Here is a 57671-nt window from a genome sequence, read left to right as displayed (position 1 = left end):
TTCCTCCTGAACAGTCTGCTCATTATCAAACTGAGAAGATGGGTCGGTCTCAAGTCTGGACAGAAGTCCAAATGAAATTACTGTAATTAAAAGCGTTATATAAAAAACTCTTGTTTTAAAAAACCTGTACAGGTTCATTTTTATTAAATTTAGCATGCCTTCTGTCCTTTCATGATTATGTTCAAATAGAATTCCTCGAGAGAATCAGCCTCGTCCATATAGCTGTTCTTTAATTCATCTGCAGTTACCTCTGTTACAAGCTTTCCTTCTGAAATAATTCCAAATACTGTTGCAACCTTCTGAAGCTCACCAAGAAGATGACTTGATATCATGATCGTCATTTTCTTTTCCTCATTGAGCGCCTTTATAAGCTCTCTCATCTCGATTATTCCCTGAGGATCAAGTCCGTTTATGGGTTCATCAAGTATGAGAAAATCCGGCTTTCCAATAAGCGCCATGCCGATGCCAAGTCTCTGCTTCATTCCAAGAGAAAACTTTCCTGCTTTCTTTTTAGGCTCTCGTGATAATCCTACAAAATCAAGAATGGACCGTATTTCTTCCTCGTCATAGAGTCCCATTGAAATTGCCTTAAGCTTCATATTGTCATAAGCGTTAAGATACCCGTATATTCCGGGGCTTTCAATAAGACATCCGACCTTTCTAAGGTAATGCTCTCCCTCCGCCGTCTCAATCTCACCGGAAGAAGGAGTCGCAAACCCTACCAGCATTTTCATAAGTGTTGTCTTACCTGCTCCATTTGGTCCAATAAGACCGTAAATATCCCCTCTGTTAATGTGAATATTCATATCCTTTACAGCCTCAAAGGAACCATATCGTTTGGTCAGGTTGTTTGTTTCCAAATAACTATTCATTTTGTTCCTTCCTTTCTCTGCTGAAACAGTCATTATTTACAGTATGTAATGTAATACATAAGAAAAGCAGAGCTCCCCTTTTGCACGGATGATGCTCTGCTTTACACTAATATTGTAGAATTCATGAAGTGATTTTTAATTCTTCAAGGCTAACGTGAGGATTTCTGTATCTGGCTGAGCTCTTTTCCTTCCTGTGATGAATTGCATTCCGTGGACAGTTCTGCAGACAGGCTCCGCAGCTTATACAGTTGCTGTCAAATATAGGACTGCCTCCTACAATACTGATATTCTTCATGGGACACAGAGAAACGCAGGTTCCGCAGCCCACGCAGTCTGCTGAAACACTGATCATGTCCGTAATCCCCACTCCGGTCTCGAACTCGTAATTCTTTAGATGATTCTTAGTCATAAGCTTTTTAAATGGAGAGTCCTCCCTGATAAATCTTTTGTGGTCTGTGATGTCCGCAAGCAGCTCATCTATCTGAGTCTGCTGCTTTTTACTGTCGCCCTTTTGCTTAGCCATGTCTGAAAAGGTTATGCAGTTTTCAGCCATCTTAAGGCGATTGATATAATCAAAGCTTCTGCCATTTTTCGTCCTGATCCCGGAGAGCTGTCCGCATACTGCTCCGGGGAAAAAGCCATAGGTAGCTACGGCAAACAGATATGTTGTCGTAATGGATGTTTTCTCTATGAACTCTACAATAAACGGTGGAACGCAAAGTCCATAAACCGGAAAAACAAGCCCCACTTCTGTATCTTCTATTTCAAAATTTTCTTCATGGATACATTCCGGTATCGATAGGAGCCTGCCTCCAATACGCTTTGCAACATACAGACAATTGCCTGTAGAACTAAAGTACAATACTGTCATGATGTGACCTCCTGATTTGAAAAAGTGGACCTGGGGGACGGGGTTCCTGGTCCATTTTTTGGTCCTATAACTCCGTCCCCATAGACCATTTACTTTGATACACCATCTGTATATCCATTAAACTGTATAGTAACTATAGGCTTTACATAAAAAAACAGACCCGAATTCACTTATTCGGATCTGTTTTACACTGTTTTATATGATATTCTTATCAAGCTCTTCTTCAAAGCTTATAGACCATCTGCCACGCAAGCTCTCTAGAATCCTTCATGACAAGCCCTGATACCTCCACTTTCCAGATAATACTCTTCCAGGAAATCCAGCATATACTTATGTCTCTTCTGCGCTATCTTCTTAGCAGCATCAGTGTTCAGTTCATCCTTTAAGAGGAGAAGCTTATCATAAAAATGCTGTATGGAATCTGACAACGGTCTTCCAACCTTCCCACCGTACGCGAAGGTTCTGGCGATTCCTATTGCCCCGATAGCATCAAGTCTGTCCGCATCCTGAACAATTTTTCCTTCTGTCGTTGTAGGACTTTTTCCTCTGTTTTGGCTAAATGACACTGAATTTATTATACAGCAAATCTGCTCTATCGTTTCTGAAGGTATTTCGTTCTGTTCCATAAATGACCTGGCATTCATGTTGTTTTCCGTATTGAAAAGCTTGTGGTCATCTGCATCATGTAATAATGCAGAAAGCAGTACTACAAAGCTGTCCACTTCGGGATATCCTTCGATAATAGCCTTGGCATTATGATATACACGCATTGTATGATCTGCCCCATGGCCATCTGAATTACCCTGAAAAAGCTTATTAACGTATTCAATAGCGTCACTGATTATCGTGTCTTTGTTCAATACTCCTCCTTGTTTCTTCCCATGACTATCAGTCTGTATACTTGTACCTTTTCATGATCTGCCCTGAAGTTATGCAGATAACGGTTCCTGTAACTCCAAGAACAAACATCATGAGAGCTGCGCCTGAGCCCTTTCCGGTTCCGAAAAGCATAGTCCAGAATGCGCTGTCTTTACTCATTTCCATAAATGGCTCGCAGATTGTATCAACGAAAAATCCTCCAAGGAACAGGCCGATGGGAATCGTAAAGAACTGCAGTGTATTTCTGCAGGCATACACTCTTCCCTGAAGCTCTACCGGGATGACATTTCTCATTATTACATTCTGATTGGCAGCCATAAGCGGTACAAATACCCATCCTATGATTTGTCCGATGCACCACAGAACGGGACTTCTTGAAAATGCCAACAGGAAGTTTTCAATTCCCAACGCAAAAAGCATTGTCAGATATATGACTCTGACTCTGTCCTTCGGCTTTGGCAGGATCATTGGTAAGAAGCTTCCTGCTACCATAGCCACGCCTGAACATGCTGTTACAATTCCATACACGCCGTTACCTGCTCTTGGAATTACAAGTGCAGGAAGTACCGCATCAAAAGCGGATGCCGTAAGGTTAACACCGGACATGAACAGAATTACCGTAAGTATCAGTGGTGTTTCCTTAAGGAACTTAAGTCCCTCTTTTGCAAGCTTAAGAACGCTGTCGTTATTGCTCTCACCATCCTGAATCTCGGGAAGTCTGATGTAAAGAAGTAACGCCATAAACGCTATTGCAAAAGTCAGAAGGTCTACAGCTATTACCACATCAAGCCCCGCCAGCCCATAAAGCGCTGAAGCAATTAGTGGATTCCCTATAGAAATCAGGGACCGTGACAATTGCTGGAATCCACTGGTCTTCTGATAATGCTCCTTTGGAACGATCAGTGTGTATGCCACCTCTGAAGCCGGCTGCTGTACAGTATTCATCAGTCCCGAAAAGGCATTGATGACGTACAGATGCCACATAACAAGCGTATCCGTCTTGTATAACACAAATACAATAACCGTTGTTAACGCAGCCAAAAAATCGCATATGAGCATAGTCTTCTTTTTATCGAATTTATCTGTTATCGCTCCAGCGAAAATGCTCATTATGACATAAGGTGCATAGGTACAGATTGTCAGCATAGCTGTGCTAAGTGCTGAACCTGTCTTTTCATACATCCAGAGTGTCAGTGCGAATCCCGTTATGGCACTTCCGAGCTGTGACAGGCTCTGAGTGCTCCAAATTATGTAAAAATCTCTTAATTCCTTTATTCTGTCTTTCATTTTACCCTCCATACAAATATGATTTCATTCATTTGCATGGAGCATATACGCTGCAATTGATCATTTTCCCTTCTCCTTGTTTTCCTATTTTCAGTTCTAATACATTATCCGGAAAAAAGCCAACTTCTCACTGAATTTAAGCCTTTTTGCACAGATTTTTCGTATACTTGACACACCCCTTCCAAAGATGTGGTATTGATATCACATCACATAGTTTTTAATACCACATGTAAAGGAGTTAATATGCAGATATCTATCAGAGAACCCGGTAGTGCACTTACTCATTTAGCGGCCATGCTTCTGCCATTTCATCTTCATGTATCAGTTTTTATTATGACGTAATCTCCTCAAGCACAGCTTCGAGCATTACATCCTTCTTGATCTGCTCGGGTGTCCAGGGGATGTACTTATCAACCGGCACGCCTCTCTGAAGAAGTCCCTTGCCATGGTCTATTCTACTGTCCCTGGATGTGGGATACATAAACTGGAAATCATCAAAGCTTACCATGTTGAGGTTAGAGTAATCTGTAATACCGCAGGTGGGGCGTCCCACAACAGTTACTTTTGGTGAAAAGCTCATGGCCTCCACAAAAGCATCTCCTGAAGAACCACAGCCCTCATCGGTCAGAACCCAGACCTTTTCAGGATTGGCCTTACCTGTAAGTCCCTTGAACATATCCTCATCTTCATCGACAAAGCCCTTGCCCCTGTTTGCATCAAGATCAGCAAGCATCTTATCTACCATGGGTTTGACGTCCTCAGGAACATCATCCCCGAAAAAGCTCTTAAGAAGCTTAAGACGGTCATCACAGTTTCTTTCTGAATAGTTTATCGCAACGGGATATTCAGGCTTAATGTAGTTATCAACAGGCTCTCCTGCAGGAAAGCTATACTCTATAAGAGGTATGAAGCAGCCATCTGCACCGCCGCCGTTACCCCTGACATCAACTATAAGATTTTTACACTTTTCAAGAGATTCCCTGCAATCCTCATAGAGCTTCGCAGTTGCCTGTGCATCCACAAAATCAGCAAATCTGAGGTACAGAGTATCATCCCCGTAGCTCCTGGAATAATACTTTTCTTCCGGCTCAGGCTCTGTATCAAGTACAAGTTCCAGCTCTTCCTTACTGCCATCCTCATGCTCTACAGATATGGTCTTATAGTATTTCAAAAATGCAGGCCACAGTCCTCCCTGTCTCTCCTCGCTTTCATCCATCAGCATGTTCTTTTCACGCTGTGCAACCTCAGAGACAGGCATGGAATCAATAGCTGTGATCTTATCCCCGGGCACAAGTCCTGTACCATTGTTAGCTTTGGTAACGTAGAGCACGTCTCCTTTTCTCATCACGGAAAAGCCCACATATCCACATGCATTGTCAACGAATTTCAAATGTGCCTGAATTTTAAATGTCGACACATAATTCTGAACCAGATGAAGGAACTCCATTCTGTCCATGTCATCGGTTATCTGCTTTTCATATTCCTCAAAATTACCTGCACCAAAATCAGGATATGATGCGGAATCGTTTTTCATAATGCTGACAATTTCTTTAAAAATCTCTGAGTACGTCATAGAATCCTCCAACAAAACACAATAATCTATATTATATAGGGCTCAATACTTTTTTAAAATATTTTTAATATATATTATGGTCGTTTGATATACTGTAATCATCAATAGTCTTTGGAATCTGAACCTCTATCTTATGCTTACTAAATGTAAGGAGATAAAACATGACGAATTCTTTAGATTTTCCGCATAAATACTCAGTTATAATTAATTGTGGTAATTCATACACTTTTGAAGGGGGATTTTTATGAATAATTTTTTTCGCAAGCTTTTTTCAACCACACTAATTTCATGTCTGTCTTTAAGCATGTTCGCATGCGGCTCGCAATCAACGGGGCAGGTTGCTGTCGAAAATGCAGGCACGTTATCATCTGATGATATGCTGCTTATTAACGAGGAAGTTGTTCCGAAGAGCAGTACTCCTGCCGGGGAAGAGGATGACACTCGTAATGTACAGAAATTATCCAATATGGGAATGACTCTTCCTCTTCCTGAGGAATATGTAAATACAAAAGGTTTCATTGAATACCAGGATATAGATCTTAGCGATGAGGGTTTATATTTTGCAACTGCCAGCTATATAGGTATACCCAAAGAGAAATATGATGAAATGGTAAGCGGCGGCATGAGCGCAGAGGATACTGACTATATTCTCACAACTCCTCTCAAGGGAGCACGCATTAATGTCTACGAAAAGAGAATTGACAATCTTCTTGAAAACAGATAAATATTTGTAAATTAAAAATCACTTCCTGCAGATGCTCAAAGCAGTGCAGGAAGCGTTTTTTTGCAAATAAGGAGTATTGAAAGGAAATATATATATTTTTGTTTGCCATGTAAGCACTTATGTCACAGGTAACTGATGTCTTGAAAGTTTCTTGGGGAATGGTCCTTCCATGGTAAAAGGAATTCCCAGTTCTTTAAGTACATCGCAGAAAGCATTTATATATTTATCTGTAGACAGCATCTGCATAAAGCAGACAAATATCTTATCGCCCACAGAGGTTACTTCCAGCATCACATGTCCTTCCACAATGGCGGCAAAGGATTCGATATAATCAGCCACTTCACCCCAGTCAAGCTGACCGGTATAGTTCACATAATAGGTTCCGTGCTTGGCTCCTTTTCCTGTGGACGGGTCGTTTTCCTTCATGTATTTTTTCTTGGCTTTAATGCCCTTAATGCCATCAAGCTTTTCATACAGCCCAAGCTTTCCCCGTATCTCTCTGGTACTTACGGTAGGATCTGTCTGTAGTATTATCTGCCCTCTTGTCATTGTTCCAAGCTTTTCCATATCCATCTTGAGCTGTTCTCTTGTGTAATCTATATGGATGTGGCTTAAGACATCGCAATGCGCATTCCCCATACCGATATTGGCAGACAGGTTATGGGCCATTTCTCCGCCTATAGCAGCGACCTTTGCAGGAAGCAGTCCATCCAACGCCTTTGCAACAGCAACCAGGAAAAAGGCTGCTACGCTGGAATCGGTTCCTTTGGCATAGGTCATGATATCCTTTTGATTAAAGGTGAGAAGACGATAATTATCATTTCTTGCAAAGGGATTGAGTAGTGCATTCAGGTAATCAAAAATCAAAACATGAGGGTTCTTGCTGGCATACTCATAAATGGGCTCATCCTTTGGAAGCATATCCAGCGTGGGTTCATCCATCTCGCCATCAAGAAGCGGTTCCCCGGGTTTTCTGATGGACGGAGCGTTGGGCTCTACTCCATACTTATCTGCCACATACTGCCAGAGCGTTGTCATGATCCATGGCTGTAATCCGCGGCCTCCGCACATGGTATGTGAGATATTAAAATAGATATCCTTTCCATCGCACTCCAGAAACAACAGATGACCATTTGCCTCCTTGCTTCCAAGTAGCGGAGTTTTATCTCCCATGGGAAGCACGGCGACCTCTTTATCATTTGGTACGCGCACGTAAGAGCCGCTTTCATCGACTTCGACCTTCACGGCAAAATATGGATATCTTTTTATGGCTTTGTTGGCAGCCACTCTCATGACATCAATATCAACAGGTTCCTTCATTCTTAGCTTTGCCCTTACAACAAAGGCAAATCTAGACTCATCTTTGTATAACGGATATGTATCAAAGCTGTATTTCATTGTCGGCCTCCCTCTCATGAGTCATCGTTTGTTTATGTTACAGCTATAAAAGTCCTCCCTTTTCTCCTGTCTGTATTCTTTTGACTTTTTTGGAAGTAGTCTTTTCAAATAATGCTAAGCTCTTTCATATTCTTTTGTATCCCCCCTCAAGAAATATATCTGTGTTTGTCTAATTTTAATTTAGTAGTCGACCTTAAAGCTTCGCTCATCGGGCTCCAATTCGAGCTTATTCTTATCTATTCTGTCTATTTCTATAAATCTTCCACGGCCAATCTGCTGGATGAACATATCAATATCCTCGTCCCGTCCCTGAACCTCGCAGGTAACAGAGCCGTCATATTCATTCCTGACGTAGCCGGTCAGTCTGTACATATTAGCAGCATGCAGGGCCGTGTATCTAAAACCAACTCCCTGAACTCTGCCGTAGAATTTTAATCTGTATCTTTTCATAATCCCAATATACTATGGTAATGCGTGTCGGACAATACCATCATGCTCCAAAGTGCTAACTATTAAATTCCTGCTGTCAGATCAGCCAGCGTGTCTGACGTTTCAACAGGAACCCAGTGACCCTCAACGCATATCTCCGGACTAATCTCTTTTATGTTATCAGCAAGCTTTCTGCAAAGCTCCTCACTTTTATTTCCTGTAAAGAAATCGTCTCCTGCGCAGTCTCCAATGAAAAGCACCTTATCCTCGCATACATAAATAAGTGTGGAATCATCTGTGTGGGGCGCCGGTGTTTCCATAAGCTTTACATGGATGCCGCCAAGATCAAGCTCCATGCTGCCTTTAAATATCATGTCAGATAAAGTTACTACTACAGGGGTGTTCCCTGCATATTCATGTCTTATACTTTCATGGAGTGAGAGGAACTCCCCGGGACCATTCTTCTCTATTTTTTCCTTCCATGCTGCAAGGTATTCATTTGTCTTTTCATTGGAAATACATAGTCCATTTACTGCATGCATGCCGAAGGTGTGATCCCAATGCCAGTGTGTAAGAACTGTAAGGCTTGGCAATGGCAGATTTTCTTTTTGTAAAAGGGTATAAAACTCCTTCGTGTGATCCTCTGAATGTCCCGCATCAATTGCAAGGCTCCAGTTATCACCCTTTACATAGCCAAGATTCGGTCTGTCTCTTTCTGTTTCAAATGGCATGTACCATATATGCTCGGTCTGTCTCTTTAATTCCATATTAAGTGCTATGCCCCCTTTAAATATTATCTATAGCCTTAGAAAAATCAGCTGTCCAATATATTTACCATTATTATTTCATCGCAGTAGGTTCCATCCTTGAGTTTGAAGGCTCTTGGATTCATGCCATACTCCTTGAAGCCACACTTTTTATACACGTGACGGGCGATGTCGTTATCACTATATACTCCAAGCTCCACCTGCTCGAATCCGTTTCTTTTTGCCTGCTCAAGTGCAAGCTTCATCATGAAGCTGCCAAGCCCCATCCTGGTATAATCCTGAAGTATAGACATCCCAAGATATGCTCTGTGAAGATACTTTATGTGGGGCTTTATCAGCATTACTCCCAGCTCTCCAACAACCTCATCTCCATAAAAGGCTGTTACCATGAAGTCTCTTTCACTTTTTTCTATATCTTCAAGAACGCTTTTTAACCGCTCTCCGTTAAAGGGACCATCTTCCGGCTCTCTTGCCAGAAAGTGCGTCTCCGCTGCGGTTGTCTCCCTTAGTGCTTTTATCTTCGTTGCATCCTCAGGGCCTGCACTTTTAATGATGAGCTCTCGACCGTCCGGTAATGTGAATTTTTGTTCCTCTATTTTCATTTTGTCTCCATCTACTGTTTTATTTGCAAAATAGTCTAAACAAAGATTTTAGTGTCTCGCTTAAGCCGGCTGGCAAAATGTAATCTCTACCTTTGCTCCACCTGTCTCCTTGGAATTTGAAAGCTCTATGCTGCCACCATGCTCCTTGGCCACTCTCTTTGCAAAGAAGAGACCGATACCATAGTGAGAGCCGCCGGTTCTACTGGTATCATCCATGAAGAACTGCTCGGTGCCATGGGCAAGAGCTTCAGGTGTGAAGCCGCTTCCTGAGTCCTCAACTGAAAAGGTAAGTCTGGAAATAGTAAGATCCTCTGATGTGTTGTTGGTACTTTTAAATTTGTTTCCGGAGTTATCTTCAAGGATGGAATTGGCGATGGTAATGTTTATCGCTCCGCCCTCAGGTGTGTGCTCTGCAGCATTTCTTATTACGTTCATAACAGCTCTCACAACCTGATCATAGACAACATTTATTACAGCGTTGTCATCCTCTAAGTTTGTCACAGGCTGTCCATTGTTGTCTGTCGCTCCGCTAAGCTCACTTCCTGATTCTCCCTTCCAGTTTACCTTTAAATGATAAACCTCTGAAAGCCCCATTGTCTGCTTCTTAATGTCGCTAAGGAGTTCTGAAACCTGAACCTTAACAGGCATCTGCTTAACTCCCTCCTGGGACTTTGTTACCTCTATCAGTGTCTGCACATAGTTCTGAATCTGAATTGCACTTCCTGAAATATAGTCGGCATAGTTTTTCTGCTCATCTGTAAGCTCAGTCTCAAGAAGAAGCTCCGAGTTACCGCGAACCACTGTAAGCGGAGTCTTAATGTCGTGGGCGAGAGCTGACATCTGCCTGTTCTTTTCCTGCTCGGTCTTCCACTGCTTCTGAAGAGAGGTCTTCAGCGCGTATCGCATATCGTCCATTGAGGCAAGACACTCGTCAATCTCTCTTACTCCTGAATATGTAACCTGAAAATCGAGGTTCTGATCGCCGATCTCTTTTATCGCATCCCTCATGGTTGTCAGCTTGGACCTGATTCTTTTTCCAAAGCCAACCGCAAATATCTGCATGATTATAAGGCACCCAACTATAATAAAAATCGTCAGGAATTTTTCAGGATCAGGCAGATATCTTCGAATAAATCTCGATTTAAACTGCGGTGTTATACTATATTGCAAAACAACATACTCATCGGTTCTAGAAATAACCTTGTAAAAATATTTATCATTTATGGTTCGATTGTTTGCCGCATTCCATGCTGATTTTAATGAATCTTCTGCCAGGTTACCCAAGAGTACTTCCCCATCCTTAGAAAACACCACATAGCTGCAGAAATCCGGAATCAGATCCTCCGTAACCTCATCTGCATTTATTATGTTTATATAGATGTCATCAATCTGTTCTTCAGCGTAGTTTGCAGGATAAATCTCACCGTAGGTTATCAGCACATTAAACAGAAACCATGAAAAAGCCACCCAGAGAAGCAATGCAAATCCCATCAAAAATGTATAGGTTTCAAACATGCTCCCAAGGCTCCTGATTCCCCTCTTATTCTTTTTGTCCTTACTTCTTACTCTTCCCATTTATATCCAATCCCCCAAACTGTTTTGATTGGCATGTAATCGTAGCCTGACAGCTTTGTTCTGATGTTTTTTACATGTGTGATTATCGTGCTGTCGCTACTGTCGCTGTCATATCCAAGCACCTTTTCCAGTATCTGCTCCTTTGAAAAAATCTGGCCACGGTTCTTTGCCAGAAACTCGCAGATATCGTACTCAGCCTTTGTAAGAGTAATCTGCTTTTCATCAAGCATCATCTGTCTGGCCTCAAGCATGAAGCAGATTCTTCCAAGGGAAAGTCTTGCTACATGCTCACGCTTTTCCCTTCTAAGGTGCGCTCCTATCCTGGCCCTAAGCTCCATAACCCCAAAGGGCTTGCAGATATAATCGTCTGCTCCGAGAGCCAGCCCGTTCACAAGACTTGTCTCATCCGTCTTGGCTGTGATAAATAAAATCGGACAATCCACCTGATTCCTGATTTTTGTGCATAGCTCAAATCCATCTATTCCCGGCATCATCACGTCAAGAAGGATCAGGTCATAATTCCCCAGCTTGTCATTTTCTATCTTTGTCGGATCATCTAATTTTGTAACTGTGTGTGCGTCCTTTGTAAGGACATTCCCTATCATGTTTAAAATGGCGATATCGTCGTCAACTGCAAGTATGTTTGCCATATTTTCTTTTCATCCTTTTTTATTTCACTCTGTACTTAACTATATGCTTACGATTTTTGTGTATTTCGGAAGGGCACTACGTGTTTAATTTCTTTTTCGGACTTACTACAAGTAACTAAGCCGCAAAGCCTGTCTCATGATCATCCCATATAGATGAACTGCCGCTTACTCAGGTTTATTCCACTATCCTGCTTCTCTCATAGTTCCTGGCAAAACCAAAATAGCATACAAGGCTCAGTGCCAAAAATACCAGGTAAATCATGCATATCGACAGCCCCAAGCCAGCAAAACCAAAAATAAAGTTTGCAGGAAGCTTCGAGCCTGCCACAGTCCCCTCTACAGAATTCCCCAGCGCAATACCAAGGTACGCCTCAGGCATTCTGGCTGTCCATGAAAACGGCACGATTTTCCAGATGTACATTCCGAGATCAGTCAGTAAAAGAGCGCTGATAAGTCCCGAGAAAAATCCTGCACCGATGGTTACTCCTTTTCCAAACAAATAGGCAAGTATGGTATGCCAGATGTAAAGCGGAATCCCGGCAAGCCATATCAAAAGTGCTGCCGCGATGTAGACTCCCATTCCGGCACTGCCCTGCCCAAGGACATTCTCAAATCCATATCCAAATAAAACTGCTGATAAGATTAAGGCGACGATGCTAAACAAAACCAGTACTACTACCTTGGAAAAGAGCGCTGCGGTCTTGCTCTTCAAAGTAAGAAGATTCTGAAACGCTCCCGCATTTTGCTCCTGTTCCATTGTACTTGCTGTGAATATTCCAATCAATATGGGAAATGAAACTCCGAGGGTCTCATAAAAAGCCATTATCTTGTCAGCCTCATCAAAGCCACCTCCGGATACGGCGTAATATAAGAGAAACATTACGCTTACGATTATCGGAATAACTATATGTGCTACCAGCACAGAGCTTCTTTTCATCTTATAAAAATCTGCATGAAGGCATCTCATAAACATCTTTACTTCACCTCTCTTTTTTCAAACCAGTTAAGATACAGAAAGCTTAAAGCTACAAACCAGAATATTGAAATAATGATTCCCGGAAGGATCACTCCTGCATCAAGTAAAGGATTACCTGCCTCTGCCCTTAAGCCATTGGGGAGCACATGTAAAAGAGGAGTAACAACTCTCATCGGGATCGCAGATACAAAGAAAAACCATTTTCCTGAGGGCGCTGCTATAATTCCAAAAACTGTGATTCCAAGGCAGATTACAAGCTCTGCTATCATTCCGAACTTTTCACTTAAGAATAAAAACAGCGGAATCTGCCACAGCTCAACGATTGTAAGAACGACTACTGCTGCCGCTGCCCTAAGAGCCGGAACACTTGTTGTTAAGAGCCTTCCTCCAAGGAGTGCCCCGATGAACAGAAGCATATTTGAAATAAAAATAAGGCATCCTAAGTAAACAATTTTTCCAAGCATCAGCACTCTCTTATCTGTAGAAAGTGTTTTGAGATTGTAGTATCCAGTCTTCCTCTCCCTGACAACTGAGAGATAGCTTACGATTGCCAGCATACCCGGAAGAAGCAGTGTATACCACCAGTTCCAGGCGCTCTCCGAATATGAATTTATCATCCCTACTGTCAGCACAAACGCCATAGCAAGAGCAATAACAGGAAATGCAAAAATGAGCCTGCTGCCCATGGTTCTTCTAGATTTTAAAAATTCTGCCTTTACGATTTTAAACAACTTCTCCACCAACCTTTCCAAATTCTCAATAGTCTTGTTTCACCAGAATTTCTGTAGCTTCCACTAAGCCGCTACTGCTTACGCTGTATGCGCAAGCTTCTGATTTTTCCTCACAACATCCATGAAAAGCTCCTCAAGATTCTCACCCTGCTGCAACTTTCCTTCGTATCCCAAAACTCCGTCTGAGATTATTCCAACATAATCTGCTGTAAGCTGAACCTCAGATAAAATGTGGCTTGATAGAATTACTGTGATTCCCTTCTTCGGGAATGAACGAATAAGCTCCCTCAGTTCCTCGATTCCTATGGGATCAAGACCGTTTGTGGGCTCGTCCAATATCAGAAGCTTTGGATTTCCAAGAAGTGCAAGTGCAATTCCGAGTCTTTGTTTCATTCCGAGTGAAAACTGGCCTGCCCTCTTTTTTCCTGTATTTTCAAGTGAGACAGTTTTCAGGGCTTCGTCAATTCTGCTTTTATCAACTCCAAGAAGAATTGCTCTGACTTCAAGATTTTCTCTTGCTGTGAGATTTTCATAGATAGGCGGATTCTCTATCAGGGCGCCGATTTCATCAAGCACGCCTCTGTTCCAGGGCTTCCCGTCATAGATGATTTCTCCGCTTGTAGACTTTAAGATGCCTGTGATCATTTTCAATGTGGTGGACTTCCCGGCGCCGTTTGGCCCCAGGAGTCCGTACACACAGGCCTTTGGTATGTTAAGTGAAACTTTATTTACAGCTATCTGCTTTTTGAATTTCTTAGTAAGTTCATTAGTCTGAAGCATCATTTCCATTTTTAATCCCCTTCTTTCTTTTTCCAAGATTTATCCTGAAAATAGAATATGAGGAAAAAATAAAGATTTGATGAAGATACAAAATATTTTTAAAAAATGAACCACCAACCCCGTCCCCTAGGGCCATTCCGAAGCTCGATGAACCACCAACCCCGTCCCCTGGGACCATTTAGCTGCCTATCTGTTCGATAAAAGCGACAGCTTCTGCGATTCCGCCGGATTGCTTAAAGCTTTCCGAAACCTTTTCTGCTCCTTCTTTAAAACTCTTTTCCTTTATAATTCTTGTGACACTTTTGAAAATGTCGTCCTTTTCAATTGAAGGAAGCCTTAGGCCTGCACCCAGCTCCTCTGCTCTTTTTGCCACAGCATCCTGCTCAGGAGTCTGCGGAAAAAGAATAAGCGGGACGCCAAAATACAAACCCTCGGATGCAGAGTTCATACCGCAGTGAGTGATGAAGGCATCTGCAATAGACAAAACAGCCATCTGATCGACACTCTCATAAATCTCGATGTTGTCAGGGAGATTGTCAAAGTGATCCGTATTTGTTCCCATTGAGAAGATCACCTGGTAATCAGTTTTTCCAAACACATCAATGCAGTTCCTATAAAAATCGCGGTTCTGATTAATGGTGCCCATGGAAATATAAACCGTCTTCTCCGCGGTCTTTTTGAACTCGCAAGTTATAGGTCTGATGGAAGGGCCTACAAAATGGTATCTGTCCGAGAAGGTCTCCGAGCAGGGCTGGAAGTACTTCGACGTATAAACAATAGTGTTTGTATCGTTGTCGTTCTGAACAATGTCCAGAAGTCCTTTTACCGGATAGCCCTTATCCTGAAGGCGCTTAATCTGCTTATTTACCTTAGGCATCTCAACTATCATTTTCAAGGTTTCTCCAAGACCATGCTTCATATATTTTGCAGAGTATCTGTTGAAGGCGAATGTGGTTGTGGAGCAGATAAAAGGAAGTCTGTGCTTCATGGCAGCAAGCTTTCCCCAATAAGCGATAGAGTCTGCAACTATTACGTCAGGCTTAAGCTCCTCAATTTTCTCAGTAACCATCTCATCAAGAGCAAGTGTGGATGATACGAGAAGCTCGACCGCAAAGGCCTTATCCTTACCGACGCGGTCTGCGTTTTCCTTATCCTCCATGTTGAAATCATATCCATCACATGGAAAGAAAATTGCTCCGGCATCTTCAAGCTTTTCCCTGAACATCTCAAAGGAAAAATAATATATCGTATGTCCTGCTGCGGTCAGCGCTTTGACAAGGCCCAATGTAGGATTGGTGTGACCGTATGCAGGTATGCAAAACCATGCTATTTTCATATTTCTTACCCTTCAAAATCAAACAGTTTTTAAAGTGCCATCACATATATCTGGCAGGGATTAGCCTCGTCCCAGAGAAGCGGAAACACCTCAAATTCCTTAAAGCCAAGTGACAAATAGAAACGATTGGTATCATCATAATCATCGTATTTTCCCATCTGCACTGTCTTAACCTGCAAAAATTCATAGCCCTGGAACACTGCCTTTTCCTTAAGCCTGGCAAAAAGCCTTCTTCCAATTCCATCTCTGTGATACTCCTTTAAAACGCCCATTACATAGATTTCTGCTGTGCTTTTTCCTGTTTCAGTAAGGGTGATAAAGCCCACCGGCTTGTCATCATCAAAGGCTGCAAAGAAAATCTTATCTGCGCTTGTAACAATGTATTCCTCTCTGGTTTCGGGAATTCCAAACCAGTCCGTAAGCGCTTCAAGAATAAGCCTTGCAATTTTCTGCTTCTCCTCAGGGTCAGTCACTTCACGAATCTGGAACATTTCAGCTTTCTCACACTTTTCATTCTCCCAGTGCTTTCCCATGATCGCGAAATTGTTCGCAGCATAATATCCGGCTTTTTCATAGAAGTGCATGTGGTGCTCATCGTTTACTGATAAAAATTCGATATGCTCTGCGCCGTTTTCCTTAACAAGCTTCTCAAGCTCAGCAAGGAACTGTGAGCCGTAGCCCTTTCCCTGATAGCCATCAAAGATCACGATCTCCTCAAGGAAATATGCAAGGATGTCATCGTACTGCTTGTAATAGCCCATGACGAAGCCTGTCATGTTGCCGTTATCATCATACTGAACCAGGCACTTCGCACCATTCGTTGTCATTACCTGATGAATTCTTGTGTAAGCAGTTTCGTAGGTCCAGCAGCCCTCCTCCTGGCCGTTATAGTATTCAACATATTTATTTACAACTTCCTCTAATTCTTTTTTTGTAATGTCTGTGTATTTCATATCTAGCCTTTCAAAATTTTAAAGTTCTTTTTTCACAAGAACAATCTGCTCTGTTCGTGTTTCCTCTGTGAAACCATGTCTAAGGAACATCTCTACGGAAGGGTTATCGATCGCGATATCATCAAAAAGAATTTCGATGCCATTTTCCTTTGCTGACTGGCACAGCATATCCAAACCTTCACTGCCGTAGCCTCGGCCTCTGTACTTTGCATGGATTATCACATCTGTGACAAATCCCCGGAGAATGTCGTCAAAGCGGTATGCTATCTCGCCAACCAGCTCTCCCTCCTCATTTTTCAAATATCTGTAAAACCTTCTGTTCTCATGATTAACGATCCAGTGGTCATACCAGCCCTGCCACTTCTTCTTGGGAAACGGAACCGTCCCGCCCCAGGTGTGGTTGTAGGACATGGTCTCCTCGTCCTCCATCATGGTCTTTTTAAACCACAGATCCTCATATTTTGGTGTGTATAAACTCAGCATGAAATCCCCCTACTTTAACCTATCTTCTTCTCCATAAGATAGAATCTGCCTTTTCTCCAATCAGCATGTCCGCGCTTCTCGTAGCCATTCTTTTCATAGAGCCTCAGTGCGAATGGATTCTCTGAAAAGACGTCAAGCCTCACGGAATCAAATCCCATATCCACCAGCTGACCCTCGATTTTATCAAGAAGCTTTTTACCTATTCCCTTGTTCTGCTGTCCCGGAGCCACGCACAATCTGTGAACTATACAGGCGTTGTCATACTCCCAGCTGGCATTGTTGTAGGCATCGTCGTACTCTGTACTTATAACGTAAATCGCAGCGAGATTGCTGTCTGTAAGCTTCTCATTATTTGTATCAGCACTACTTTCTTCCGAATCGAGATTGTCATCATCAATTACCACATATAATGTCTGTTTCTTTATATCATCCTCAAAATCTTCCTTTGCAGGGTAAATCTCATCCCACTGCTCTATCCCCTGCGAGGACATAAGCTCCTTCGCGGAGTCTACCATCCTGCTGATCTCTTCTACATCTTCAAGTCTTCCTAATCTGTAATTCATTTTTTCCTCCAGTAATTATTTCTAGTATTACAATTCAGTCTATATACATTCTATTTCTTTTTTGGTTGACCTTAATGATCATCTTATATTAACCTTTACGTCAATTTTCTATTTTTCTTTTCTACCGGCGTACATAACATGCCTCTTTTTCTGGTAGCTTGCAACCGGTATTCTAATTTGTTCGCGCATAGACGTAACGGCAACCGAGAAGTTACTCCCGCAGATGAACCAATATGGGATAATCCTCCCTCATAGACTGAACGCTCCTTAAAACAACAGTTCATCCGTGCAACCGGTATTCTAACTTGTTCGCGCATAGACGTAACGGCAACCGAAAAGTTACTCCCGCAGATGAACCATAATGTAATAATTCTTCCTCCCGACGTAACGCCCACTCCCCACAGCCCTTCTACCTGTCACACAGGAAAAAGAATCCTAAACTCGGCTTCCTTCCCCTCTTCCACCTCAACACACAAGGCATTGCCCTGAATAATCGGATATTCTCTGTCCCAATAATTCATCTTGTAATCTGACAGCACATCACGAAGCGCAGTCAGGAATGCACCGTGGGATACTATCATCACTCTGGCATCCTTGGAAAATGAATACTTATGAAGTGCCTTTCCTGCCCTCTCGCATAAAGCCTCATAGCCTTCAACACCGTACTGCGGATCTTCAAAGTCAACGCCGGAGTTCCAGTCTACACCCTCAAGCTTCCCAAAATCTCTCTCAATAAAAGCAGGGTCCGTTATAATGTCACCGGTAAATCCGATCTTGTCTGCGATGATGCGGGCACTCTCTCCTGCTCTGCCCAGAGGGCTTGAAATCATGGCATCTACCTTAAGTCCGATACCAGCCATCTTATCCGCAAGGTTATTCATCTGTAAAATGCCGTCAGCATTCATGGGAATATTTGCATGTCCCTGGAGCCTGGTTTCAAGATTCCAGTCTGTCTGCCCATGTCTTACAAGATAAAAAATCATCATCCAATCCTTCTTAAAATATCCTTCTTTGAAAGGCCGTTGCAAATTCCTAACATCAAAAACAGCCATACATATAAGTCCGAATAATTATCAATTTGTTACATCAAAATAAACTCATCTGCTCATATTTTTCCGGAAGCTCACGCATATAGTTAAAGCAGTCATCCGGTTTATAGAGCATATCATTTTTCCTGCACACCTTCCTGAGAAGTGCCATCAGCTCCTTTGAATTCGGGCTTGGCAGCTCATAGGAATTACCGTAGCTCTCAATATATTTCTTTTTCAGTCCGGGAAAATGCCTATCCAAAGCTTCATAGTAATACTCTCTGTCGCCTTCCCTGAGTGTCAGTCCCATTCCGAAATCTATGATTCCCTTAACCCCGGCATCCACGCAGGCATCAAGTATCTGCCCCACGTTCTCTCTGGTGTCATTTATAAAGGGAAGAATCGGTGTCAGCCATACTATGGTAGGAATCCCCCGCCTTTGCATCTCCTTAAGGATCTCAATTCGCCTCTTTGTATTACATACATTTGGCTCTAAGATACTGCACAGCTCATCATCAAAGGTCGTCAGCGTTATCTGGACCACACATTTTGCCTTCCTGTTTATTTCTTCAAGAAGATCGATATCCCTAAGGATCCTGTCGGACTTTGTCTGAATGGCTAGACCAAACTCGTAGTCCCTGATTATCTCAAGACACCTCCTTGTAAGTCCCAGCTCCATCTCGCAGTGCATATAGGGATCAGACATGGAACCTGTTCCGATCATGCACTTCTTTCTCTTGGACTTAAGAGCTGCCTCAAGAAGCTGCGGTGCATTCTGCTTAACCTCAATATCTTCAAAGGGATGCGTAAACTGATAGCACTTACTCCTGCTGTCACAATAGATACAGCCGTGAGTGCAGCCACGATAGATATTCATCCCACAGCCTCCACCGCTTGTGGTCAGTATTCCCTTAGCATCAACAAAGTGCATTTTGCCTCACTTTCCACATTCCTTTTAATTCTTAAAGCCTGTTTTAGTGTCATTTTTATATCAAAAAACAAAACACCCATAGACTTTATTATAGTAAACACAACATGCTGCTGCCAAGAGCAACCCCACGGATTTTCTCTATATTTGCACTGATTTTATTTAGTTGTTGTCACACACAAATGCTTGTAATATACTGATGTAATGATTTTTGGGAAAAAGCTGTGCTATAGGAATATAGCCGATTAAAATACCCGTTCAAAAAAGAGGAAATTATACATATGAATTTATCAAGAATATCATCCATGAGATTGATTCCGCTGAGCTTTCTGGTGGCAATTCTTTTTGGTGCTTTTTTACTGACACTGCCGATCTCATCTGCTGACGGTGCCTGGACGAATTTTGTCACAGCACTTTTTACCGCGACTACCTCCGTCTGCGTTACCGGACTGACGGTAGTTGATACCTCCAGCTACTGGAGCACCTTCGGACATGTAGTTATTCTGTTTCTTATACAGATCGGAGGTTTTGGTATCATCACCGTCATCTCCATGATAATGCTCCTGTCCCGGAAGAAGTTCTCCCTCAGTGAAAGGAAAATGCTTCAGGATTCCCTTAACCTCGATACGGATTCAGGAATTCTGAAGGTCCTTGTAAAAATCTTCAAGGGCACCTTTTTCATAGAGCTTCTTGGTGCTGTTATCTATTGCTTTGCCTTTGTTCCGAGGTTCGGACCTGTGGGTGTATGGTATTCATTTTTCAATTCCATATCCGCCTTTTGTAACGCCGGCATAGATATCCTTGGCTCCGACAGCCTTATGAGCTACTCATCAAATCCACTGGTTCTTTTTAACACAATGGCACTCATAATTCTCGGAGGCCTTGGCTATGTAGTGTGGTTTGATCTTGCAAGCATTGTAAAGCGCGGTGTACAAAAACGGTTCCTCCCCTCACAGATTTTTGCAAGATTCAGTGAGCACACAAAGCTTGTATTGTCATTTACATTTATTCTTATAATGGTTGGCTGGATCACCATATTTTTTGCGGAATATAACAATCCTCTGACCCTTAAGGACATGACTCTTTTTGATAAGCTGACCAACAGCCTTTTTGAATCAGTCACCTTCAGAACGGCTGGCTTTGCTTCATTTTCACAGGCAGGACTGTCTAATACCTCCTGTGTTGCAGCCTACATTCTCATGTTTATCGGTGGCTCCCCCATAGGAACTGCCGGCGGTATTAAGACCGTGACCTTTTTCCTTGCTATGATGGGAATAATCACTTATATTAAATCCGAAGATTCCAACATAATCTTCAACAGAAAAGTAAGTGATGAATCCATGAGAAAGGCCTCCGTCATCATGTACGTAAGTATGTTTTCAATTCTTGTATTTACACTGATGCTGGATGCAACTAATACTGTTAATCTGCAGGATGCATTTTTCGAGGTTATAAGCGCCCTTGCTACTGTCGGTCTCACAAGAGATCTCACCACAACGCTTAATACCGCAGGCCGACTCATCATCATAGTCTGCATGTATCTTGGAAGAATAGGTCCCATCTCCATGGCGATCTTCTTTGCAGGAAGAAGCAAGCCTAAGAATCAGCGCAGATATGTAGAAGGTAAATTCTTTGTGGGTTAATCCACGATAATGGATTTTGAATCAGATAATATTTTATAGGAGTATTAAAATGAGAAAATCAATAGCAGTTCTCGGACTTGGAAAATATGGACTCAGCCTTGCTCAGAGCATGTACGACATGGGCTCCGATGTCCTGATAGCAGATATTGATGAGGATAAGCTGAAGGAATCTTCACGCTTCGCCACTTCTGCAATCTGTGCAGACCTCTCAAACGAAGATGAAGTTAAAAACCTCGGTCTTAAGAATCTTGATATTGTAGTTGTGGCAATGAGCCGCAATCTTGCAGCCAGCATCATGTCAGTTGCGGTTGCGAAGGAAGAAGGCGTTCCGCTTATTGTAGCCAAGAGTTCCTCTGACAGAATGACTTCCATTCTTGAAAAAATCGGTGCCGACAAGGTCATCATTCCTGAGGAATATGGTGGAAAACAATCAGCAAGGATCCTCTCCTCCGATACCTTCCTGGATTATTTTCAGGTAGATAACTCTCTGTCCATGGTTGAAATGAATCCCATGGATAAGTGGGTTGGTAAGAACCTCATAGAGCTCAACATCCGTCAGAAATATAACGTCAATGTCGTAGCTATCAAGGAAGGTGGTCACTGGATAACAGCAGATCCCAAGAGAGAGCTGCGTGCTTCCGATCAGCTCCTTATCGTCGCTGAGAGAGACTCCCTGAAACGAATTGATAAATAACAGCCATATTAAAAGCCCTGTCTGCATTTCGTAGACAGGGCCTTGTTATTTTAAAACTGCTATCCATTATTTTTCATAACACCTCAATCATCACCGGTCACATCAAGCAGCATGTATCCATCCTCGGGACATATAGCTGCTTCGCCGCCCACAGCAGGAACCTTGTCGGATAGGTCATGAACCTTCTCAACCTCTGCTAAAGGATAGACATACGCCTTAATGGGAAGATTGTCATAAGCCATATATGCATTGGATCCCATATCATCAATGTGATCGATGGCCTCAGTCCAGTCTGTCCACTCTTCGTTTCCAAAGCTGATAAAGGCAGGTAGGAGCGATACCGTTAATGCCATAACGCCAATTCTTCTTAGAAGTGTTCTTATCATAAGAATTACCAACCCTTTCTTCCCCTTCTTAAATCATACGTTATCAGGTGACTCTGATGTATTAAAAAAGCCTAAATATTTGGTAAATACCGCCATTCTAAAGCCTCTTCTTGAGATAAGCTATGATCTCGAGGACATTTAAATATTGGTGTGTATAGCTGCGGGCTGCTCTATTTAAGGGCTGCCCGTTTCTTATTGCTATTATGCGGCTCATCCCGAAAAAGAGCGAAGGAAAAACGGAAAGTAGGGAGTATAAAATATTTCATTTGCCTATAATTATATAGCATACTATATAATAACTTCACGTTTTTTGTATAAAATGTCTTTATAGGAGACATTTTGGATGAAAGACGCTAGTACACAAATTGGAAAAAAGCTTAAGGAGCTTCGCAAAGCCCACGGCTATACACAAACTTACATAGCATCAAACATTGATGTCAAGCAGCCTACTTATCAGCAATATGAAAGTGGCAAGCGCATTCCCAGCACACCAATAATCTACAAGTTAGCCAATTTCTATGGGCTTACTACAGACGAGCTATTGAAGCTGTGTATTCCTTTGGATAATGATATCTATTATGATGCGCCCGAAAAGACTGAGCGAACTCTCGAAGAAGCAGAGCTTTCTTCCTATGGCTCATCAAAGAAGTTCGATAAGTTCAGCTCCGATGAGATTCAGATGCTCTTCTATTTTTCCAAGCTAAGTAAAGAAGCCCGCAGAGAGATTATCGACTTTGCAAAGTTCAAGGCTTCACAGGAAAGCAAATAGAAATATTGCATTGTGTTATTCTTGTATAGGCTTTTGTTATATTTATATATTATTAACGCCCTTTTAGATTATTTTCTAATATAGAGAAGACGTTGCTGAGTAGTTTATTACTTCCATCAGCAGCGTCTTTTCCTTTTTTATTGCGATATAGGCAGTTGCAACTTCTGTCTGTTTACATAATTCCTTGCAAAGGCCACATTTTTTCCCTCGGGAAAAGTTCCAAGACGCCGGCAGATACGGTTTTTATCAAGGTATTCGCCAATAAATACGCACTGGTTGGAATCCATGGGTGAATCCGCGATGGTGTAAAGCCCGTCTGCCAGGTCAAAGCGAAGCATCTCATTGCCAACAGGTATCGTTCCCTTGGCGCGGACCACATGTCCGAATTCTCCTCTAAGGCAGTCCTCTAAAAGGGATATGAGCTGTGCGGGATTCTCCATCACTGCACTATCTATCGTGATCTGAGAAAACCTGCCCGTATCATCCCCTGTCTCTGTTACTTCGATGCTCTCTGATGAAAGCGACATAAGCCCCTTCCACCACTCATCACTTTGCAGGGTGTAATGGCCATCTAAGATATCTGCCTCCGGGTTTATCTTCTTTATCGCAGCTTTTGTCTCCTCCAGAACTTCGGGTGACTCGCTTTCGCATTTTGAAAATACCACCGTTTTGGCATTTGCTATCTGATCCTTGTACAGAGTTTCAAACTCGCTCATGTTCTGCCTGTAGCTCCTTGGAGCAATGACCACGATAGGGTCAAGCAGTGTTACGTTCCCAACAAGTATAGGCTTTAAGTTATTTATGATGTTGCCCAGTTTCCCGACTCCGGTGGGCTCAATGATCAGGTACTCGGGAGATAGTCCTGAAAAAACCGTTAGAACAGAGTTAACAAAGCTGTCCTTCATGGTGCAGCATACGCATCCTTCCATGAATTCCAGAACCTCCAGCTTCTTCTCCCCTGTATCTGTGCTCCTTAATTCACCTGCATCTATGCTGTTATCGCCATATTCATTTTCAAGGATAACGGGATTCGTATCTGTACGGCGGATGAGTTCTTTTATAAAAGTAGTTTTGCCGGCACCTAAAAAACCGGACACTATAAGAATATTCATATAACCTCAACAGAAGGAGCGGCACAGGGCCGCTCCCACCTTAATTTTTTATGGCTGATTATCAAGAATAACAACCGGCTTAATAAGATCAGCAGGCTTATCCTTCATGAGCTGCAGAGCCTCCGGAATGTGCTCCCAGCCGTGGAATACGTGAGTTGAAAGCTTGCTTACATCAAGTTTTCCTGATGAAACAAGTGCACCGAGCTTCTCCATACGGAGACGTCCGCCGGGCATCAGACCACCGTTGATCTGCTTGTGTCCCATACCAACACCCCACTCAACACGAGGAATAGTAACAAAGTCACCGCTTCCAAGGTAGTTAACGTTACCGATCTTTCCGCCGGGCTTAAGAGACTTGATAGCAGACTCAAAGGTCTTAACAGTACCGCCTGCAACAACAACGCGGTCAACACCCTTGCCGTCTGTGAGCTCCATAACCTGATCCTCGATGCTGCCGTTCTTGTAGCTGATGAAATCATCTGCACCATAGTACTTAGCGATCTCTACGCACTTAGGACGTGTACCAACTGCCAGGATACGGGATGCACCGCGCATGTGAACACCTGCAACTGACATAAGACCAACAGGTCCGATACCGATAACGAGAACAGTATCACCGAACTGAACGTCAGCAAGCTCTACGCCGTGGAATCCTGTGGGAACCATATCGGACAGCATACAAGCATCCTCAAGGCTCATTCCCTCAGGCATGTGTGCCAGATTACCATCTGCATCGTTTACATGGAAAAATTCAGAATCAAGACCATCCTTGAAGTTAGAGAACTTCCAGCCGGCGAGCATGCCGTTTGAATGCATGGAGTAACCACCCTGAGCTTCAAGTGAGTTCCAGTCAGGAGTAATAGCCGGAACAAGTACCTTGTCACCGGGCTTGAAGTCCTTAACCATTGAACCAACTTCAACAACCTCTGCACATCCCTCATGTCCCAGAATCATGTTGTGGCGATCCCCTACAGCGCCTTCCCATACTGTATGAACATCTGATGTACAGATAGCGATTGCCAGTGGCTTACAGATAGCGTCCATAGGTCCGCAGACCGGGCGCTCTTTCTCAATCCAACCGACTTCGCCGATTTTCAGCATCGCAAAACCTTTCATACCTTCTTCTCCTATTGTTTTATTTACATACCCATACGGGTTTGTATTCAGCAATATGATCCCCTAAAACATGTATCTATCATAACATACGAAGCACTATTACGCCCAGCAAAATATGGAAAGCGGCCAGGACCGTATCGTCCTGACCGCTTGAAATCATACATGTTTAAATATTTAGTTTTCAGGCAAGGTGTGAACCTTTTTGCCATAGACTCTCTTAAAGAAGAAGCCTGACAGGATGAGAGATGCGATCTCCGCAATAGGGAAGGCCCACCATACCATATTTACATTACCTGTCTGTGCAAGAAGCCATGCTGCAGGAATAAGAACTACTAGCTGACGTCCAACGGAAACAACCAATGAGTAAATACTCTCTGAAAATGCCTGGAACACTGATCCCATCGCAATACATATACCTGCAATCGGGAAGCTGAGGCTTATGATCCTGAGCGCAGGCTTACCGATTTTTATCATTTCAAGGGATGCGTTGAACAACCCAAGGAGTCTGTCAGGAATAAGCTGGAATGTAATTGTTCCGATGATCATTATTGTTGCAGCAAGTGCCATTGAGAATCTGAGCGCTTCGCGGATCCTCTTTTTCTTTTTAGCTCCATAGTTGTAAGCAAGAACGGGAATAAGTCCGTTGTTCAGTCCGAATACCGGCATGAAGAAAAAGCTCTGAAGCTTGAAGTAAACACCAAATACAGCAGTTGCTGTGGTTGAGAAGGTGATAAGTATAATGTTCATTGCGTAGGTCATAAGTGAACCTATGGACATCATAAGAATTGAAGGAACACCTACATAGTAGATTTCTTTTACAATATCTGCTCTTGGCTTGAATATCAGTGAAGTCCTGAGGTGAATATCAGGGTTAAGACTCTTGTTGCAGTAAAGACCTATCAGTGAACCAACCACCTGTCCGAAAACAGTAGCAAGGGCTGCACCTGCAACTCCGAGCCTGGGAAGTCCAAACATACCAAAGATAAGAATGGGGTCCATTACGATGTTGATGATGGCTCCTGACATCTGGGAATACATACTGTACAGGGTCCTTCCCGTAGACTGGAGCATTCTCTCAAAGGTCATCTGGCAGAACAGTCCGATTGAGCAGCAGCAGATGATTGAAACGTATGACATACCGTATTCAAGTATCTTGGCATCATCTGTCTGAGACATCAAAAAGGGCTTTGCCACAAAGATTCCTATAAAGAGGAATATAATATAATTGATCAGGGTCAGCATCAGTGTTGTGTTAGCTGCTCTGTCCGCTCTGTCAAAATTCTTCTCACCAAGGGATCTTGAAAGCAGCGCATTCATTCCGACGCCGGTACCTGAACCAAGAGCAATCATAAGGTTCTGAAGCGGAAACGCAAGGGTAACTGCAGTAAGTGCGCTCTCATCTATCTGCGCAACGAAAATACTATCAACTACATTGTAAAGAGCCTGTACCAGCATCGATGCCATCATGGGAAGTGACATTGATACGATCAGTTGCTTTACGGGCATTACACCCATCTTGTTTTCAGTGTATCTGGACATATATAACCTCGTAAATACTTATATTTTCAAGTGAAGCAAATGGGTTCTCATGAAAAAAGAATGCCCAAAGACATTCTTTTTTATCTGCTTCATCGCATACCAAGTAATACTACTATAAACAGGCCAAATTAACAACCGCTTAATTCTGCGTAGTCGTAGTCGCATCGTCCGAATTAAGATTGTTCGGATCATAGGTACTCTTTATGCCGGCAGCCTTATTGAAAATAGTTGCAAGTGTTCTTCCATCATTTATATGAAGCTCATGGCGATACCAGCCACCTGAAACCTTCACAAACAGGAATCCGTCGCATCTTACACTTGTTCTCTTGGTGCGTCTTACTGATTTATCAAGGAAATTAGCAAGCTCGCTGCCATTATAAATATAAGCCGCAGGGATGTACCAGCCGTTATACTTTCTGATGAATGTATACTTACCGTAGGTAACCGTGGTGTTACCTTCTTCATCCTGTCCGACCGTTATATTCATCTGGTCTTCCTTGATGCCTGTATTGGTCTTTGCAGCCGCTGCAGGTATGGAAACCAGCGATATAACCAGCGCAAAAGCAATTAACGCTGCACTCAGTTTTTTAAGTACTCTCCTCATAACACTTACCCCACATAGCATTTCGTGACATTCTGTTACCCTCTTACAATTACTCCCGCAGCATTTTTTCCAATAAGCTGTAAAAGCTTCTCCCTGGCTTCATCTCTGTTTTCAGCCTCAACTTCAACTCCGAAAGCAAACTTCTTGACCTGTGCCATTCGGTCATCGTGCTCCTGAAACTGCTGCTGCATTGCTGCCAGCGAATAGTGCTGTCTCAGCTCCACTATGTCCTTTGCAACGAAGTCGGTGTATTCGGCTTTTTCGTCCTCACTCTGCGAATATTTAGCGATTATCCGCATCGTGGCACCAAGATTGAGATAGTCAGTGGCTATATAATCCTCAAGACTTTTCCAGTGAAGACCTTCCTTGTCCGGCAGTTGTGACAATCTGCTATCGATGTAGTCATCAAAGGAAATATCCTGACTTTCAAGCCAGTCCATGGCGTACATTTTCCAAATGCTCTCACGTTTATCAAATACGGCCTGATCATGCAGGATCTGCATCTTCTTAAAAAGATCCTCAACTACAGGAACAATGTCTTCCTCGCTGGATCTTTTAATATTAAATGCACGTCCCGAAAACTGCGAGCCATCTTTCACATTCTCCAGTGAAAGAGCAAAGGAATTCTCGTCAATAAGTGACATGTTTACCGCGAGATCACCCAATCTGGCAACACAAATATTGCGGTCTTTAAGTATTGTGTCCCGCTGCTTACAAAAAGCATGTATCATAAATTCAGGCTTAATATAGGTAAACATGATCTACATCTTCTTCCACCTTTCACATACACTCACTCATCCTGATTATAGCCTTTTTTCTTCCACAAAAAAGGGATTTTATAAAAAGTTTATTAACTTATCAGAACGAGTTAATATTAGGTCTCTCATTTAATTGTTATATAATGGCAGATTTTCAAATTCTTCAAAAACAACCGGTCTTGAGTAGTAATATCCCTGATAAAGGTCAACCGGATATTTGAAAAGTCTGTGCTCTGTATCGGCGCTCTCTACTCCCGTCGCACAGATGCTCATATTCATGTTGGCCGCAAAGCCTGTTATTGCCTCTGCCATGTACCTGCTAAGAGGGTTCTTTCCTATATTCTCAGTTATCTCGGGTCCCAGCTTTATTATATTGATTGGAAGCCTTGTGGCGAGATCCAGTGTGGTAAAGTCCACAACATCAAGGGCTATTCTTATTCCGCAGGACTTAAGGAATATTACCTGGCTCTTAAGGTAGTCAAAGTTTATATCCCTTGATACGTTGGAAAGCTCGATACAAAGCGCTGTTCCTGGGAACCTGTTTATCCTTAGGAGCTCAAGTATCGTAGTTCTGAACTCACTTCGTTCAAGCTGCACATAGGCAAGGTTGATACTCAGGTAAAAGTTCGGATGCTTTTTTAGTATCTTAAGGCCATCCTTCATGGCTTTATCAAGAATCCAGTTTCCAAGTCGGTAGAAGGTGCTGTCCTGCTCGAGCCAGGGCACAAACTCGCTGGGTGAGACATCGCCATAAGGGTCCATTTTCCAGCGAAGGAGCACCTCTGCTCCGCAGAGCTTACCGTCGTTTTTAGATATTATGGGCTGGTAGTTTAAATAAAAGCCTCTGTAATGGTTAATAACGCTCTCTCTTACAGCTCCCACCAGCTCAATGGTACTCTTGTTAAACTCAAGCTCGTTATTATGGAAAATGATAAGATTTCCGTGCTTCTCCGTCTTGGAGTGGGCCAGCGCATATTTTGCACTGGTGTAGACCGCATGAACGTCAATCCCCACTTCATCAACTACAATCACGCCGCCTCCAAGCTCCGCAGATACCCTGTTGGGGCCTATCTGCATATTCTGGCGGACGAACTTTCTCATCTGCTGATAGAGGGCTGTCACCTCATCCAGGTCCATCTGCACGGTACAAAGACCTAAAATAGTGCCCTCTCCGCGATATACATGTCCCTTTTCACCGCCCTCGTTCTGGAGCCATTCAGCCATCAGCTTCAGCATCCTGTTTCCGAACATGTAGCCATAGAGCCTGTTTATATCACCAAAATCGATGACGTTAACAAGGAGAAGAATGTACTTTTCCCTCTCACTCTCCAGCTTGTGCATGTAGTTGAACATCTCGTAGTGGTTGGCCAGGCCTGTTATGGGATCCGTGTTGTCCACGATACCTTTATTGATAAGGGAACAGGCATAAAAAGCAGCTTTTCCAGAGTAATCCTTAATGACAACGCCCCTGCAGGAGCAGGCCACATATTCGCCGTTCTTATTCTTGGCGCGGTACTCGAAGGTGGGATTAACGCGTTTTCCCTCAAACGCGGTCTTAAGATGCTCTCTGTAGGTCGCTCTGTCCTCTGGATGAACGTGAACCTCCCAGACCTTATCCGCTCTGTAGACGTATTCTCCCGGAAGGCCAAAGTAGGATACGGCGTTATCCGACCACTTGGCCATATCATTTTCAATATCGTATACATAGACATATCTGCTCTTCGATGTTACGGCAAACGTGTCATAGATTTTCGTAATATTATCGTATGCCCCCTGATTCTTTACCATAGCTCCTCCAAACTCTATATAGTTAACCTGACTTCTAATCGTCCCCCAAAAAACTATATTATGATACAATGGTACTAATATTATTGTATCACAATGAATATAATGTGCGAGTGCACATAGAAAAATGGGGTAAATTACTAATGGCAAAAATCGCAAATCCTACACAGAACGATGCTTCTCTTACAGCAAAGGGTACTCTTCAGTACAAGGAATACGGAAGACTCCTGTTATTCGGTATCCCGTGGCCCTTCAAGCGCTACGAGATCTATGAAAATGAGATGACAATCATCTCAGGATTCCTGAGTGTCAAAGAGGATGACTGCTTCATGTATAAGATATCTGACGTTGAGCTCTCACGCTCACTTTTACAGAGAATGGCAGGTCTTTCAACAATCACTCTCTTCACCTCAGATGTAACTGATAAGACAATCGTCATGAAAAACATCAAGCACGGAAGAGAAATAAAGGATTTCATCAATCAGGAATCTGAGCGAGCACGTCTTCGCCGCAGAACCGTGAATATGCAGAACATCGGATTTAACGATGATCTGGAAGACGACGGAAATCTTGAGTAAAACAATCCCCGGGATATATGTATTTGGTGATTACCTCCAAATATACATATTCCGGGGATATTTTTTAATTCAGGTATGTTTCATAAATATCAACCTGGTCGTATATGCAGCGCCATGAGCTCCATGCGTTTGCAGATACGCAGATATAATGTCCACCACTGTTTGAGATGGAATAGCTTGCCGCACAGCATCCGGACTGATTAACGAATCCGGTCTTGGCACACAGTACTGTTCCATTTGTCTCCTTATCCTCTATTCTTCTGAGGAACCAGTTGGAGATTGTTATTCCTTCGGGATGCTCGGCAGTAGCACTTGTGGTGTACTTGTGCGCTGAAAGCACCTCTCTTGCAAGGTCATTCTCAACTGCTGCCTTCAGGATCATAGCCATGTCAGTAAGTGTGCAGTAATGATCCTCATCATAGATTCCCACACAGTTTGTGAAATGAGCTGTATCGGAAAGGCCAAGCTCCTCGAGCTTCTGATTCATGAGGTCCACGAACGCTTCGTGTGAGCCTGCAACGTAGGTTGCAAGGGCTATTCCTGCATCTGCACCTGAGGGAAGGATTGTTCCGTACATGAGGTCCCTAACGGTTACTGTCTCACCAACCTCAAAGCCTACAATACTGCATTCATTTGAAAATGAATAATCTGTTATGTCTCTTGTTATGGTGAAGGTGTCATCAAGATTCTCAACATGCTCTGCAGCAACAAGAACTGTAAGGATCTTGGTCATTGATGCAGGTGAGATTCTCACATCTGCAGCCTTTTTCGCAACTACCTCAGCCTTATCCACATCAATGAGTATTGCATTTTCACTTATAACATCTTCACTTACGATCTCTGCAGTAGAGCTTGTGCTCTCTACAGTGTATCCCATGGCGAAGCTCTGAACCTCGGGAGAGCGGGTATCTACCTCAACCTCCGGCTCGGGCTCCGGTTCCGGCTCAGGCTCTTGTACCTGTACCTCTTCTACAGGTGCTACCTCCTCAGTGATCGATGCTTCAGCCACGCTGCTTTCTGTATCATTCTTTTTATGCAAGATCAAAAATATCACTGCAATAACAGTTACCAGTACAAGCGCTGCGCAAACACCAATGATGATTGGCAGCTTGGACCTTCTCCTTCTTGGTCTGCTGTGCTTTATATAGTAACTGCTATCAAGTTTTCTGTAACGATTATTACCCAATACCTCTTACCTTGTAGAAAGGAATATCTCTTCCCTTTCCGCATCCGCATCATCCGGATACGCCTTCCTGTATTTTTCCATTAAAGCTTTAGCCTGAGCAAAATTGCCTGCGTGCTCGTAGGCAGTTATCTCATTTAAGAGAAGTGCTCTGCTGTAGTCACTGTTTCCAAGGGCAAGTCCTGCCTCGAAGGAATTAACAGCGCCGTCATAGTCCCCCATATTTAACTGACACAGACCAAGCTGATTGTAAATATCCGGATGGTCTGCATCCTCTGCCAGGAATGTCTTGTAAACACTAATGGCATAATTGTAATCTCCCTGCTTTTCTCCGGTCTGTCCTAAGAGCAGAACAACAGGGGCTTTCTCAGCATCTCTGTCGTTTCTTGCAAGCTCAAGATAGCTCTGTGCGTCCGCATTATTGCCAAGATAATATGATATCTGCCCCTTTTCATAATTGGTCATGTTAGGATCAGTGTTATTGAGGCAGGCCTCAAGAATCTCTTTTCCCTCGTCCTCAAATCCACAGGCTGATAATGCCTTGTAGATCATTATTCTCAGGTCATAATCCCTTGCTGAAAGAGCCATTGCCTTATTAAAATCGGCTGTGGCTCCATCATGATCAGAGCCATAGAGCTTGGTCAGACCACGCATATAATAAGCGTCCTTGTCCTTTTTTCTAAGGGCAAGAATCGCATCGTATACTTCCTCAGCCTCATCATATTTTTCAAGCTTCATATATGTGTCAGCCAGATAGTAGTTGGTGTCAAAATCCATGTCTCCGGGAATTCCGCTAGTCGCAGCCAGAGACTTAAGGAAATCATCCACAGCCTCGTCGTACTGACCGAGATTCCTGTTGAGGATTCCCCTTGCTCTGTAGAGGAGTCTGTCGCTCTCTCCTGCCTTTTCGGCAGCTTCGAAGCAGGTCTGTGCCTCCTCATATTCATGACTATCAATATGTGCAAGTCCCAGGTCAACGTTTTTATGACCGGACATACTTCCACAACCACTACCTACCAGCAGTGTTCCCAACATCACTATCAAAGCGGCTGATTTTTTCCTATATACCGCCATTTTTCATCCCTCAATCAGATATTTTTATTTTAAATATGCTATAATCTCAACTTCGCAAAGAACGTCCTTGGGAAGCTTCTTTACTGCCACGCAGCTGCGAGCAGGCTTGCTTGTGAAGTACTTCTCATATACACCATTGAATTCTGCGAAATCTGACATCTCAGCAAGAAAGCATGTAGTCTTAACTACGTGATCAAAATCTGTCTCTGCAGCCTTGAGAATCTCGCCTATATTGCGGCAAACCAGGTCTGCCTGTTCCTTGATATCGCTACCCTCGATGTTACCTGTTGCGGGATTGATCGGGATCTGTCCTGAAGCATAAAGAAAATCCCCTGCCTTGATTGCCTGTGAGTAAGGTCCTATTGCTGCAGGAGCCTTGTCTGTTGATACATACTGCATTTTTTCATTCCTCCTTAATATTTATTGCTTATCAGAATCGAACGCGGCTGTAACATAGAATCCGCGTTCGTTTTCTTCAACCTTGAGTACCACACCCTTGCGCTCGCTCATCCTCTCTCTGAAGGGAAAGTTCGCTGACATCGCAAGTGACGGATCTATCGTATAGTACACGTTACTGGGAAGCTCACCCTCAGTAACTGTGATCTCATCGCCCTCCTTAAGAAGTCCCGGGCGCTCCATTTTAAAAACCATTTCTCTGACCATAATCAGCCCTTCCTTACTCCGGATTCTCCGGATTTTCAGCAGCTCTGCTGTCAATTTCCTGTTGCAAAAGCTGTTGTGTCTGCTCAAGATCCTTCTCCATTACAAAGGCATGGTTCTTCAAATAATCATACCATAAGGAGTAGGACTTCGCCTTCAAATGAACATTATCAAATGATAAATCATGTCCCAGAGCTCCGTTCTCATCATCTGTTGCTTCATTCATATCAACATAGAAGACATGCTCTCCGTCTGCCAGAGTCTGAAGCATCGCATTTCTGTCATTTATCGTGGTGTTCTTGAACACTCTGTCATTGCTGCTCTTGGAATGCGTAACATGCATAATTCCCTGAATTATAATGATAGCATCCGGCTGAAGCTCTCTGATACGGTTTACAACCTCACCGTAGCTGTTAGTAAAGCTCTCTGCCGTACCGCTTCCAAGCTCGTTAAGTCCAAGCATTATATAAATCTTGGCAAACTGCTTTCTTGTAAGGGCTTCCTCGATTGTAACCTTCTCCTTCGGAAGCTGATCCTCAGGAACCTCTACGCCCTCCTCAGTCCTTATCGGAACAACCACGAATTCCTTCTTGTTAAATCCATAAATTGTCAAGGACACCTTTGCATAGAAGGTCGCATGCCCCTTAAGCTCCTCACAGTACTCTGATAATCCCACGGTTCTGGAATCACCTATGAAAAGAGCATCATCAAAGTATGTATCCGGAACGGCTGTCATAACATAGTTATCATTTTCAGGCTCAGGTTCAGCTGCAACGCCGTCACTTACTGCTTCTTCGAAGTTCTCTGCAGAATCTCCTCCGGACACCTCAGCGTTACCATCGGATACTTCTCCAAAGGCATCTCCTGAAGATACCTCGTCGGAATTGCCATCAGATACTTCCTCATTTGGCTGAGTAGCATCAGGCTGCTCTACATTTTCAGGTTCGCCTGCAGGCTCATTTTCAGGTGTTATTACTTCATTTTCACCCTCGGAAATATCCGTAGCTTCTTCTCCGGCTCCGAATATATTTTTGCGCAAAAGTTCTATAAGATAAGGCTGCCCACCCTCCATTACATGGCGGAGAGTCAGCGACATAATCGGTGCATCCAAAGAGTCATATTCAATTTCTTCATACGCGCTCTTTTGCCCAAGTGCGGAATCCACAGTAAGAAGCAGCGCTACTACAAGAATACCCATGGACAAAATATGCTGAAAAAATGTTTTCATACTCTGCCTTTATAAAAGATTAAAAGTTAACATACATAAACGGATTTCCAGCCTTGGTTGATACTATGGCTGCACATATCCAGAACAGTATGAGCATCAGTACTCTTACCGGCCAGTCCTTTCTGTGTCTTGCAAAATAGGAATATACTCCGGGTAAAAGGAGTATCAGTCCGGCTAAAAGAAATCCCCAATAGGTTGATAACAGTTTGCCAAAGTCTCCGGGATTAACCGCGATTCCGGCTCCTGCCACGGGGAAAAGTCTTCCCATATAGTTAAACATATCCTCTCTGCCGGGAAGTGCAAAAATAACCCATGTGACAGGTATACATACAAGGACATGGATTCTTCCAATGATACTAAGAAGCTTGGGATTGGATGACCACACAAACTTCTCCATGATTATCATAAAGAGCAAAACACCGGCCCACACGATGAAATTCAGAGTCACACCGTGCCATAAGCCTGTAAGTGCCCATACGATACAAAGATTTCTGATGGTCTTCCCTTTTCCTTCACGACTTCCTCCCATGGGGAAATAAACATAGTCGCGGAACCATGAGCCAAGGGTCATGTGCCATCTACGATAGAATTCTCCAACTGTCTTGGATGAATAGGGATGATCGAAGTTCTTCACAAAAGGAAATCCCAGCATCACGCCTACTCCGGCTGCCATAAGTGAATATCCCCAGAAATCAAAATAAAGGTTAAGGGAATAACAAATAACTCCTGTCCATGCAAGAGGTGTTGAGATACTCTCATAGCCGATTGTTCCGATCTCATTCCACATAGCCGCAAGGTAATCAGCAATAAGGGCCTTCATAGCAAAGCCCAGAGTGAAGAACACAAGTCCCTCCTCAAGTCTGTTGAGGTAAATCTGTAATCTGTCCTTAAAAATAAGGAATCTGTCTTCTATTCCGGAGAGGATTTTGTTCTTTTCAAAATCCGAATAACGCATTATAGGGCCTGACATTAGCTGCGGAAACATTGAAAAATAAGCTGCCACGGCAACTACTCCTGGGCATTTTGCAATTTTTCCTTTGTAGAGGTCAGCCTGATAGCTCACCATTTTAAATGTAAAGAAGCTGATTCCAAGTGGAAGGCCCGGGACTTTCCCATAGCCTGAAAGGAACTTGAAGGATAGAAGCAGAGCCACATCAGCTAATACGATAAAAATGAGAGCCGGTTTACTGTGTGCCTGACATCTATATGAAAGAACGAGATTAACCACAACTGCAACTACAAAAATGCCCATGCTTTTCGGGTCCCCAAAAGCATAAAATGCAAGGCTGCCCGCAAAAAGGATCAAAGGGCGCAGCCTTGATGGCAATACATAATATGCAATAAGGAATATCGGAAGAAATCTAAATATAAAAGATAAATCCGAAAAATTTGTCATATTTGGGTTAATTTGAGGCATTATTAATCTCTGCTAATTTTGTCTCGGCTGAGCTTGCGCTAATAGTATCCGAGAAATTATTCACAACCTGGTCGTAAATAACCTTGGCGTTGTCAGTGTCACCGCTTTCGTAGTAGGCATTCCCTAAATTATAGAGTGCGTCAACATTGGTGTTATCATACTGAAATGCCTTGGACAATGCTCTTATCGCAACATCATATTCCTGGCTGCGATAAGCATCAAATCCGGTTGCGTAGCTTCTCTTGGAGAGCTCGCTACCTACAAGCGTCATAAATGAATTGTAAAGCTCTGTAAACTGTGCGGATGCCTCTCCCTCCATGTTATTGAGGTCGATGGGATCCATTTTTTCCTGCACTGCATCTATATCTTCAGAATTATTAAGATAGATTGAAACAGCGGCCATAAGATCATTGGCTGCTGAGCCTGAGCTGTCACTCTCCTGGTATGAACTCATCTCTTCTCTGAGAGTCTCAAGTTCTGTATTGAGTGAAGCTATCTGCTGCTCATATTCACCCATCTTGGCAGATTTGGAGTCTGACTCCTCGCTTATGGAAGCAATCTGCTCTCTGAAACTTGCATTCATTGACTGAATTCTGGCAGGTAATATCAGATAATAAGCGGCGGCAATTCCGAGGGCAACTCCAAGAACTATGCCCCATATTGAGCCGCTTCTTGTAAACATATTTGTTCTCACAGGCTGAATGATTGTCTCATTTCCGCTTGTGTATCTAACTACATCGTTCTGCTTCTTAACCTTCTCATCGCTGGACTTAACATCCTGGGGAAGCATCATTGCTTCAGCTTCCTTAAGATATCTCTGAGCCATTACATTACCCGTGTCAAGCTTAAGGCTCTTCTGGGCCTCTGTCTTAGCCTTGGCATAATTACCATTATTAAGGTATAAAAGCGCAAGCAAAAGATGAGCTCTGATAAATCCGGGGTTCATTGATAAAACCTTCTTAAGCTGAATCACAGCCATATCAAGTCTGTCCTGATGGCAGTGATTAAGTGCGATGTTGAACTTTTTGATTGTCTGATTGAAGGTCTCAAGACGTGAAGGATCGTTTCTGACTAAGTCCATATAGTCATCTGCTGCATTCTCCTCAGGCTTAAGGTTCTTACTGATAACCCATTCACTCAGTGCAGCAACTACTTCTCCACATTCATAATAGACCAGTCCTAAAAGGTTTCTGGCCTGAATATTGCTTTTATTAAGTTTCAAACTCTGGTGCAGTGATTCTATAGCTCCCGAAAGGTCTCTGACCTCGGCGCGCTCCAACCCTTCATTGTAATAACGGTTGGAAAGCGAAATGATTCGTTTATATACCTTAACCGCAGCACCACAATTCGGACAGTATTCGCGCTCAGTGAGCTCTGCCCCGCATTGATAACATTTCATAATTTGAAGTTCGCCCTCTCTATTTTACCTAATCGGTTTGGAATTTTGGACTATCACTAATTTACTGGCGTGGACGAGTCTGGCGGCCCATCTCCTCAGCCTTAGCATCCTTGAACAAGCCAACGAGTACATCAGCCATATCATCCAGATCCTGATTGTAGATAATTTCCTCAGCGTCCTCTATCTCGAGGCTGGGACGAAACTTCTTAAGTTCATTTTCAAAATTGATCATTGTAAAGCTCCAAAAAACTCATAAGAAACTACGATTTATCAGTTACCGGGCATTATCCCCAGTGATTCTCTAACCTGCCCAACCAGGTACAGCGAACCGGCTGCAAATACTACATCTCCGGCTCCTCTGTCAGTGATGATATCCATAAGTGCATCTCTGACGCTTGTGTAATATGAGAATCTGATATCAGGTTTATCCTTAAAATGTCTCATTTCTGCCTCAAAGGCTGCACGCAGCTGAGACTCTGATACTGATCTTCCTGTCTCAAGGACAGAAACACAAATTCTGTTGAACAGTCTGCTCTCGAGAATCTGTCTGATCATAAGATGATACTGCTTATCCGCAACTGCTCCGAACAGAAGGATTCTGTTCTTATCACAGGGAACATTCCCGGCACAGTCAAGAAAGGCTTCCATACCATCCACATTATGCGCACCGTCAACATAAATTCCCGGAAGAATAAGCTCCATTCTTCCGCCCCATTTAGCCTTTCTAAGGCCAAAGCTTATGTCGTCGTCGGTTATATTGACTCCCATATCTCTGAGAGCCCTTGCGCACATTATCGCAATAGCGGCATTTTCTGTCTGAAATTTTGCGACAGACTGCAAACGCAGACCGCAGTATTTATCATACTGAGATTCATAGGAAAAATCAATGCAAATATTCCCTGCATCGTCCGGAGCAGTATTTATCTCAGTGACAAATTCAGGTTCAACTCTGTATACCTTCGCTGAAAGCTCTTCAGCTCTTTTTTCTATGACATCCGTACTAATGCCACGCCTGTTGTAAACAACAACAGGTGTGTTTTCACGGATGATTCCAGCCTTTTCACCTGCAATCTCGGAAATCGTATTCCCTAAATACTGCATGTGATCAAGGCCAATCTCTGTTATTACATCAAGTACCGGCTCATGAACGCTGTTAGTGGCGTCAAGTCTTCCACCGAGGCCAGTCTCGAGGACAAGGTAATCCACAGGATACTTTCCATAGAGAAGCATAGCCATAAAAAACAGGAATTCAAAATATGTAGGGAAATAATTATCTACTTCATAATCCCTGATTTTTCTTATAAGGTCCCCAAAACTCTCGCAGAACATGGAATCATCGATTGGAATTCCATTAATGCAGAATCTTTCAGTCACCTTCACCAGATGCGGTGAGGTGAACATTCCAACCTTGAAGCCTGCCTGTCTCAATATCTCGGAGAGGTAATTACATACCGATCCCTTGCCGTTTGTTCCGGCCACATGAATAATATGCATCTTTCTGTCAGGGCTTCCAAGATATTCAAGGAATTTGCGTGTATCCTCGACGGAATGCTTCTCTGTAAAAGCAGGAATCTGATCTACAAAGCGATCACATTCATAGAAGCCAAGTCTCTCACCTCTGTCCAGACGCTCAAGCATGTCGGATGCATATTTTGTAAAATCTTCACTCATAGCTCTATCGTCACTTTTTCAGCTGCGCAAGTCTTTCTGCAACCTGTGCATAGGTCTGCTCGTACTTCTTCTGCTTCTCTTTTTCTTCCTCAATCTTCTCAGCCGGAGCCTTTGAAAGGAAACGCTCATTTGAAAGCATGCTCTGTGATCTCTTGAGCTCGCCCTCGAGACGCTTCTTCTCCTTTTCAAGTCTCTCAATCTCAGCTGAAATATCAACGAGATCTGAGAAAGGAATATATATAGTAGCTTCTGCAAGAACTACAGATACTGCATCGTCTGCAATGCCGGACTTATCATTCTGGCAAACAGACTCAGAAGCGCTGGCAAGTGTCTCAAAGAACAGCTTACCTGTGCGGAAAATATCAAGTACTTCTTCCTTATCTGAAACGACATAAACAAGAGCCTTGCGGGAAGGAGCAACGTTCATCTGTGTACGGATGTTACGGATTCCTCTTACTGCTTCCTTGATGGTCTCGATTGCCTTCTCATCAGCGGCATAATTCCACTCATCCTTGTACTCAGGCCATGTGGAGATCATGATGGACTCCTCTTCGTCCTGAAGTGTGCAGAATATTTCCTCTGTAACAAAAGGCATGTACGGATGAAGGAGCTTAAGTGCATTAATAAGTACAGTCTGAAGTGTCCAAAGAACTGCCTTATGAGAGGTCTCGTCGTCTGAGTTATAAAGACGGGGCTTAACCATCTCGATGTACCAGTCACAGAACTCATCCCAGATGAAGTCATAAACCTTCTGAACTGCGATACCGAGCTCGTATTTATCCATGTTCTCGGTTACTTCACGTATTGTGTTATTAAGTCTTGAAAGAATCCACTTATCAACAGGCTCAAGTCCTGCAGGAGCAGGCTGGTTGATTGCGCTCTTCTCGTTTTCACCCATGTTCATCATGATGAAACGTGAAGCATTCCATACCTTATTGGCAAAGTTACGGCTATTCTCTACTCTCTCGTTGTAGAAACGCATATCATTTCCAGGTGCGTTACCTGTGATAAGAGTAAGTCTGAGTGCATCTGCACCATAATTCTCAATGATATCAAGAGGATCAATACCGTTTCCAAGAGATTTACTCATCTTTCTTCCCTGAGAATCTCTTACCAGTCCATGGAAAAGAACTGTGTGGAAAGGATATGTTCCCATCTGCTCATAGCTTGAGAAGATCATTCTGATTACCCAGAAGAAGATAATGTCATATCCGGTTACAAGTACGTCTGTAGGGAAGAAGTACTTGAGCTCCCTGGTGTCATGAGGCCATCCAAGTGTCTCGAAGGGCCAGAGTGCTGATGAGAACCAAGTATCCAGTGTATCAGGATCCTGTGTGAAGTGAGTCTCACCACACTTAGGACATACTGTAGGAGCTTCCTTGGAAACAACTACCTCTCCGCACTTATCACAGTAATAAGCAGGAATTCTGTGTCCCCACCAAAGCTGTCTGGAAATACACCAGTCACGGATATTATCTGTCCAGTTGAAGTAGGTCTTCTCCATTCTCGGAGGAATCAGCTTGATCTCGCCTTCCTTTACTGCCTTAACAGCAGGCTTGATAAGCTCATCCATTTTTACAAACCACTGAGCCTTGATCATAGGCTCAACTGTTGTATGGCAACGGTCATGAGTACCTACATTATGAGAATAATCTTCTATCTCAACAAGAAGACCCATCTCATCAAGCTCTTTAACGATGGCTTCTCTTGCTTCGTAGCGATCCATACCTTCGAACTTGCCACCGTTGGCATTGATGGTAGCGTCGTCGTTAAGGATGTTGATTTCTTCAAGATTGTGTCTCTTACCAACCTCAAAGTCATTCGGGTCATGGCCGGGAGTGATCTTAACTACACCGGTACCGAATTCCATATCCACATAATTGTCTTCTACGATAGGAAGCTCTCTATTTACTATAGGAAGAAGAACCTTCTTACCCTTGAAGCTCTTATATCTGTCATCATCGGGATTAACTGCAACAGCTGTATCACCAAGCATTGTCTCAGGACGTGTTGTAGCAAACTCAATGAATTCTGTCTTACTTACTGTTCCGTCTTCATCGATCAGAGGATATTTAATATGCCAAAGATGACCAGCCTGCTCCTCGTACTCAACCTCTGCATCAGAAATAGAAGTCTTACATACAGGACACCAGTTTACAATTCTGTTTCCTTTATATATGTAGCCTTTTTCGTGCATCTTACAGAAGACCTCTGTAACTGCTTCGTTACAGCCGTCATCCATTGTGAAGCGCTCTCTGTCCCAATCACATGAAGATCCCATCTTTTTAAGCTGGGAAATGATTGTTCCGCCGTATTCCTTTTTCCACTCCCAGGCACGCTCTAAGAATTTCTCTCTTCCGAGATCTCTCTTATCTATACCCTCTGCCTTAAGAGTGTCGATGATCTTAACCTCAGTAGCGATTGAAGCATGGTCTGTACCGGGCTGCCAAAGTGCATTGTAGCCCTGCATTCTCTTGTAACGGATAAGAATATCCTGCATTGTGTTATCAAGAGCATGTCCCATGTGAAGCTTACCGGTAATATTCGGAGGGGGAATTACAATAGTGAATGGTTTCTTTGTCTCATCCACTTCAGCATGAAAATACTTATTATCTTCCCATTTCTTATAAAGTCGATCCTCAATTCCTTTGGGATCATATGTCTTTGCTAATTCTTTTCTCATAAACAATATCCTCATTTATAATTACATATATTAACCTATGATATTCAAACCCTGTGTTCTTGTCAATCTAATGAGCCTTTTAATGAAGGTTTTGCAGACAGTTACTGGGATAAAAATAATTGCCTGACACGTGTGTCATATACCCGTGTAGTTAACATAGTTTTATTGACCGTGATAGTATCGTTTTGAAATTTCGATTATCTGTGGATTAATATCGTAAACCTTCAGATATTGCCTTTTTATGCGCATTTCGAAAATACCGTTTTCGGAATATCCCCAATTTCCACAGAGTTATCCACATGTACACATGTGTCATTTTCCTTGTTAGACCACCTTGAATTGTCTAGATATCGCTATTATTTTCCCAATAATTCGAATTGTTTAAAAAAGTGTTAGGTTAACATAATGTATAGTATACGTATTATTATGTTAACTATATCCGATTTTCATGTGTAAAACACCGTTTTTATTATGATAGTTTTCACTTATCCACAATCATCGATCCGCTTCCAGAGCGCGTTTACGTCATTTTTGACTCTACCGGTCGATGTTCTTATAATTCCCTTCCATTCTCGTGGAAAGAGTTCGTAATATGATTTCTGAAGGAAGCGTTCATCCAATAGTGCAACTATTCCAAAATCTTTCTCACTTCTTATAACACGACCTGCTGCCTGCAGGACTTTATTCATTCCCGGATACCTGTAGGCGTAGTCAAAGCCATCCTCTCCGTTCAGTTCGAAGAAATCCTTTATTATTTCCCTTTCATTGCACACAAGAGGGATACCTGTTCCTACTATAATGACTCCAATAAGACTGTCATTCTTTAAGTCGATACCCTCGCTGAATATTCCGCCCATCACACAAAAGCCAAGAACACTTTTGGAGGGTTCGATATCAATATCCATGTTGATGACACTTGCAAGGTCTATATCATTACCTGCAGTAAATCTGCCAAGGAACTCCTCTCTCTCGTCCTCGGACATGGACTCATTCTGAACAAGTATCTCTGTGGTGCTCTCATCATAGAATTCCTGCTCATATATATAACCGACTTCATCCATGAAGGCCCTGGAGGGGAAGAAAATAAGATAATTTCCGCTCCTTGCTCTCACAATAGCGTCTATATATGTGGCGATCCGGCGGTATTCGTCCTCTCCGCGCCTTGTGTACTTACTGGTAACATCCGAAGCAACCAGTCTTCCACATCTTTTGCTGTCAAATACAGAATGAGCGTATATCTCATAGTCCTCAGCTTTACCGCCAAGAAGTCTCTTGTAGTACTGAATAGGTAGTAATGTGGCTGAAAACAGGATTGTTGACTTGGCCCTCTCCATACAATTGGCAAGATTATCAGAAGGATCTGCACAGAGAAGCTTTATTCTAAAGCCATTCTCCGCATCATTTTCTGCAAATATCACATATTTATCGTTAATAAGTTCATATATACTCGAAAATCTAGTTATCTCAAAGTAAAAATCCAGAATATCGTCGCGGTACATTCCCTCAGCGTGCTCCTCAAGCCACTTGGAAATAACCGACTGAAGCAGGTTCAGCCTCTGCATTATAGGGCTGATATCATCAAGAACCTCTGCTTCACCCTCTTCTCCCATGAGCTTTTCCATCTCATCTGCAAGACTTCTCACTATCCCTGCAATTCTGGGATGGGCACTGGATATGATCGACTCAAAGCCAAGAAGCATCTCCAGTACCAGCTCTGCGCTGTACATATCGCGTCCTCTGTCTAAGAGGTTATGTGCCTCATCTATAAGGAATATATTGTCTCCGGTGCTACCGCCTGCAAAGAATCTTTTCAGATATATAAAGGGATCAAAAACATAGTTATAATCACAGATTACAGCATCTGCAAAAAGACTCATATCAAGAGACAGCTCAAAGGGGCATACTCTGTGCTTCTCCGCATAGCTTATGATCGCATCCCTGTCAAAGCTGTCCGAATTCATAAGAAGGTCGTACATGCAGTCGTTTATCCTGTCCATGTGCCCTTCCGCATAAGGGCAGGCCACGGGATTGCAGTCAGCCTTATCAAGAAAACAGATTTTGTCTTTAGCGGTCAATGTAACTGTTTTGAACTTAAGACCCTGCTCTTTTCTCAGGATTTCAAAGGTATCCTCTGCCACGGTTCTGGTTATGGTCTTGGCAGTAAGATAAAAAATCCTTTCCGCCTTTTCTTCACCGATTGCCTTTATAGCAGGAAAAATCGTACTTATAGTCTTACCTGTGCCGGTGGGAGCCTCCATAAAAAGCTTCTTTCCATGATAAATAGTCCTATAGACGCCTGCTGCCAGCTCCTTTTGACCCTCACGGTACGGAAATGGAAAGTTCATGGCATGGATGGAGCTCATACGAATGTCATCCCAGGTGGCAAGGTACTCCGCCCAGCGATGATACATTCCCAAAAGATCATCAAACCACTTGCATATCTCCTCCCTGGTAAAGTCCTCCTCAAAGGTCTTTATCTCCTCAGAATCGATATTGCAGTAGGTTATCCTGACGCTTACCTTTTCAAGATCCTTCTGCCTTGTGATTATGGCAGCATAACACCTGGCCTGGGCCAGATGAACCTGATCAGCCTCCTTGATGTTCTTGAGCTCACGATATGTACCCTTGATCTCATCTATAAGAAGAGGCTTGTCCTTCCTCTCCATAGCACCATCAGCTCTGCCGTCTATGGTCAATATGTAGTTTTCAGATGTATATGTGAAGCTAAGCGGGACCTCCGCCTGATATTCTGCTCCCATACTCTTCTGGATCTTGCGGTGTATTCTACCGCCCTCCAGCATAGCGGTATCCGGAGCATGATGTATTCTGTTATCTATATTGCCTGATCTGAGTAAAAACTCAACCAGAGTTCTGACTGAAATTTGAATGTTCTTCATAAAAAAATACTCCCCACGATAGTATATCATGGGGAGCCCGTATATCAGATAATTATTATTTTAATTATTAGCAAGCAACTGCATGTTCACTGAGATATGTTTCGAAGTCCTGGTTGAAGCCACGATATCTTACTGTAAGCGGGCAATCGAAGTTAAGTCCAAACACACCAAGAATTGACTTAGCATCAACAGTGAAACGATTGTAAGACACATCTACATCAAAATCACATTTAGTTGCAGCGTTAACAAAATCCTTTACCTGATTCGGTGTTAATTTGATAATTTTCTTAATTTCCATAGCTTTTAAATCTCCTTACCTGACTGATTATATCCCAAAATCCTGAAAAAATATTGTAGGTTTTCTTATGAATTTCTTAAGATTTTCTTAAAACGATTAAGTTCGCATGATTTCGGGCTTCGAAATGAAAATTAATTCCAAATTAACTATGAAAAAATTAATATTTTTTTTTTCAATGTTTCTACTATAGATGTGATTAATATCATTTTTTTCTTGCATGATGGATGAAAACGCGCTTTAATACTTTACATAAATGAATTGTTCAGAGAGGAGCATGGTAATGGAAAATCTAATTATTCCTAAGGATTATACGTCAGCATTAAACCTCCACGACACACAGGTCGGCATCAAAACAGTTAAAGACTTTTTTCAGAATACACTTTCTGAGAATTTAAATCTTCTTCGTGTTACTGCCCCTTTATTTGTGGCACCCGAGTCAGGTCTTAATGACAATCTTAATGGTGTTGAGCGTCCCGTTGCCTTTGATATCAGGGAAGAGGACGAGCGAGAGGCAGAAATTGTACACTCTCTTGCTAAGTGGAAGCGTTATGCTCTTAAAAAATATGGTTTCAAGGTTGGAGAAGGTCTCTACACAGATATGAACGCCATAAGAAGGGATGAGATTCCGGATAATATCCACTCCGTGTTCGTAGATCAGTGGGACTGGGAGAAAGCTATCAGCAAGGAAGACCGCAATTTCGACTTCCTTAAGGAAACAGTCCGCACTATATATAAGGTTCTTAGAAAAACCGAGAAATATATGTCAATCCAGTACGATTATATTGAGGAAATTCTTCCCCACGACATATTCTTCATCACCTCTCAGGAGCTTGAGGATATGTATCCCGGAAAAGACGCCAAGGAGCGTGAATACCTCATCACTAAGGAAAAGGGTGCAGTTTTCATCATGCAGATCGGTGATCTTCTGGCATCAGGCGAGAAGCATGACGGAAGAGCTCCGGACTACGATGACTGGGCACTCAACGGCGATATCCTTGTTTACTACCCTGTTCTTAATATAGCTCTCGAGCTTTCATCAATGGGTATCCGTGTAGATGAGAATTCCTTAAAGACACAGCTTGAGAAAGCAGGATGTACTGAGCGTGCTAAGCTTCCCTTCCAGAAGGCAATCCTTGAAAAGAAGCTTCCCTATACAATAGGTGGCGGTATCGGTCAGTCAAGACTTTGCCTTTTCTTCCTTAGAAAGGCTCACATCGGTGAAGTACAGTGTTCTCTTTGGGCTGAGGATTACACCAATTATGCAAGAGAGCATGGAATTCCGCTTCTATAATATAGTAAGCTTTAGTGATTGATTCTGAGTATTTGTGAGCATTTAAGATTGTATGAAATCTTATTGACAAACTTGGAAAAATATCATTAAATGAAGTCGTCTAAGAAAAATAAATTTTTTTATAATAATTTGCTAGGGGAGCTTTGCTGAGATGATGGATTTCCATCGACCCTCATTACTTGAACCGGTTAATACCGGCGTAAGGAAGCATTTATCTATTATCGTAATACGATTTTTGATGAATACCAGACCTCCTCGTAGCAAAAATGCGAGGAGGTTTTGTTATGTCATTTTTTTTAACTCAGGTAGAAGATACTTATGAGCTGACTTCCGGGGGATATGGTCTGCTGGTTGTTCTTCTTATTCTCTCACTGGTTGCAGCATGCTTTTTCACAGGAAAAGATCAGAAAAACCATTTTTCAGTAAAGATGCTCGTGTTTGCTTCAATGGGCGTCACTCTGGCGATGGTTACTTCTATGATAAAGATATTTAAAATGCCTATGGGTGGTTCCATAACTCTTTTTTCAATGTTCTTCATTACATTTGTCGGATACCTGTATGGCACAAGAGCCGGCCTGACCTCAGCACTTGCTTATGGTCTTTTGCAGCTCATAATAGAGCCTTATATAATCAGTATTCCTCAGCTTGTATGTGACTATTTCCTGGCCTTCGGAGCGCTTGGCCTCTCCGGACTTTTCCACAATAAAAAGTACGGAATGATAAGCGGCTATGTTGTAGGTATCTTAGGACGCCTTTTCTTCTCAGTGCTTTCAGGCGTTATCTTCTTCGGTCAGTATGCTGCTGATTATGGAATGCAGCCCTTCACATACTCACTTGCTTATAACGGCCTTTATATTGGCTCAGAGGGTATCCTTACAATCGCACTTTTAAGTGTACCTGCTGTAAGACATGCCCTTAAGAGAATTAAGTACATGGCAAATGAGAGTGATGTAAGAGACCGCTTCTCAAAGGCAGCTTAAAGTTTATATAAAATAAGAAACCGGATAGCGTTAAATCAGCGCTATCCGGTTTCTTATTTAAAGAGATATTGTTTCACCCAGGGTGAAGGAGTAGATGATTCTCTCCTTTACCGTTTTATGTGTTATGGACTCAAGAGCTTTTTGATAGTAATCAAGCTGAACCGAATATCTGTCCACCAGTTCTCTTCCCTCTCTTACCTTATCAGTCTTGTAATCCAGAAGGACAAGTCCGTCATCCTCTTCAAACCAGACGTCGATGATACCCTGAATAAGAACTCTCTCAGACTCAGGGAATTCTGCGTCAATCTTATTTGCTTCTATTCCAAGCATGAATGGAGATTCTCTGTGAAGCTTTCCTGCATCGTGGGCAGCCTTCATGCGCTTTCCCGTATCACTGTTATAAAAGGCAAGGATATCGGCATTATTAACGCTCTCAGATGATCCTGAGGGCATTTTCCCTATATCCTCCATCACCTTCATCCAGGAATCAAGATCAGAAGCCCTATCATCAGGAGTATTTGCACAAGCTCCTTTTGCTTTTATTCCATCAGACATATCATCATCATACAAAAGCTCCATCACTCTGTGGTAAATAGTACCTCTGGCTGCACCCTCTGCCTTTTTCTCCTTATCATCTATGAATGAGGGAATTATCTCCTCTACCTCATACATATGGGCGGAAGGCTCCTCCTTCTGTTCAAGTCTTGCTCTCTTAAGCTCTGTAACAGTGGTCTTAACGAAAAGTCTGTCCAAAGACGGATGTGAGTATTTATCATTAAAGCGTTTTGAAAACAGCTCTGTATACTCCTTCTCATCATCTGTGATATTTGCCGTGAGATGATCAAGGCGGACTCTTGCTGTGACTTCCTTGCCAATCTCCTCTGCTTCAAGCTCATTCTCTGTCATTATCCTGAAATCAAAGGCTACGTCTCCTGCCTCAACCTTCTGAGCTTCAACTCCTACTAAAGAGCAGAGCTTTTCAAAATCAGGATGTCTTGCAAGTGCCATAAGAACAAGGTCCTGATAGGATTTAGCAGCGCTTCTAAGAAAATACGGTAAAAGATATGGCTGCTCACCCTCTTCTGCAGCTCTGTCTCTGTAAAACAGATAATTTTGCAAGGTTCCTGCAAAGGGACTCTCAGAAGGATTACCGACCATGTCTATATTGGCCTGACCTGTCATTATGAGCTTATCCTTTGCTCTGGTCATGGCAACGTAGAGAATACGCATCTCCTCGCCAAGGACATCCATCTTCAATTTATCAGCCATAACACGCTTTCTAAGAGTGCTATACTTTACGCGATTTTCAAGGTCGATGGCATTAGCTCCAATACCCATGTCAACATCTAGGACTACAGCCTCATTTGCATCCATAGTATTAAAGGATTTGGACATTCCTGACAGGAAAACCACAGGGAACTCCAGTCCTTTACTCTTATGAATACTCATAATGCGCACTACATCTGCGTTTTCATCAAGAGTATTCGCTTCTCCATAGTCCACCTCGAACTTCTCAAGCTCCTCAATATACTTAACAAAGTGGAATACTCCGCTGAAGCTGGTCTGCTCATAGGCTGTTGCCTTCTGAGACAGGATATTGAGATTCGCAAGGCGCTTTGCTCCGCCGGGAAGTGCTGCGCAGTACTCGCCATAATGAGTCTCGCTAAGTATATCTCGGATAAGCTCATTAACAGGCATATACTCAGCCTTTGTCCTGTATTCATCTATAAGAGCTATGAATTTCTCAATCTTCTCTATATCAGGTGTGACTTTTGTTCTATTACCTTTGTGTCCAGACTGCGCTTCTTCACTTGTGACAGCATTATCTTCATTATCAGAATCTGCTTCACAGGGCGTGATACATCTAAGGAGAATATCGTAAAAGCTGTCACTGTCAAACTTACTCTTCTCTATATCCCTGTCATAGGCCTTAATAAGCGCAAGATCCTCGTCGGTAAATCCTCCGATAACAGAATGCATCACACTTACAAGGGGCACATCCTGCCTGGGGTTATTAAGGATTCGCAAAAAATTCAGTACAGTAACAACCTCTGTGGCGGAGAAATATCCGGTTCTCGACTCAACATAGGCAGGAATACCTCTGCTTTCCAGAGTCTTCTTAAAGATGTCATCCCAGCCCTTATTGGTCCTAAGAAGAATAACAATGTCTCCATATCTGGCCTTGCGGAGACTTCCATCCTCTCCCGTAACGATTCCGTTCTCCATGATCTCATGAATTCTGGCAGCCACCATCTTAGCCTCTATTTCGCGGGCATCCTCAGATGATGCCTTCCCAACATCAGCAAACATATACTCAGTTGAAAAAGCTCTCTCATCCTCAGCAGCTGTAAACTCTCGAATAGTCCTGAGTCTGGCATCCTCGTTATAGCTTACTCCGCCCAGCTCATCACCCATTATCTGGTCAAAAATGTAATTAACACTATCAAGCACATCACTTCTGCTTCGGAAGTTGTTATGAAGTGCTATCTTTCTTGCAGGTGTTCCCTCTTCCCAGGCGTAGTCCCTCATTTTCTCCATGAAAATCTCGGGCCTTGCGAGACGGAATTTATAAATACTCTGCTTAACATCACCCACCATGAATCGGTTATATCTTCCTACAGATTCCCCCGAAATTGCTGATAACAGCTCCTCCTGAATTCCGTTGGAATCCTGGTACTCATCTATCATTACCTCTTCATAATAGTCACGATACTGCTCTGCGCCGCCGTTCTGTATGATCTTAAGTGCAAGGTGCTCCATGTCAGGGAAATCAATGATTCCCTTTTCTCTCTTCTTGGCATCAAACTTCTCCTTGAAGCTGATTACCAGCTCAGAGAGCGTTTGCACAGGCTTCCTTGCAAGCTCCATGCGCTTGCAGATAGTTGCCTTGTCTTCGGAGAAGTATTTCTTATTAAGCTCTTCAATAACGCCTTTCGCCTTTTTCCTGTAATTTTGTGCACGTGTTTTCTTATCAGCATTTACTGATGAATCCTTTACAGGTGGTAATCTCTTTTCGAAGCAATATCCTAAAGTAGCCGCTCTTACATCATCATAACTAGAGAAGCTTGTGTTAATGATTTTCTCCAACCGATCAATTTCTAAATCTATTACCTTTGCATAATCATATGGTCCATCTGGTTGCTCAGATATTATTTTCGCCATATTAAGGTATGTCGCAGCCTCTCCAAGATCACTTTTAAATATTTTTATTGCAGCCTCTACAAACTTAGCTTTGTCGAACTCCTCTTCATCTATGACATAGTCCTCTGCCCTCTCCTTAAGCCAGTCCTCAGGTGATGCCATACTGATCGCATAGCGATACAATTTGAGAATAAATTCCTCAACCTTTTTATCGGTGCTACCTGTGGCAAAGTACTCCATGCAGTTCAAAAAGTCAGGATCTCCCTCTGTATACTTCTCCTCCAGAAGTTCAGCAAGCACATCACCCTGCAGGAGCTTTATCTCACCTTCATCAGCTACTCTGTAGGAAGGGTCCAGGTCTATATCATTGAAATTATTCCTGATAATATACTGGCAAAATGAGTCAATAGTAGTAATCTGTGCTCCATGAACAAGAGTCTCCTGTCTCTGAAGATGAGCATTGGTTGGATCCTCCACCAGCTTATCCTGAATCGCTTTAAGGATTTTCTCCTTCATCTGCGCAGCTGCTGCCCTTGTGAAGGTAACCACCAGAAGCTTGTCTATGTCTATAGGATTCTCTCCTGTGATCCTCTGTATGATGCGCTCTACGAGCACTGTTGTCTTACCGGAGCCCGCTGCTGCGGAAACCAGTACGTTTGAATTTCTTGCATCTATGACTGATTGCTGTTCTTTAGTAAATCCCATTTTTACCCTCGTTTATTTTTCAGTACGGATACGCTCCATTACTTCATCATCCTTGAGATTCGGTAGTTGCCTGCAGGTATAACCAGGCATTGACTGGTCAAATCCGCAAACAGATTTAAATTTACAGAATGTGCAGGCTTCCTTACTTCCCATAGTGTAAGGATTAACCTCGATATTTCCATCAAGAATACTTTTGCCGTTCTTTTTAATAAGCTTTGTCACATACTGTGAAACCTCTTCAAAATCTTCAGCAGATATAGTATCGTTGCCCGTCTTGCTAAAGCTTCCGTCTTTGTTGAACTTAACAGGAATAACATCTGAAGCACTTCCCGCTTCGCGGTCAAGAAGATCTACAACACTTCTGTCCTCACGAATAAGCCCCTTTGCCTTAAGCTGCTTCCTCACCATGGCATTTATATCATCCCCGGTGGCTTCCTCTTTAAATTTATCTCCATCCAGCACCGGATCAGCCAGATGATAATACAAAATCGCTGCAGGAATAACCTCTTTTCCCTTACTTGTAGCCTCTGCCATTCCTCTGGCAACATTCATATACATTACAAGCTGAAGCTGCAAGCCATAGTAGAGCGAGCAAAGCTCAATATCCTTACTTCCGGATTTAAAATCGATTATCTTGATATATACATGATCTGCATCCTCATAGGTATCAATACGGTCGATTTTACCGGTAAGCTTCATCTTCTGAAGGATTCTGCCCTTCTCATCCTCAGAGAGGCTGATATTTATCGCATCGATATCTCCGACTTCATCAAAGGAGGTTTCAACACTCTTAGGTACGAAGGAGCCCTTGCTCAGCTGATACTGAAGTGTATCAACAGTCCTGTACAGGATTCGCTTGATTCTCTCCATCAGGTATTCGTTTCGCTTAGTGCTCTCAAGGATATTACCGTTGTAACCATCAACAAATTCCAGCAGGGATTCCTCCATAATCTTCTCTCCCTGCTCCTTTGAAAAGTTCTCCCAGGTAAGTCCGTTCTCATCAAGCTTCCTTGTAAAAATATCCAAAGCTCCATGGAAAACATTACCCATATCTGAATTATCAAAATCAAACTCTTCACGCTCATAGAGCCTTAATCCATACTGCAGGAAATGGGCGTAAGCGCACTGGGCATATTTCTCCAGACGGCTCACGGAATTAGAAAGGAAGTTGCCATAAAGTGCTGATGCAACCGCCTCAGACAGCGGCTTATGAATATATCCGCTTCCTGCTGCATCGATCATTCTGACAAGTCTGTCCTTGTGATCCGCCAGAGCGTGGAACAAGCCTGAAAATGCCCTCTCACCCTCTTCATCCATATATCCAAGGGCATACTCCTGCATATGAGCAGCCACATAATCTATACCGTTCTGCGGAGTCTGAATTATATCTCCGCCTGCTCTGCCGTCATATCTTTCTACAGTAACCCCGGGGAAAAGCGACCTGATCTTCCCTATGAGGTAGGCAGGTCTTACGCTCTTTCCATCAGGATCAAGATGCGCAAATGTCAGATACAGCCTGTCTGAGGGCTTTGTAAGGTTCATATAAAGATACAGTCGCTGAATGTACATCTGCTGCCTTGGTGTCGGCGCAAGCTCAATTCCATTAAGAGTATCAGCAAGATACTGCCTCTCTATATCCGAGATAATTCCTCCGCTACCTGCACCCTTGGGAATAAGATCATCATTTACCCCAAGGAAAAACAATGTCTTAACTTCCTTAAGTCTTGTTCTCTCTATATCTCCCACAACTATTCTGTCAACGCTCTGTGGAATGGTTCCGATCTCAAAGTCAGAAAAGCCCACATCAAGAATCTCCGCATATTCCTTCCACGTAATCTTCTCTGATCCCATAAGAGCAGTCACCTGGTCAAGAAGCGCTACTACCTTGCGGTATATTGTGGCATATTCCTTAGCCCTGACTTCATCACCCTGCTCATGAAAGGCCCTCTCAAAATCAGCCATCTTATTCTGAGCATCAAGCTTAATCAGAAACTCATAAAGTGCTGTAGAGTAATCAAGAACAGTCTTCCCCTCTGCATCAAAAAGTGGCAAGAGTGTGCTTACTGCCCTCTCTCTGAGTTCATTTATAACGCTAAGATACTGCTCTTTTTCCGCCTTTAAAGTCTCATCCTCAATATCCTTAGCGCTTTGTACCTTAAACTTCTTAAGGAGCTGCTTGGGCAGTCCTGTAAATTCGTTCTCCCATCCCTTCTTACCACGGATACCAAGTGCTCTTACATAATTCTCAAGCATATCCGTCTCGCCGGCAGAAAACGGCGACAGACCACACCTAAGGAAATGGAAAACAGCCTCATAGCTATAGCTTTTAGTAACAGTAAGAAGTGCACTCCTGATAGCCTCCACAAGGGGATTTAGCTTAACATTTCCTGTCTCATCCAGATAAACAGGGATATTATACTTTTCTGCTTCCTCTGAGATCACAGCCCCATATCTGTCCATGCTTCCGCAGACTATGGCAAAATCCCTGTAACTCAATTTATCATTCTCACGAAGCAGCTTTCTTATGGTAGCCAGAGTCATCTGTACTTCCTGATTGGTAGTGTCCGCCTCAAGAATCTTTATATGCTCGCAGCGAGGCGCCTCAGCAGACTCTCCGGCTGCCACACCGTAATGCTCATTGTTATATCTGAACAGATTTTTCTCCAAAAATGACAGCTCGGAATTATTGGCATGACGTCCGTTATCGCCGCTTTTCAAGAAGATATCCTCTGAATGTTCATTCCTGTACTCAGCCCATCTCTCAAAGTCAGGCACCTCTACCAGCCCTGAGTTCTTCACATTTTCATATTCAAGGCGCAAAAGGTCATGAACAGTCTTTTTTGTCAGTAAAAACAGATTCTGCTCTTCGTTTTTATCATATAAATATGGATTCTCCTTCTCTCCAATAGAAAAGGAAAAAATAACCTCTGAGGACAACCTTAAAATCTCAGAGATAACCCTGTACTGAATAGGCGTAAAGCCAGTAAATCCATCAAAGGCAATTACGCTGTCCCTTATAAGCTTAGATGAAGGAAGGGCTCTGCAAAGGACGTCAAGAAGCTCCTCCTGGGCAATATAATTCCCCTTAATATAATTTTTGAATTCCGAATATAAAAGCTGAAGATCCAACAGCTTGGACTTAAGAGCCCCCTTGTTCTCGCAGACCTTCATGATATCATCCAGCATCTGGGGCTCTATGCCATACTGCATGAACTCTGAGATTGTAGACTTAACCTCATCTATGTAGCCCATCTTATTCATACTGCCGCCAATTACAGGGAGTTTATCCTTATACTCCTCCGCAACATGGCGCAGCACCAGGCTCTTACCCATATCGTCAAGCACCTTCTCATGGCTCTCGCCCACCTCCTCAAAAATGCGGTGTGAAAGGCGCGAAAAGCTGACGACATCAATATTCATGATGCCGTGATCCGGGTGCTGTTTTACTATATCCATCTGTGTCTGCATGGTGAACTGATCAGGCACAACTATAAGGAAATTCCTCTTAGGTTCCTTAGTACTTCTCCCTATTATGTTTTCCCTTAGCTGATAGCTTTTACCAGATCCGGATGCACCAAATATAAAACGCAGCATAGCTTCTCCTTTTCATGAAATCATCGGATTTATAAACATTTTCTCCCTTCCGCGACCTCGCTTCCAAGTATACTATTTTAGGTGTCCAAAATCTAGGACACCTAATTTGATATACTCGCCTTTAGAAAAAATCACCCATACCACTTAGTGATATGGGCGAAATTTTTAATTTTGCGGAGGATAATTCATGACCGCCTTCTTTTCAAAATGATTATAAATAGCGCTTATAGCAAAGCACAGAATACCGCTTATGAGATAACTCATAGCCTTCATAAGTGTGCTGTCAAAGCTTATATCAAAGATAATGAATTTTACAACAAATAATAATGTTGTCATCAGGCCTAAAATTCTAAGCTCTTTTGTAAGCAGACTGTTTTTAAAGCCAATTACAATGCACAATACTGCAAACGCGATCATACCCATGCTGACAACAGGGCTTGGAGCTTCGAAGGTACATAATGAATAAAGAAGTAATACTCCTAGTTTTATTCCGGTATAAAGGCACCTGTTCCTACTTATCTTTTCTTTGACCGGGAAGTTGATACATGCAAGCACAAAAGTGATCACCATGTAGAAAGCTTTTAATATTTTGCTGTCTACCACTCCCATGAATCCGGCACCTGTGAGAATAAGAATAAGATTAAATACGTCCAGTACAACGTGCAGGTCTCTTCCATTATTTTTTTCATTGGTTCTGTAGGACCCTGTTAATATCATAATAAGGTTAAGAACAGCGATTACTCCGTAAGTCACAAGACGTACTATATCTTCTTTTCCCGAAAATATCATAATGTCTGTGGCAAGATATCCCATCCTGCATATTGCTCCAATAAGGCAGATATAGCTTACAAGCTTGAAGGCCACCGAATCATTGAATACTATTCCCTCAACGATAAGTGATGAAAGTCCGATAATAGCAGCCACAAATGCAAAGAACAGTCCTGTATTATTGCTCATTCCAATGAAAATGCAGATACCCACAAGAGCCCAGCCATGTATCTTGAAGAATGTATCCTTTTTCAGAAGTCCATAAACAATGACAAGTGAATATACAAGCATCAAAATTCCGGATTCATAAATAACATGATAATTGTCCACAAGAATGATGGCTGCTCCAAGGAAAAAGAATCCTGCGATAACAGCATTCAGAACAGACTCACTTCTCGCCAGGTTATTGCTTCTCCAGTAAATGTTGATAGCCTCAAATGCGATAGCAGGAATAAGCACCACGCCAAAGTCAATGAAGGCAGGCAAATGAAGACTTGAATTAAGCATCATGAATGAGACAAAAAACGCCAGGGAATTGACCACTGCAAAATAAAAATGGTTTTTGCGATAGCTGAACAGGTCGCAGAAGGTAAAGAACAAAAATCCCGCGAAAGCCCATACTACAGTCACCGCAGATACTATATAGCATTCAACCGTACGACTGAAAGCGTTTGTAATAAGGATCTGGAAAAGAAGAAGTGAAATAATGTTTATTACGCTCTGCACTTCTCTCTGACGCTGATTTTTCCAATACATGATCTGATAAACCGAGCTTATGATAACCACATAGATGAGCATGGGAAGAACAAGCGCCTTGTCCTTAAGCCCGGCTGTAAACATGATCGATACAAGATAGCCCAGATTACCGATTGAGAAGAAAAGCCAGTCGTTCTTGCTTTCCTTCAGGAAGATCATGAAAATCGCCCAGATGGCAAGAAGTACATACATCACAATGGAATTGATAGCCTTAAAATGTATACCCGTCACCAGTATGGACAGATAAATGCAGGCACAGCCGCAGCCAAGAAGAGCCTTGAAAAACGTGTTTGAAGGCTTCTTTTTGCTAAGTAAAAAACCTGTCCCTGTCAGCGCAGTGCTGGCAATAAACATAAGCGCAATCTTTATACCATCTGTAAGGAAAGGTAAAAGTAGCTTTGCAAAGGTAATAAGCGCAATGAAAACAAGAAGGCTCGCCAGCGCTCCCATGAGGATTTTACCTATCCATGATTCAGTACCTATGTAGCTTGCAGGTCTTTGCTGCTGACCGTACTGAGGGGCATAGTTGCCGTAGGTATTTGGCGCTGTATCATTACCATAGGTGTTGTAGGTTCTATGCGTGGGAATGGGATTCACCACCGGTGCCTGCTGGTTCTTGGCAGGATTGCTATAACTGTAGGTTGCAGCAGGAATTGGCTGCACATTATTATAGGTTGGTGTGGGTGTGGGCATTGCCTGAACCGGCTGCTGATTTGCCTGAACAGTTTCCGTAGCCTGTACAGTATCAGTTTGTGACTGTGAAACCTGATTTGCAGAGATGCTACTAATTCGCATCTCTGCGCTTTTAAGACCATCCTCAAGATCTGCGACCCTGAGCTTTAGTTCCTCGATCTCCCTCTCTAACTCTTGTACTTTTTCCATACTTTCCATATTTCCCCAAAAGCTCCTCTAATTTGATGTAATTACTGTGCTAGCTGTAGAAGTAACACAATAGTAATTTTATCAATTTAGCGGTTCATGAACAACATTAGCATTGTCAACTACCACGCACCTAAAGGTACGTGGCTTGCGACTCCCCTGTAGTTCGTTGCAATAACTCCTACATTTTGTCGGTGTAACTTCCGTGGGGTCGCATCATGGGACGGTTGACACCGCCCCTTACGACAAAGATTTACTCTGTCGTAACTGTATCAGGTACTTGAATATCTTCGAGATAGTTGATTTCCATGCGGTACAGATTCATAGCTCCAATACGGTCATCGTTAGATTTATAGCCACAGTTCTTACAAGTAAACAGATGTATCTTCTTGTTGCGGTTAGACTTTTCAATGTGTCCACATACAGGACAGCACTGACTCGTATAACGAGGGTCAACCTTAATAACAGTAGACTGATTCTGTTTAGCTTTGTAGACAAGTTTCTGTTCAAGGTCATAGAAAGACCACGATACGGAAACGTAGCGGTCTTTGGTTCTGACACGTTCTGTAGCATTACGAACACCTGACAAATCTTCAAGAACAAAGAGCGTATGTTTCGGGTTGGATTCAACGAGTGCCTTTGATACCTGGTGGTTAAC

Annotated in this window: 52 protein-coding genes and 1 riboswitch (1 of these 53 running past the window's edge); of the genes, 7 read left to right on the top strand and 45 right to left on the bottom strand. The window is 42.8% G+C overall.

Features of this window, described 5'->3' with window-relative positions:
• The 6 genes from G587_RS0108990 to G587_RS0108965 all read right to left on the bottom strand — a co-directional run.
• On the bottom strand, positions 1–138 hold the start of the coding sequence (locus G587_RS0108990) for an ABC transporter permease (RefSeq protein ID WP_026491957.1). Its footprint begins 681 nt before the window's first position; the window shows 138 of its 819 coding nt (coding positions 1–138); the start codon lies at positions 136–138; its stop codon lies beyond the left edge, outside the window.
• 11 nt (positions 139–149) lie between these two features.
• A complete protein-coding gene (locus G587_RS22125; protein WP_051200922.1) occupies positions 150–872 on the bottom strand; it encodes an ATP-binding cassette domain-containing protein in 723 nt (240 codons plus the stop codon).
• Positions 873–993: 121 nt separating this feature from the next.
• Positions 994–1743 carry an EFR1 family ferrodoxin gene (locus G587_RS0108980; protein ID WP_026491956.1) on the bottom strand — a complete coding sequence of 250 codons (750 nt, stop codon included), beginning with the start codon at positions 1741–1743 and terminating at the stop codon, positions 994–996.
• A gap of 257 nt (positions 1744–2000) precedes the next feature.
• Positions 2001–2603 carry an HD domain-containing protein gene (locus G587_RS22120; RefSeq protein ID WP_035786233.1) on the bottom strand — a complete coding sequence of 201 codons (603 nt, stop codon included), beginning with the start codon at positions 2601–2603 and terminating at the stop codon, positions 2001–2003.
• A gap of 28 nt (positions 2604–2631) precedes the next feature.
• Positions 2632–3909 (bottom strand): MFS transporter, encoded by a 1278-nt coding sequence (locus G587_RS22115; RefSeq protein WP_242830058.1) that lies wholly within the window; start codon positions 3907–3909, stop codon positions 2632–2634.
• Between the two features lie 331 nt (positions 3910–4240).
• Complete coding sequence (locus G587_RS0108965) at positions 4241–5482, bottom strand: S41 family peptidase (protein ID WP_026491955.1); 1242 nt, start codon at positions 5480–5482, stop codon at positions 4241–4243.
• Positions 5483–5726: 244 nt separating this feature from the next.
• Here G587_RS0108965 and G587_RS0108960 point away from each other — a divergent pair, with 244 nt between their 5' ends.
• Positions 5727–6206 (top strand): hypothetical protein, encoded by a 480-nt coding sequence (locus tag G587_RS0108960; protein WP_026491954.1) that lies wholly within the window; start codon positions 5727–5729, stop codon positions 6204–6206.
• Positions 6207–6323: 117 nt separating this feature from the next.
• Here the strand turns inward: G587_RS0108960 and G587_RS0108955 are convergent, their stop codons facing one another.
• The 16 genes from G587_RS0108955 to G587_RS0108880 form a co-directional block, all read right to left on the bottom strand.
• Positions 6324–7604: a hypothetical protein gene (locus tag G587_RS0108955; protein WP_026491953.1), complete on the bottom strand. Its 1281-nt coding sequence runs from the start codon at positions 7602–7604 to the stop codon at positions 6324–6326.
• 180 nt (positions 7605–7784) lie between these two features.
• On the bottom strand, positions 7785–8054 hold the full coding sequence (locus G587_RS0108950) for an acylphosphatase (RefSeq protein WP_035786228.1): 270 nt from the start codon (positions 8052–8054) through the stop codon (positions 7785–7787).
• A 62-nt stretch (positions 8055–8116) separates the two neighbouring features.
• Positions 8117–8800, bottom strand: coding sequence for an MBL fold metallo-hydrolase (locus G587_RS0108945; RefSeq protein WP_026491951.1), 684 nt, complete (start codon positions 8798–8800; stop codon positions 8117–8119).
• A 47-nt stretch (positions 8801–8847) separates the two neighbouring features.
• Positions 8848–9402: a GNAT family N-acetyltransferase gene (locus tag G587_RS0108940; protein WP_026491950.1), complete on the bottom strand. Its 555-nt coding sequence runs from the start codon at positions 9400–9402 to the stop codon at positions 8848–8850.
• A gap of 60 nt (positions 9403–9462) precedes the next feature.
• Positions 9463–10977 carry a sensor histidine kinase gene (locus G587_RS0108935; RefSeq protein WP_026491949.1) on the bottom strand — a complete coding sequence of 505 codons (1515 nt, stop codon included), beginning with the start codon at positions 10975–10977 and terminating at the stop codon, positions 9463–9465.
• Positions 10965–11627, bottom strand: a complete 663-nt coding sequence (locus G587_RS0108930) for a response regulator transcription factor (RefSeq protein WP_026491948.1) — start codon at positions 11625–11627, stop codon at positions 10965–10967. Before G587_RS0108930 ends, G587_RS0108935 begins: the two co-directional genes overlap by 13 nt.
• A 175-nt stretch (positions 11628–11802) precedes the next feature.
• The gene (locus tag G587_RS0108925; RefSeq protein ID WP_026491947.1) at positions 11803–12600 is read right to left on the bottom strand and encodes a lantibiotic immunity ABC transporter MutG family permease subunit; all 798 of its coding nucleotides are present in this window, start codon (positions 12598–12600) and stop codon (positions 11803–11805) included.
• A 2-nt stretch (positions 12601–12602) separates the two neighbouring features.
• Positions 12603–13343: a lantibiotic immunity ABC transporter MutE/EpiE family permease subunit gene (locus tag G587_RS0108920; protein WP_242830057.1), complete on the bottom strand. Its 741-nt coding sequence runs from the start codon at positions 13341–13343 to the stop codon at positions 12603–12605.
• A gap of 69 nt (positions 13344–13412) precedes the next feature.
• Complete coding sequence (locus G587_RS0108915) at positions 13413–14123, bottom strand: lantibiotic protection ABC transporter ATP-binding protein (RefSeq protein WP_026491945.1); 711 nt, start codon at positions 14121–14123, stop codon at positions 13413–13415.
• Entirely contained in the window at positions 14101–14292 is a 192-nt protein-coding gene (locus G587_RS0108910) for a hypothetical protein (RefSeq protein ID WP_026491944.1), read from the bottom strand. Before G587_RS0108910 ends, G587_RS0108915 begins: the two co-directional genes overlap by 23 nt.
• Positions 14293–15450 carry a macrolide family glycosyltransferase gene (locus G587_RS0108905; RefSeq protein ID WP_026491943.1) on the bottom strand — a complete coding sequence of 386 codons (1158 nt, stop codon included), beginning with the start codon at positions 15448–15450 and terminating at the stop codon, positions 14293–14295.
• Between the two features lie 29 nt (positions 15451–15479).
• Positions 15480–16403 carry a GNAT family N-acetyltransferase gene (locus G587_RS26620; RefSeq protein WP_330364425.1) on the bottom strand — a complete coding sequence of 308 codons (924 nt, stop codon included), beginning with the start codon at positions 16401–16403 and terminating at the stop codon, positions 15480–15482.
• A gap of 18 nt (positions 16404–16421) precedes the next feature.
• The gene (locus G587_RS0108895; RefSeq protein WP_026491941.1) at positions 16422–16886 is read right to left on the bottom strand and encodes a GNAT family N-acetyltransferase; all 465 of its coding nucleotides are present in this window, start codon (positions 16884–16886) and stop codon (positions 16422–16424) included.
• 14 nt (positions 16887–16900) lie between these two features.
• A complete protein-coding gene (locus tag G587_RS0108890; protein WP_026491940.1) occupies positions 16901–17449 on the bottom strand; it encodes a GNAT family N-acetyltransferase in 549 nt (182 codons plus the stop codon).
• A 416-nt stretch (positions 17450–17865) separates the two neighbouring features.
• A complete protein-coding gene (locus G587_RS24370; RefSeq protein ID WP_051200921.1) occupies positions 17866–18435 on the bottom strand; it encodes a histidine phosphatase family protein in 570 nt (189 codons plus the stop codon).
• A gap of 100 nt (positions 18436–18535) precedes the next feature.
• Positions 18536–19408, bottom strand: a complete 873-nt coding sequence (locus G587_RS0108880) for an SPL family radical SAM protein (protein WP_026491939.1) — start codon at positions 19406–19408, stop codon at positions 18536–18538.
• Between the two features lie 278 nt (positions 19409–19686).
• Between G587_RS0108880 and G587_RS0108875 the strand changes: the two genes are divergently transcribed.
• Positions 19687–21048 (top strand): TrkH family potassium uptake protein, encoded by a 1362-nt coding sequence (locus G587_RS0108875; RefSeq protein ID WP_026491938.1) that lies wholly within the window; start codon positions 19687–19689, stop codon positions 21046–21048.
• Positions 21049–21097: 49 nt separating this feature from the next.
• Positions 21098–21742: a potassium channel family protein gene (locus tag G587_RS0108870; protein ID WP_026491937.1), complete on the top strand. Its 645-nt coding sequence runs from the start codon at positions 21098–21100 to the stop codon at positions 21740–21742.
• A gap of 83 nt (positions 21743–21825) precedes the next feature.
• On the opposite strand, the gene G587_RS0108865 is transcribed toward G587_RS0108870, so the two are convergent.
• On the bottom strand, positions 21826–22128 hold the full coding sequence (locus G587_RS0108865) for a hypothetical protein (RefSeq protein WP_196812548.1): 303 nt from the start codon (positions 22126–22128) through the stop codon (positions 21826–21828).
• 343 nt (positions 22129–22471) lie between these two features.
• Here G587_RS0108865 and G587_RS0108860 point away from each other — a divergent pair, with 343 nt between their 5' ends.
• Positions 22472–22897 (top strand): helix-turn-helix domain-containing protein, encoded by a 426-nt coding sequence (locus tag G587_RS0108860; RefSeq protein WP_026491935.1) that lies wholly within the window; start codon positions 22472–22474, stop codon positions 22895–22897.
• 137 nt (positions 22898–23034) lie between these two features.
• Here G587_RS0108860 and G587_RS22105 read toward each other — a convergent pair whose 3' ends face one another.
• The 6 genes from G587_RS22105 to G587_RS0108830 all read right to left on the bottom strand — a co-directional run bounded on the left by G587_RS22105 (position 23035) and on the right by G587_RS0108830 (position 29814).
• Positions 23035–24009, bottom strand: a complete 975-nt coding sequence (locus tag G587_RS22105; protein ID WP_051200920.1) for a GTP-binding protein — start codon at positions 24007–24009, stop codon at positions 23035–23037.
• 48 nt (positions 24010–24057) lie between these two features.
• Complete coding sequence (locus G587_RS0108850; RefSeq protein ID WP_026491934.1) at positions 24058–25125, bottom strand: NAD(P)-dependent alcohol dehydrogenase; 1068 nt, start codon at positions 25123–25125, stop codon at positions 24058–24060.
• A 174-nt stretch (positions 25126–25299) separates the two neighbouring features.
• Positions 25300–26664 carry an MATE family efflux transporter gene (locus G587_RS0108845; RefSeq protein WP_026491933.1) on the bottom strand — a complete coding sequence of 455 codons (1365 nt, stop codon included), beginning with the start codon at positions 26662–26664 and terminating at the stop codon, positions 25300–25302.
• 139 nt (positions 26665–26803) lie between these two features.
• A complete protein-coding gene (locus G587_RS0108840) occupies positions 26804–27268 on the bottom strand; it encodes a hypothetical protein (RefSeq protein ID WP_026491932.1) in 465 nt (154 codons plus the stop codon).
• Between the two features lie 35 nt (positions 27269–27303).
• Positions 27304–27933, bottom strand: a complete 630-nt coding sequence (locus tag G587_RS0108835; RefSeq protein WP_196812547.1) for a hypothetical protein — start codon at positions 27931–27933, stop codon at positions 27304–27306.
• Positions 27934–28155: 222 nt separating this feature from the next.
• The gene (locus G587_RS0108830; protein WP_026491930.1) at positions 28156–29814 is read right to left on the bottom strand and encodes a sensor domain-containing phosphodiesterase; all 1659 of its coding nucleotides are present in this window, start codon (positions 29812–29814) and stop codon (positions 28156–28158) included.
• A gap of 140 nt (positions 29815–29954) precedes the next feature.
• Here G587_RS0108830 and G587_RS22100 point away from each other — a divergent pair, with 140 nt between their 5' ends.
• Positions 29955–30389: a PH domain-containing protein gene (locus G587_RS22100; protein ID WP_035786224.1), complete on the top strand. Its 435-nt coding sequence runs from the start codon at positions 29955–29957 to the stop codon at positions 30387–30389.
• Between the two features lie 64 nt (positions 30390–30453).
• On the opposite strand, the gene G587_RS0108820 is transcribed toward G587_RS22100, so the two are convergent.
• The 12 genes from G587_RS0108820 to G587_RS0108765 form a co-directional block, all read right to left on the bottom strand.
• Entirely contained in the window at positions 30454–31575 is a 1122-nt protein-coding gene (locus G587_RS0108820) for a D-alanyl-D-alanine carboxypeptidase family protein (RefSeq protein ID WP_051200919.1), read from the bottom strand.
• Between the two features lie 6 nt (positions 31576–31581).
• Positions 31582–32646, bottom strand: a complete 1065-nt coding sequence (locus G587_RS0108815; protein ID WP_026491928.1) for a tetratricopeptide repeat protein — start codon at positions 32644–32646, stop codon at positions 31582–31584.
• 24 nt (positions 32647–32670) lie between these two features.
• Entirely contained in the window at positions 32671–33045 is a 375-nt protein-coding gene (locus tag G587_RS0108810; protein WP_026491927.1) for a RidA family protein, read from the bottom strand.
• A 21-nt stretch (positions 33046–33066) separates the two neighbouring features.
• Positions 33067–33309, bottom strand: coding sequence for a hypothetical protein (locus tag G587_RS0108805; protein ID WP_026491926.1), 243 nt, complete (start codon positions 33307–33309; stop codon positions 33067–33069).
• Between the two features lie 13 nt (positions 33310–33322).
• Positions 33323–34534, bottom strand: coding sequence for a GDSL-type esterase/lipase family protein (locus G587_RS24365; protein ID WP_051200918.1), 1212 nt, complete (start codon positions 34532–34534; stop codon positions 33323–33325).
• 19 nt (positions 34535–34553) lie between these two features.
• The gene (locus G587_RS0108795; RefSeq protein ID WP_196812546.1) at positions 34554–35786 is read right to left on the bottom strand and encodes an MBOAT family O-acyltransferase; all 1233 of its coding nucleotides are present in this window, start codon (positions 35784–35786) and stop codon (positions 34554–34556) included.
• Between the two features lie 151 nt (positions 35787–35937).
• Positions 35938–37350, bottom strand: coding sequence for a tetratricopeptide repeat protein (locus G587_RS0108790; protein WP_026491924.1), 1413 nt, complete (start codon positions 37348–37350; stop codon positions 35938–35940).
• Between the two features lie 61 nt (positions 37351–37411).
• Positions 37412–37582 carry a hypothetical protein gene (locus G587_RS25855; protein ID WP_035786222.1) on the bottom strand — a complete coding sequence of 57 codons (171 nt, stop codon included), beginning with the start codon at positions 37580–37582 and terminating at the stop codon, positions 37412–37414.
• Between the two features lie 38 nt (positions 37583–37620).
• Positions 37621–39021: a bifunctional folylpolyglutamate synthase/dihydrofolate synthase gene (locus tag G587_RS0108780; protein ID WP_051200916.1), complete on the bottom strand. Its 1401-nt coding sequence runs from the start codon at positions 39019–39021 to the stop codon at positions 37621–37623.
• A gap of 10 nt (positions 39022–39031) precedes the next feature.
• Positions 39032–41704, bottom strand: coding sequence for a valine--tRNA ligase (locus G587_RS0108775; RefSeq protein ID WP_026491922.1), 2673 nt, complete (start codon positions 41702–41704; stop codon positions 39032–39034).
• A 485-nt stretch (positions 41705–42189) separates the two neighbouring features.
• Positions 42190–44601: an ATP-dependent DNA helicase gene (locus tag G587_RS0108770; protein ID WP_026491921.1), complete on the bottom strand. Its 2412-nt coding sequence runs from the start codon at positions 44599–44601 to the stop codon at positions 42190–42192.
• Positions 44602–44668: 67 nt separating this feature from the next.
• Positions 44669–44899 carry an HPr family phosphocarrier protein gene (locus tag G587_RS0108765; protein ID WP_026491920.1) on the bottom strand — a complete coding sequence of 77 codons (231 nt, stop codon included), beginning with the start codon at positions 44897–44899 and terminating at the stop codon, positions 44669–44671.
• A gap of 280 nt (positions 44900–45179) precedes the next feature.
• Here G587_RS0108765 and asnA point away from each other — a divergent pair, with 280 nt between their 5' ends.
• Positions 45180–46190 carry an aspartate--ammonia ligase gene (gene asnA / locus G587_RS0108760; RefSeq protein WP_026491919.1) on the top strand — a complete coding sequence of 337 codons (1011 nt, stop codon included), beginning with the start codon at positions 45180–45182 and terminating at the stop codon, positions 46188–46190.
• Positions 46191–46314: 124 nt separating this feature from the next.
• Positions 46315–46413: riboswitch (TPP riboswitch) on the top strand.
• A gap of 61 nt (positions 46414–46474) precedes the next feature.
• Positions 46475–47170: an energy-coupled thiamine transporter ThiT gene (locus G587_RS0108755; RefSeq protein WP_026491918.1), complete on the top strand. Its 696-nt coding sequence runs from the start codon at positions 46475–46477 to the stop codon at positions 47168–47170.
• A 57-nt stretch (positions 47171–47227) separates the two neighbouring features.
• On the opposite strand, the gene addA is transcribed toward G587_RS0108755, so the two are convergent.
• The 4 genes from addA to G587_RS22085 all read right to left on the bottom strand — a co-directional run.
• Positions 47228–51016, bottom strand: a complete 3789-nt coding sequence (gene addA / locus G587_RS0108750) for a helicase-exonuclease AddAB subunit AddA (RefSeq protein WP_026491917.1) — start codon at positions 51014–51016, stop codon at positions 47228–47230.
• 12 nt (positions 51017–51028) lie between these two features.
• Complete coding sequence (locus tag G587_RS0108745; RefSeq protein WP_026491916.1) at positions 51029–54610, bottom strand: PD-(D/E)XK nuclease family protein; 3582 nt, start codon at positions 54608–54610, stop codon at positions 51029–51031.
• A 165-nt stretch (positions 54611–54775) separates the two neighbouring features.
• Complete coding sequence (locus G587_RS0108740) at positions 54776–57016, bottom strand: hypothetical protein (RefSeq protein ID WP_155829468.1); 2241 nt, start codon at positions 57014–57016, stop codon at positions 54776–54778.
• Between the two features lie 250 nt (positions 57017–57266).
• Positions 57267–57671 (bottom strand): RNA-guided endonuclease TnpB family protein (locus tag G587_RS22085; protein WP_035786220.1); only part of this gene is annotated, 405 nt, incomplete at its 5' end.

This window comes from Butyrivibrio sp. XPD2002, from assembly GCF_000423945.1.
Classification (GTDB): Bacteria; Bacillota; Clostridia; order Lachnospirales; family Lachnospiraceae; genus Butyrivibrio.
This window is presented reverse-complemented; position numbering and strand designations above follow the sequence as displayed.

What these genes read in the sequence shown, in the direction of transcription:
- G587_RS22125 (WP_051200922.1), bottom strand. Translation starts at nt 872, where the DNA reads ATGAATAGTTATTTGGAAACAAACAACCTGACCAAACGATATGGTTCC.
- G587_RS0108980 (WP_026491956.1), bottom strand. Translation starts at nt 1,743, where the DNA reads ATGACAGTATTGTACTTTAGTTCTACAGGCAATTGTCTGTATGTTGCA.
- G587_RS22115 (WP_242830058.1), bottom strand. Translation starts at nt 3,909, where the DNA reads ATGAAAGACAGAATAAAGGAATTAAGAGATTTTTACATAATTTGGAGC.
- G587_RS0108965 (WP_026491955.1), bottom strand. Translation starts at nt 5,482, where the DNA reads ATGACGTACTCAGAGATTTTTAAAGAAATTGTCAGCATTATGAAAAAC.
- G587_RS0108960 (WP_026491954.1), top strand. Translation starts at nt 5,727, where the DNA reads ATGAATAATTTTTTTCGCAAGCTTTTTTCAACCACACTAATTTCATGT.
- G587_RS0108955 (WP_026491953.1), bottom strand. Translation starts at nt 7,604, where the DNA reads ATGAAATACAGCTTTGATACATATCCGTTATACAAAGATGAGTCTAGA.
- G587_RS0108950 (WP_035786228.1), bottom strand. Translation starts at nt 8,054, where the DNA reads ATGAAAAGATACAGATTAAAATTCTACGGCAGAGTTCAGGGAGTTGGT.
- G587_RS0108945 (WP_026491951.1), bottom strand. Translation starts at nt 8,800, where the DNA reads ATGGAATTAAAGAGACAGACCGAGCATATATGGTACATGCCATTTGAA.
- G587_RS0108940 (WP_026491950.1), bottom strand. Translation starts at nt 9,402, where the DNA reads ATGAAAATAGAGGAACAAAAATTCACATTACCGGACGGTCGAGAGCTC.
- G587_RS0108935 (WP_026491949.1), bottom strand. Translation starts at nt 10,977, where the DNA reads ATGGGAAGAGTAAGAAGTAAGGACAAAAAGAATAAGAGGGGAATCAGG.
- G587_RS0108930 (WP_026491948.1), bottom strand. Translation starts at nt 11,627, where the DNA reads ATGGCAAACATACTTGCAGTTGACGACGATATCGCCATTTTAAACATG.
- G587_RS0108925 (WP_026491947.1), bottom strand. Translation starts at nt 12,600, where the DNA reads ATGTTTATGAGATGCCTTCATGCAGATTTTTATAAGATGAAAAGAAGC.
- G587_RS0108915 (WP_026491945.1), bottom strand. Translation starts at nt 14,123, where the DNA reads ATGGAAATGATGCTTCAGACTAATGAACTTACTAAGAAATTCAAAAAG.
- G587_RS0108910 (WP_026491944.1), bottom strand. Translation starts at nt 14,292, where the DNA reads ATGGTCCCAGGGGACGGGGTTGGTGGTTCATCGAGCTTCGGAATGGCC.
- G587_RS0108905 (WP_026491943.1), bottom strand. Translation starts at nt 15,450, where the DNA reads ATGAAAATAGCATGGTTTTGCATACCTGCATACGGTCACACCAATCCT.
- G587_RS26620 (WP_330364425.1), bottom strand. Translation starts at nt 16,403, where the DNA reads ATGAAATACACAGACATTACAAAAAAAGAATTAGAGGAAGTTGTAAAT.
- G587_RS0108895 (WP_026491941.1), bottom strand. Translation starts at nt 16,886, where the DNA reads ATGCTGAGTTTATACACACCAAAATATGAGGATCTGTGGTTTAAAAAG.
- G587_RS0108890 (WP_026491940.1), bottom strand. Translation starts at nt 17,449, where the DNA reads ATGAATTACAGATTAGGAAGACTTGAAGATGTAGAAGAGATCAGCAGG.
- G587_RS24370 (WP_051200921.1), bottom strand. Translation starts at nt 18,435, where the DNA reads ATGATGATTTTTTATCTTGTAAGACATGGGCAGACAGACTGGAATCTT.
- G587_RS0108880 (WP_026491939.1), bottom strand. Translation starts at nt 19,408, where the DNA reads ATGCACTTTGTTGATGCTAAGGGAATACTGACCACAAGCGGTGGAGGC.
- G587_RS0108875 (WP_026491938.1), top strand. Translation starts at nt 19,687, where the DNA reads ATGAATTTATCAAGAATATCATCCATGAGATTGATTCCGCTGAGCTTT.
- G587_RS0108870 (WP_026491937.1), top strand. Translation starts at nt 21,098, where the DNA reads ATGAGAAAATCAATAGCAGTTCTCGGACTTGGAAAATATGGACTCAGC.
- G587_RS0108865 (WP_196812548.1), bottom strand. Translation starts at nt 22,128, where the DNA reads ATGATAAGAACACTTCTAAGAAGAATTGGCGTTATGGCATTAACGGTA.
- G587_RS0108860 (WP_026491935.1), top strand. Translation starts at nt 22,472, where the DNA reads ATGAAAGACGCTAGTACACAAATTGGAAAAAAGCTTAAGGAGCTTCGC.
- G587_RS22105 (WP_051200920.1), bottom strand. Translation starts at nt 24,009, where the DNA reads ATGAATATTCTTATAGTGTCCGGTTTTTTAGGTGCCGGCAAAACTACT.
- G587_RS0108850 (WP_026491934.1), bottom strand. Translation starts at nt 25,125, where the DNA reads ATGAAAGGTTTTGCGATGCTGAAAATCGGCGAAGTCGGTTGGATTGAG.
- G587_RS0108845 (WP_026491933.1), bottom strand. Translation starts at nt 26,664, where the DNA reads ATGTCCAGATACACTGAAAACAAGATGGGTGTAATGCCCGTAAAGCAA.
- G587_RS0108840 (WP_026491932.1), bottom strand. Translation starts at nt 27,268, where the DNA reads ATGAGGAGAGTACTTAAAAAACTGAGTGCAGCGTTAATTGCTTTTGCG.
- G587_RS0108830 (WP_026491930.1), bottom strand. Translation starts at nt 29,814, where the DNA reads ATGGTAAAGAATCAGGGGGCATACGATAATATTACGAAAATCTATGAC.
- G587_RS22100 (WP_035786224.1), top strand. Translation starts at nt 29,955, where the DNA reads ATGGCAAAAATCGCAAATCCTACACAGAACGATGCTTCTCTTACAGCA.
- G587_RS0108815 (WP_026491928.1), bottom strand. Translation starts at nt 32,646, where the DNA reads ATGGCGGTATATAGGAAAAAATCAGCCGCTTTGATAGTGATGTTGGGA.
- G587_RS0108810 (WP_026491927.1), bottom strand. Translation starts at nt 33,045, where the DNA reads ATGCAGTATGTATCAACAGACAAGGCTCCTGCAGCAATAGGACCTTAC.
- G587_RS0108805 (WP_026491926.1), bottom strand. Translation starts at nt 33,309, where the DNA reads ATGGTCAGAGAAATGGTTTTTAAAATGGAGCGCCCGGGACTTCTTAAG.
- G587_RS24365 (WP_051200918.1), bottom strand. Translation starts at nt 34,534, where the DNA reads ATGAAAACATTTTTTCAGCATATTTTGTCCATGGGTATTCTTGTAGTA.
- G587_RS0108795 (WP_196812546.1), bottom strand. Translation starts at nt 35,786, where the DNA reads ATGGGCATTTTTGTAGTTGCAGTTGTGGTTAATCTCGTTCTTTCATAT.
- G587_RS0108790 (WP_026491924.1), bottom strand. Translation starts at nt 37,350, where the DNA reads ATGAAATGTTATCAATGCGGGGCAGAGCTCACTGAGCGCGAATACTGT.
- G587_RS25855 (WP_035786222.1), bottom strand. Translation starts at nt 37,582, where the DNA reads ATGATCAATTTTGAAAATGAACTTAAGAAGTTTCGTCCCAGCCTCGAG.
- G587_RS0108780 (WP_051200916.1), bottom strand. Translation starts at nt 39,021, where the DNA reads ATGAGTGAAGATTTTACAAAATATGCATCCGACATGCTTGAGCGTCTG.
- G587_RS0108775 (WP_026491922.1), bottom strand. Translation starts at nt 41,704, where the DNA reads ATGAGAAAAGAATTAGCAAAGACATATGATCCCAAAGGAATTGAGGAT.
- G587_RS0108770 (WP_026491921.1), bottom strand. Translation starts at nt 44,601, where the DNA reads ATGAAGAACATTCAAATTTCAGTCAGAACTCTGGTTGAGTTTTTACTC.
- G587_RS0108765 (WP_026491920.1), bottom strand. Translation starts at nt 44,899, where the DNA reads ATGGAAATTAAGAAAATTATCAAATTAACACCGAATCAGGTAAAGGAT.
- asnA (WP_026491919.1), top strand. Translation starts at nt 45,180, where the DNA reads ATGGAAAATCTAATTATTCCTAAGGATTATACGTCAGCATTAAACCTC.
- G587_RS0108755 (WP_026491918.1), top strand. Translation starts at nt 46,475, where the DNA reads ATGTCATTTTTTTTAACTCAGGTAGAAGATACTTATGAGCTGACTTCC.
- addA (WP_026491917.1), bottom strand. Translation starts at nt 51,016, where the DNA reads ATGGGATTTACTAAAGAACAGCAATCAGTCATAGATGCAAGAAATTCA.
- G587_RS0108745 (WP_026491916.1), bottom strand. Translation starts at nt 54,610, where the DNA reads ATGCTGCGTTTTATATTTGGTGCATCCGGATCTGGTAAAAGCTATCAG.
- G587_RS0108740 (WP_155829468.1), bottom strand. Translation starts at nt 57,016, where the DNA reads ATGGAAAAAGTACAAGAGTTAGAGAGGGAGATCGAGGAACTAAAGCTC.